The organism is Acinetobacter sp. YH12023 (assembly GCF_013420135.1).
Classification (GTDB): Bacteria; Pseudomonadota; Gammaproteobacteria; order Pseudomonadales; family Moraxellaceae; genus Acinetobacter; species Acinetobacter amyesii.
Window position 1 is genome coordinate 1 of record NZ_VOYU01000012.1, and the last position, 57,671, is coordinate 57,671.

At 41.4% G+C, this 57,671-nt stretch carries 50 protein-coding genes, 6 tRNA genes and 1 riboswitch (1 of these 57 running past the window's edge); of the genes, 25 read left to right on the forward strand and 31 right to left on the reverse strand.

All coding sequences use genetic code 11. The features are described from left to right. Window positions 1-296: 296 nt before the first annotated feature. The 3 genes from FTT92_RS12990 to FTT92_RS13000 are packed head-to-tail and all read left to right on the forward strand — an operon-like array spanning window position 297 to window position 2,499. The gene (locus tag FTT92_RS12990; RefSeq protein WP_078194120.1) at window positions 297-797 is read left to right on the forward strand and encodes a YfiR family protein; all 501 of its coding nucleotides are present in this window, start codon (window positions 297-299) and stop codon (window positions 795-797) included. Then, window positions 794-2,011, forward strand: coding sequence for a diguanylate cyclase domain-containing protein (locus tag FTT92_RS12995; RefSeq protein WP_180172315.1), 1,218 nt, complete (start codon window positions 794-796; stop codon window positions 2,009-2,011). The genes FTT92_RS12990 and FTT92_RS12995 overlap by 4 nt, the downstream gene beginning before the upstream one ends. A gap of 8 nt (window positions 2,012-2,019) precedes the next feature. Next, a complete protein-coding gene (locus tag FTT92_RS13000) occupies window positions 2,020-2,499 on the forward strand; it encodes an OmpA family protein (protein ID WP_180172316.1) in 480 nt (159 codons plus the stop codon). A 115-nt stretch (window positions 2,500-2,614) separates the two neighbouring features. On the opposite strand, the gene FTT92_RS13005 is transcribed toward FTT92_RS13000, so the two are convergent. The 10 genes from FTT92_RS13005 to secA all read right to left on the reverse strand — a co-directional run bounded on the left by FTT92_RS13005 (window position 2,615) and on the right by secA (window position 9,269). Continuing rightward, window positions 2,615-2,691: transfer RNA gene (locus FTT92_RS13005), tRNA-Pro, on the reverse strand. Window positions 2,692-2,708: 17 nt separating this feature from the next. After that, window positions 2,709-2,784 (reverse strand) — tRNA-His (locus FTT92_RS13010). A 105-nt stretch (window positions 2,785-2,889) separates the two neighbouring features. Further along, a tRNA-Pro gene (locus FTT92_RS13015) sits at window positions 2,890-2,966 on the reverse strand. A gap of 3 nt (window positions 2,967-2,969) precedes the next feature. Beyond that, window positions 2,970-3,045: transfer RNA gene (locus FTT92_RS13020), tRNA-His, on the reverse strand. 44 nt (window positions 3,046-3,089) lie between these two features. Beyond that, window positions 3,090-3,166 (reverse strand) — tRNA-Arg (locus FTT92_RS13025). 45 nt (window positions 3,167-3,211) lie between these two features. Then, window positions 3,212-3,288, reverse strand: a tRNA-Pro gene (locus FTT92_RS13030). A 154-nt stretch (window positions 3,289-3,442) separates the two neighbouring features. Further along, window positions 3,443-4,510 carry a quinolinate synthase NadA gene (nadA, locus tag FTT92_RS13035; RefSeq protein ID WP_180110886.1) on the reverse strand — a complete coding sequence of 356 codons (1,068 nt, stop codon included), beginning with the start codon at window positions 4,508-4,510 and terminating at the stop codon, window positions 3,443-3,445. Between the two features lie 153 nt (window positions 4,511-4,663). Continuing rightward, window positions 4,664-5,884 (reverse strand): bifunctional glutamate N-acetyltransferase/amino-acid acetyltransferase ArgJ, encoded by a 1,221-nt coding sequence (gene argJ / locus FTT92_RS13040; RefSeq protein ID WP_180172317.1) that lies wholly within the window; start codon window positions 5,882-5,884, stop codon window positions 4,664-4,666. A 160-nt stretch (window positions 5,885-6,044) separates the two neighbouring features. Further along, window positions 6,045-6,401, reverse strand: a complete 357-nt coding sequence (locus FTT92_RS13045) for a hypothetical protein (protein ID WP_078194125.1) — start codon at window positions 6,399-6,401, stop codon at window positions 6,045-6,047. Between the two features lie 144 nt (window positions 6,402-6,545). Beyond that, a complete protein-coding gene (gene secA, locus FTT92_RS13050) occupies window positions 6,546-9,269 on the reverse strand; it encodes a preprotein translocase subunit SecA (RefSeq protein WP_180172318.1) in 2,724 nt (907 codons plus the stop codon). Between the two features lie 337 nt (window positions 9,270-9,606). Here secA and FTT92_RS13055 point away from each other — a divergent pair, with 337 nt between their 5' ends. The 3 genes from FTT92_RS13055 to FTT92_RS13065 all read left to right on the forward strand — a co-directional run bounded on the left by FTT92_RS13055 (window position 9,607) and on the right by FTT92_RS13065 (window position 11,982). Further along, window positions 9,607-10,242: a peroxiredoxin gene (locus FTT92_RS13055; RefSeq protein ID WP_180024520.1), complete on the forward strand. Its 636-nt coding sequence runs from the start codon at window positions 9,607-9,609 to the stop codon at window positions 10,240-10,242. Window positions 10,243-10,565: 323 nt separating this feature from the next. Then, a complete protein-coding gene (locus FTT92_RS13060) occupies window positions 10,566-11,393 on the forward strand; it encodes an MBL fold metallo-hydrolase (RefSeq protein ID WP_180172319.1) in 828 nt (275 codons plus the stop codon). Beyond that, a complete protein-coding gene (locus FTT92_RS13065) occupies window positions 11,383-11,982 on the forward strand; it encodes a dual specificity protein phosphatase family protein (RefSeq protein WP_180172320.1) in 600 nt (199 codons plus the stop codon). The genes FTT92_RS13060 and FTT92_RS13065 overlap by 11 nt, the downstream gene beginning before the upstream one ends. A gap of 20 nt (window positions 11,983-12,002) precedes the next feature. On the opposite strand, the gene FTT92_RS13070 is transcribed toward FTT92_RS13065, so the two are convergent. Genes FTT92_RS13070 through trpA form a run of 4 tightly spaced genes read right to left on the reverse strand, consistent with a single transcriptional unit; the run spans window position 12,003 to window position 15,953 of the window. Further along, entirely contained in the window at window positions 12,003-12,980 is a 978-nt protein-coding gene (locus FTT92_RS13070) for an SPOR domain-containing protein (RefSeq protein WP_078191218.1), read from the reverse strand. Continuing rightward, window positions 12,977-14,260 carry a bifunctional tetrahydrofolate synthase/dihydrofolate synthase gene (folC, locus tag FTT92_RS13075; RefSeq protein ID WP_078194131.1) on the reverse strand — a complete coding sequence of 428 codons (1,284 nt, stop codon included), beginning with the start codon at window positions 14,258-14,260 and terminating at the stop codon, window positions 12,977-12,979. Before folC ends, FTT92_RS13070 begins: the two co-directional genes overlap by 4 nt. Continuing rightward, window positions 14,257-15,153, reverse strand: coding sequence for an acetyl-CoA carboxylase, carboxyltransferase subunit beta (gene accD, locus FTT92_RS13080; protein ID WP_111885388.1), 897 nt, complete (start codon window positions 15,151-15,153; stop codon window positions 14,257-14,259). The genes folC and accD overlap by 4 nt, the downstream gene beginning before the upstream one ends. Further along, complete coding sequence (gene trpA, locus FTT92_RS13085; protein ID WP_078191221.1) at window positions 15,150-15,953, reverse strand: tryptophan synthase subunit alpha; 804 nt, start codon at window positions 15,951-15,953, stop codon at window positions 15,150-15,152. The genes accD and trpA overlap by 4 nt, the downstream gene beginning before the upstream one ends. Window positions 15,954-16,316: 363 nt before the next feature. On the opposite strand from trpA, the gene FTT92_RS13090 reads away from it, so the two are divergent. Continuing rightward, complete coding sequence (locus tag FTT92_RS13090; protein ID WP_180172321.1) at window positions 16,317-17,651, forward strand: Na+/H+ antiporter NhaC family protein; 1,335 nt, start codon at window positions 16,317-16,319, stop codon at window positions 17,649-17,651. A gap of 84 nt (window positions 17,652-17,735) precedes the next feature. Here the strand turns inward: FTT92_RS13090 and FTT92_RS13095 are convergent, their stop codons facing one another. Continuing rightward, a complete protein-coding gene (locus FTT92_RS13095; RefSeq protein WP_180172322.1) occupies window positions 17,736-18,764 on the reverse strand; it encodes an AraC family transcriptional regulator in 1,029 nt (342 codons plus the stop codon). Between the two features lie 145 nt (window positions 18,765-18,909). Between FTT92_RS13095 and FTT92_RS13100 the strand changes: the two genes are divergently transcribed. Then, the gene (locus FTT92_RS13100; RefSeq protein WP_180172323.1) at window positions 18,910-19,785 is read left to right on the forward strand and encodes a metal-dependent hydrolase; all 876 of its coding nucleotides are present in this window, start codon (window positions 18,910-18,912) and stop codon (window positions 19,783-19,785) included. A gap of 50 nt (window positions 19,786-19,835) precedes the next feature. On the opposite strand, the gene FTT92_RS13105 is transcribed toward FTT92_RS13100, so the two are convergent. The 6 genes from FTT92_RS13105 to FTT92_RS13130 form a co-directional block, all read right to left on the reverse strand. Continuing rightward, window positions 19,836-20,828, reverse strand: a complete 993-nt coding sequence (locus FTT92_RS13105; protein ID WP_180147194.1) for a DUF2804 domain-containing protein — start codon at window positions 20,826-20,828, stop codon at window positions 19,836-19,838. A gap of 139 nt (window positions 20,829-20,967) precedes the next feature. Next, window positions 20,968-21,492 (reverse strand): DUF1543 domain-containing protein, encoded by a 525-nt coding sequence (locus FTT92_RS13110; protein WP_180055840.1) that lies wholly within the window; start codon window positions 21,490-21,492, stop codon window positions 20,968-20,970. Window positions 21,493-21,514: 22 nt separating this feature from the next. Then, the gene (locus FTT92_RS13115) at window positions 21,515-22,240 is read right to left on the reverse strand and encodes a CPBP family intramembrane glutamic endopeptidase (protein ID WP_180172324.1); all 726 of its coding nucleotides are present in this window, start codon (window positions 22,238-22,240) and stop codon (window positions 21,515-21,517) included. Window positions 22,241-22,451: 211 nt separating this feature from the next. Beyond that, window positions 22,452-23,678: a tryptophan synthase subunit beta gene (gene trpB / locus FTT92_RS13120; protein WP_180172325.1), complete on the reverse strand. Its 1,227-nt coding sequence runs from the start codon at window positions 23,676-23,678 to the stop codon at window positions 22,452-22,454. Next, complete coding sequence (locus FTT92_RS13125; protein WP_180172326.1) at window positions 23,662-24,303, reverse strand: phosphoribosylanthranilate isomerase; 642 nt, start codon at window positions 24,301-24,303, stop codon at window positions 23,662-23,664. Before FTT92_RS13125 ends, trpB begins: the two co-directional genes overlap by 17 nt. Window positions 24,304-24,463: 160 nt before the next feature. Further along, window positions 24,464-26,284 carry a TonB-dependent receptor domain-containing protein gene (locus FTT92_RS13130; protein WP_180172327.1) on the reverse strand — a complete coding sequence of 607 codons (1,821 nt, stop codon included), beginning with the start codon at window positions 26,282-26,284 and terminating at the stop codon, window positions 24,464-24,466. Between the two features lie 123 nt (window positions 26,285-26,407). Next, a riboswitch (cobalamin riboswitch) is annotated at window positions 26,408-26,573 on the reverse strand. 236 nt (window positions 26,574-26,809) lie between these two features. Between FTT92_RS13130 and FTT92_RS13135 the strand changes: the two genes are divergently transcribed. From FTT92_RS13135 to FTT92_RS13145, 3 genes are all read left to right on the forward strand, one after another. Further along, window positions 26,810-28,663, forward strand: a complete 1,854-nt coding sequence (locus FTT92_RS13135) for a TonB-dependent siderophore receptor (protein WP_180172328.1) — start codon at window positions 26,810-26,812, stop codon at window positions 28,661-28,663. Window positions 28,664-28,710: 47 nt separating this feature from the next. Continuing rightward, entirely contained in the window at window positions 28,711-29,295 is a 585-nt protein-coding gene (locus tag FTT92_RS13140) for a cob(I)yrinic acid a,c-diamide adenosyltransferase (RefSeq protein ID WP_180172329.1), read from the forward strand. A 185-nt stretch (window positions 29,296-29,480) separates the two neighbouring features. Beyond that, window positions 29,481-30,194, forward strand: a complete 714-nt coding sequence (locus tag FTT92_RS13145; RefSeq protein WP_180063997.1) for a glycerophosphodiester phosphodiesterase — start codon at window positions 29,481-29,483, stop codon at window positions 30,192-30,194. A gap of 66 nt (window positions 30,195-30,260) precedes the next feature. Here FTT92_RS13145 and FTT92_RS13150 read toward each other — a convergent pair whose 3' ends face one another. Next, entirely contained in the window at window positions 30,261-30,794 is a 534-nt protein-coding gene (locus FTT92_RS13150; RefSeq protein WP_180172330.1) for an META domain-containing protein, read from the reverse strand. A gap of 189 nt (window positions 30,795-30,983) precedes the next feature. On the opposite strand from FTT92_RS13150, the gene FTT92_RS13155 reads away from it, so the two are divergent. The 5 genes from FTT92_RS13155 (at window position 30,984) to FTT92_RS13175 (ending at window position 35,422) form a co-directional block, all read left to right on the forward strand. Continuing rightward, window positions 30,984-32,144 (forward strand): acyl-CoA desaturase, encoded by a 1,161-nt coding sequence (locus FTT92_RS13155; protein ID WP_078194143.1) that lies wholly within the window; start codon window positions 30,984-30,986, stop codon window positions 32,142-32,144. 121 nt (window positions 32,145-32,265) lie between these two features. Continuing rightward, entirely contained in the window at window positions 32,266-33,711 is a 1,446-nt protein-coding gene (locus FTT92_RS13160; RefSeq protein WP_180172331.1) for a YdiU family protein, read from the forward strand. A gap of 111 nt (window positions 33,712-33,822) precedes the next feature. Beyond that, window positions 33,823-34,428 (forward strand): murein L,D-transpeptidase family protein, encoded by a 606-nt coding sequence (locus FTT92_RS13165; RefSeq protein WP_180172332.1) that lies wholly within the window; start codon window positions 33,823-33,825, stop codon window positions 34,426-34,428. Between the two features lie 39 nt (window positions 34,429-34,467). Beyond that, on the forward strand, window positions 34,468-34,836 hold the full coding sequence (locus FTT92_RS13170) for an MmcQ/YjbR family DNA-binding protein (RefSeq protein ID WP_180172372.1): 369 nt from the start codon (window positions 34,468-34,470) through the stop codon (window positions 34,834-34,836). A 142-nt stretch (window positions 34,837-34,978) separates the two neighbouring features. After that, window positions 34,979-35,422 carry a hypothetical protein gene (locus tag FTT92_RS13175; RefSeq protein WP_218951584.1) on the forward strand — a complete coding sequence of 148 codons (444 nt, stop codon included), beginning with the start codon at window positions 34,979-34,981 and terminating at the stop codon, window positions 35,420-35,422. Window positions 35,423-35,712: 290 nt separating this feature from the next. Here FTT92_RS13175 and FTT92_RS13180 read toward each other — a convergent pair whose 3' ends face one another. The 4 genes from FTT92_RS13180 to baeS form a co-directional block, all read right to left on the reverse strand. After that, window positions 35,713-37,068 carry an amino acid permease gene (locus FTT92_RS13180; RefSeq protein ID WP_180172333.1) on the reverse strand — a complete coding sequence of 452 codons (1,356 nt, stop codon included), beginning with the start codon at window positions 37,066-37,068 and terminating at the stop codon, window positions 35,713-35,715. A 357-nt stretch (window positions 37,069-37,425) separates the two neighbouring features. Further along, window positions 37,426-39,120 carry a carboxypeptidase regulatory-like domain-containing protein gene (locus FTT92_RS13185; protein ID WP_180172334.1) on the reverse strand — a complete coding sequence of 565 codons (1,695 nt, stop codon included), beginning with the start codon at window positions 39,118-39,120 and terminating at the stop codon, window positions 37,426-37,428. Window positions 39,121-39,363: 243 nt separating this feature from the next. Continuing rightward, window positions 39,364-40,050 carry a response regulator gene (locus tag FTT92_RS13190; protein WP_111885370.1) on the reverse strand — a complete coding sequence of 229 codons (687 nt, stop codon included), beginning with the start codon at window positions 40,048-40,050 and terminating at the stop codon, window positions 39,364-39,366. Between the two features lie 12 nt (window positions 40,051-40,062). Continuing rightward, on the reverse strand, window positions 40,063-41,733 hold the full coding sequence (gene baeS, locus FTT92_RS13195; protein ID WP_180121863.1) for a sensor histidine kinase efflux regulator BaeS: 1,671 nt from the start codon (window positions 41,731-41,733) through the stop codon (window positions 40,063-40,065). A gap of 134 nt (window positions 41,734-41,867) precedes the next feature. Between baeS and FTT92_RS13200 the strand changes: the two genes are divergently transcribed. From FTT92_RS13200 to FTT92_RS13210, 3 genes are all read left to right on the forward strand, one after another. Then, window positions 41,868-42,497 (forward strand): hypothetical protein, encoded by a 630-nt coding sequence (locus FTT92_RS13200; RefSeq protein WP_180172335.1) that lies wholly within the window; start codon window positions 41,868-41,870, stop codon window positions 42,495-42,497. Between the two features lie 318 nt (window positions 42,498-42,815). After that, window positions 42,816-44,618 (forward strand): acyl-CoA dehydrogenase C-terminal domain-containing protein, encoded by a 1,803-nt coding sequence (locus FTT92_RS13205; protein ID WP_078194152.1) that lies wholly within the window; start codon window positions 42,816-42,818, stop codon window positions 44,616-44,618. A gap of 193 nt (window positions 44,619-44,811) precedes the next feature. Continuing rightward, on the forward strand, window positions 44,812-46,593 hold the full coding sequence (locus FTT92_RS13210) for an acyl-CoA dehydrogenase C-terminal domain-containing protein (RefSeq protein ID WP_078194153.1): 1,782 nt from the start codon (window positions 44,812-44,814) through the stop codon (window positions 46,591-46,593). A 112-nt stretch (window positions 46,594-46,705) separates the two neighbouring features. Here the strand turns inward: FTT92_RS13210 and FTT92_RS13215 are convergent, their stop codons facing one another. Beyond that, window positions 46,706-47,251: a GNAT family N-acetyltransferase gene (locus FTT92_RS13215; RefSeq protein ID WP_180172336.1), complete on the reverse strand. Its 546-nt coding sequence runs from the start codon at window positions 47,249-47,251 to the stop codon at window positions 46,706-46,708. Window positions 47,252-47,265: 14 nt separating this feature from the next. Further along, on the reverse strand, window positions 47,266-47,898 hold the full coding sequence (locus tag FTT92_RS13220) for an FMN-binding negative transcriptional regulator (RefSeq protein WP_180172337.1): 633 nt from the start codon (window positions 47,896-47,898) through the stop codon (window positions 47,266-47,268). A gap of 155 nt (window positions 47,899-48,053) precedes the next feature. Here FTT92_RS13220 and FTT92_RS13225 point away from each other — a divergent pair, with 155 nt between their 5' ends. Beyond that, the gene (locus FTT92_RS13225) at window positions 48,054-48,551 is read left to right on the forward strand and encodes a phosphate-starvation-inducible protein PsiE (protein WP_078194156.1); all 498 of its coding nucleotides are present in this window, start codon (window positions 48,054-48,056) and stop codon (window positions 48,549-48,551) included. 68 nt (window positions 48,552-48,619) lie between these two features. Here FTT92_RS13225 and FTT92_RS13230 read toward each other — a convergent pair whose 3' ends face one another. Beyond that, a complete protein-coding gene (locus tag FTT92_RS13230) occupies window positions 48,620-49,093 on the reverse strand; it encodes an RcnB family protein (protein ID WP_373684120.1) in 474 nt (157 codons plus the stop codon). Between the two features lie 183 nt (window positions 49,094-49,276). Here FTT92_RS13230 and FTT92_RS13235 point away from each other — a divergent pair, with 183 nt between their 5' ends. Next, window positions 49,277-49,735, forward strand: a complete 459-nt coding sequence (locus FTT92_RS13235) for a hypothetical protein (protein WP_180172338.1) — start codon at window positions 49,277-49,279, stop codon at window positions 49,733-49,735. A gap of 87 nt (window positions 49,736-49,822) precedes the next feature. Here FTT92_RS13235 and FTT92_RS13240 read toward each other — a convergent pair whose 3' ends face one another. Then, window positions 49,823-51,289: a phospholipase D family protein gene (locus FTT92_RS13240; RefSeq protein ID WP_180172339.1), complete on the reverse strand. Its 1,467-nt coding sequence runs from the start codon at window positions 51,287-51,289 to the stop codon at window positions 49,823-49,825. A 109-nt stretch (window positions 51,290-51,398) separates the two neighbouring features. Next, complete coding sequence (gene znuD / locus FTT92_RS13245; protein ID WP_180172340.1) at window positions 51,399-53,483, reverse strand: zinc piracy TonB-dependent receptor ZnuD; 2,085 nt, start codon at window positions 53,481-53,483, stop codon at window positions 51,399-51,401. Window positions 53,484-53,629: 146 nt separating this feature from the next. Here znuD and FTT92_RS13250 point away from each other — a divergent pair, with 146 nt between their 5' ends. The 4 genes from FTT92_RS13250 to FTT92_RS13265 all read left to right on the forward strand — a co-directional run. Then, window positions 53,630-54,421, forward strand: coding sequence for a DUF4184 family protein (locus tag FTT92_RS13250; protein WP_180172341.1), 792 nt, complete (start codon window positions 53,630-53,632; stop codon window positions 54,419-54,421). A 148-nt stretch (window positions 54,422-54,569) separates the two neighbouring features. Continuing rightward, window positions 54,570-56,354 carry an aspartate--tRNA ligase gene (aspS, locus tag FTT92_RS13255; RefSeq protein ID WP_180172342.1) on the forward strand — a complete coding sequence of 595 codons (1,785 nt, stop codon included), beginning with the start codon at window positions 54,570-54,572 and terminating at the stop codon, window positions 56,352-56,354. Window positions 56,355-56,669: 315 nt separating this feature from the next. Next, complete coding sequence (locus FTT92_RS13260) at window positions 56,670-57,536, forward strand: lysophospholipid acyltransferase family protein (RefSeq protein ID WP_180172343.1); 867 nt, start codon at window positions 56,670-56,672, stop codon at window positions 57,534-57,536. A 125-nt stretch (window positions 57,537-57,661) separates the two neighbouring features. Beyond that, window positions 57,662-57,671, forward strand: the beginning of a protein-coding gene (locus tag FTT92_RS13265) for a hypothetical protein (RefSeq protein WP_180022426.1). The gene runs 212 nt beyond the window's last position; the window shows 10 of its 222 coding nt (coding positions 1-10); it begins with the start codon at window positions 57,662-57,664; the stop codon falls past the right edge of the window.

The window sequence follows — 57,671 nt, forward strand, 5'->3', positions numbered from 1 at the left end:
AACCAGTAATTTAAATTATTTTTAAACTTAAAAAATAAAACCCAACTTAATCAATTCAACCAAGTCATTGTTTTATCAGAAGTTTTAATCTTCATCACCGCCGATGGATGTGCATTCTACAGCATTTTAGGACCGTTGCAACACCTTTTTTATGATTTATTTTACGCATGTCGTTTTTTTAAACACATAAACATTCTTTTGTATTATTATTGGGCTATATACGCCCTATTTCATATAATAAAACGTATATACACCCAATTTTCATTCCATTTAATTTAAGACATTTTTGATTTCGTATGGTTGTTTTTAAAAAAACTGCCTATTTAATAATGGCGTGCTCCATTTCACCCTTATTATATGCAGCTCCCACAGCAAATATTTTCACAACCACTTTCTCTATTTTGAGTTATGCCAAGTGGGAAACCACTTCACCCAAATTTTGTGTGATTAATAATTCAAGTTTAGTCAATGATTTTAAAAAACTTGCGCCAACCCACAGCACTTATAAAATTACAGCTATCAATGTAAATGACATCAAATCTAGTCATTGCCAAGTTTTATTTTTTTCCAATCTATCAGCAAAAGAAGAACAAAGTATTTTAAACAACCATGTTAATTTCCCCGCCCTCTCTCTAAGTAGTAACAATAGTGAGTGTGAGTCTGGCAGTGCATTTTGTTTGTATAAAAAAAATCAGAGTTATTCGTTTAAAATTAATATGGAAAGCTTAACGCAGTCACAAATACATATTGATCCACGCGTTTTATTACTGGCGAAGTCATCGGAGTCAGCTGAATGAAACAACTCTATAACCCAATTACATTACACCAATTATTTACGCGTTCGCAGCTCACCATCTTTGCTTTAACATTTACGATTTGTTCTGCGATTTTTTTGGTGATTTCCACCTATACAATGCATACCTATGCAAAAAACAGCTTAACGATTTTATCAAATGCGATTAACGAACGTGTTCAACCGGCTGTGGTGTTTAATGACCAAACAACTATGCGTCAAATTTTAAATGAATACACTCAACTGTATCCCATTCGATCGATAGAAATTACCAACCTTCAAAATGCGTCGCTTGCTCATGCTGAGCAACAAGAAATTTCAACATTTTCTAGCCAAGCGATTTTAGATTATTTCTTTTTTAGCCAACCGATTCGTTTAGATATTCATCATGATCAGAAAAGTTACGGCGAACTGGTCGTATATGGAAACTCGTCAGATTTAGTTAGTTTCTTCCATAAAATTTTATTGGGTTTATTTTTAGGTTTTATTCTTTTATTAGCTACTGTGTTTTGGTCGGTAAATTCTGTTTATCAATACTTAATGCAATCTGTTCGCTCTATTGTTGAATCAGCCCAAACCATTAGCATTAAGAAAGATTATAAAATGCGGGTTTCAAACTCTGATATTCAAGAATTACACGCACTCAGTACCGCCTTTAATGGTTTACTTAGTGAAATTGAACAGTCAAATAAAAACTTGATTTCAGAAAATGACAAGCTAATTCATCTAGCACGTCATGATGCATTAACCCAATTGCCAAATCGTAATTATTTTTATGAAAAGCTGTTTGAGCTATTTGACTTACAAGCGAACGCTGCTGTGTTCTTTGTCGATATTGAAAACTTTAAACATGTGAATGACCAATATGGACACTTAGCTGGAGATGCAGTACTGCGTGCCTCATCACATTGTTTAAAACAAGCACTTCCAGATGATGCTTTCGTTGCGCGACTCGGTGGTGATGAATTTGCAATTATTATCAATCGCTTAAACTTCCTGACAGAACTCGAAGTCTTTTGTCACAAAATACATGACTGCTATGGTTCCACATTTGTTTATGAGCAACATAATATTGCATTACAAGCTAATATTGGTGTGGCACTGATCCAAAATGCAAAATCGCCAGAAGATTTGATCGCAGATGCGGATCGCGCCATGTATGATGCTAAACTTTCTAATAATCATTGGTGCATTGCACTTCAACGCCCCAACTCATAGGATTTGCTATGTTAAAGAACGCATTTAAAGTTTTATTTATACTTGCATTCACGACCACTATGACAGCCTGCATGAGTTTAGGTAACTTAAGCTACAAACAAGCACGCATGCTTAAAAAAGAAGGTTTTGTCTTGACCAATGATGGTTGGACACTTGCCCTACCAGAACGACTTTTATTTGGTTTTGATGATTATCAAATACAACCTCACCAAGAAGGCAAACTAAATACCCTCGCCACTCAACTGATTAAATATGACCTAAACAAAATTAAGTTTATTGGTCATACAGATAATGTTGGACAAGCCAATTACAACCAACAACTGTCAGAAAAACGTGCGCAAAGCGTCGCAAACGTCTTTTTAAAGCAAGGTTATAACAGTTCAAATATTCAAATTATTGGCCGTGGTGCTGAACAGCCGATGGTCTCTAATGACACTGAAACCAATCGTGCCATCAACCGTCGCGTAAATGTCACCATCATTCCCTAAATAGTGAAATATAAAAAAGCCACCATAAGGTGGCTTTTTTATTGTGTTTATAAATTTTAGGCATAAAAAAACCGCTGTATGCGGTATCTTTTATCGACCGTTTTCTTTGAGAAAATGGTCGGAGCAGTAGGATTCGAACCTACGACCCCCTGGTCCCAAACCAGGTGCACTACCAGGCTGTGCTATGCTCCGCTTTCAACTTTAAAAGTTGGGGTGAATGATGGGATTCGAACCCACGACAACCGGAATCACAATCCGGGGCTCTACCAACTGAGCTACATCCACCATCATGTTCTTGCTTGTGAATAACCAATATAACGCATTTTAAATTACAGGCATAAAAAAACCGCTGTATGCGGTATCTTTTATCGACCGTTTTCTTTGAGAAAATGGTCGGAGCAGTAGGATTCGAACCTACGACCCCCTGGTCCCAAACCAGGTGCACTACCAGGCTGTGCTATGCTCCGAATTGGGGTGAATGATGGGATTCGAACCCACGACAACCGGAATCACAATCCGGGGCTCTACCAACTGAGCTACATCCACCATCACAACAAGTTTCAGATTCTATTATCAGAACACCATTAAAATGGCGCGCCTGACAGGATTCGAACCTGTGACCATCCGCTTAGAAGGCGGATGCTCTATCCAACTGAGCTACAGGCGCATTACCGATGACATAGACTATCACGCGATTTTTGCCTTGAGAAATTGGTCGGAGCAGTAGGATTCGAACCTACGACCCCCTGGTCCCAAACCAGGTGCACTACCAGGCTGTGCTATGCTCCGTTTCATCTCAGCTTTCGCTGTATCGCATATCGTGCGGTACGGTGTGCATTCTAGGCGTGACGTTGATTAACGTCAACACCTATCTTCAAAAAAACATAAAAAATCATTTCAAGCGATTATTTATCAAGCACTTTAATCATTTTTCAAGCAAAAATTAACGTTTTAAACTGGCACTGAAATTCAACATCCGATCTAAAGGCAATTTAGCACGCTCAGCCAATGCCGCATCTACAAAAATTTCCTGATCGCCTTTTTGTAAAACTTCCAGAATGCCATCCAATTCATTCATCGCCATCCAAGGGCAATGCGCACATGAACGACAAGTCGCTCCCTCACCTGCCGTCGGTGCTTCGATGAGAATTTTATTCGGCACAGCTTGCTGCATTTTATAAAAAATACCGCGATCTGTTGCCACGATTAAACGTTCGTGTGGCAAGGTTTGTGCAGCCTTGATCAATTGCGAGGTGCTACCGACGGCATCTGCAATATCCACCACAGATTCTGGTGACTCTGGATGTACCAAAACTGCTGCATCAGGATACAGCGCTTTCATATTGGCAATCCCACGTGCACGGAACTCTTCATGGACAATACATGCCCCATCCCATAGCAACATGTCTGCACCAGTTTTCTTTTGAATATAGCGACCGAGATGCTGATCGGGTGCCCAAATAATTTTTTCACCTAAACTATCTAAATGCTCAACAATTTCAACAGCACAGCTCGAGGTTACCACCCAGTCTGCACGTGCTTTCACTGCCGCCGAGGTATTGGCATATACCACAACCGTATGATCCGGATGTTCATCGCAAAATTTGGTAAATTCATCGACCGGACAGCCCAAATCAAGTGAGCATGTTGCCTCCAGAGTAGGCATCAGTACGGTTTTTTCAGGAGATAAAATCTTTGAGGTCTCCCCCATGAATTTCACCCCTGCAACCACCAACGTCGTTGCTTGATGGTCACGACCAAAACGTGCCATTTCAAGTGAATCCGAAACGCATCCACCGGTCAGTTCTGCTAGTTCCTGCACTTCAGGATCACAGTAATAGTGTGCAACAAGGACAGCGTTACGTTTTTTGAGTTCCGCTTTAATTAATTCAAACTTTTCAAGCTTTGCAGCTTCCGTTAAGTGATGCTCTTTAACATCACCCAAACGATCCAAATGCGCTTGTACAATTGATTTTGCTTCATTTGCAATTAAGTTGTTTGCATTATTCATCACAACGTCTTCTCTACCCTTAATGCCTGCTACTACACAGGTGCTTCACAACTGACCCATAAATATGGCACTTGGCTATTTTTTACCGGTCATTAAAAAGTTCCACTTATAAAAAAGCCTCACAACGGAGGCTTTTCAAAAACACCAAATATTTTATGAACGGTAATCTGCGTTAATCTTGACATAATCATACGACAGGTCACAGGTATACACAGTATCTCGAGCACTGCCACGTCCTAAATCTACACAGATCGTGATCTCAGATTTCTCCATCTCTGCAGCCCCTGCTGCTTCGGTATAATCTGCTGCGGCACCACCGTCTTTACAGATTTGAACATCACCTAACCAGACCTGAATTTTTTCAACATCTAAGTTTGGCACACCTGCATAACCAATAGCTGCCAAAATACGGCCCCAGTTTGGATCTGATGCGAAGATTGCAGTTTTAACCAACGGTGAATGTGCAATGCTATAAGCAATATCACAACATTCTTGAGTATCTGCGCCGCCTTCTACTGCCACAGTAATAAACTTCGTCGCACCTTCACCATCACGGACAATGAGCTGTGCAAGACGTTTCATCACACGTGTTAACACGTCTAAAACAGCAGCATAACGTGAATCTGTTTCTGAAGTAATTTCTACGCCACCAGCTTGACCCGTTGCAATCAAAATACATGAGTCATTCGTTGAGGTATCACCATCCACCGTAATACGGTTAAACGACAGGTTAACTGTGGTTTTCAAAAGCTGTTGCACCAGCTCACGGCTAATGGGTGCATCAGTTGCCACATAGCTCAACATGGTCGCCATATTTGGACGAATCATGCCTGCGCCTTTAGAAATACCTGTCATAGTATACAGAACGCCATCTAGTTCGAACTGTTCAGATGCACCTTTAGGTGTTGTATCAGTGGTCATAATGCCCGTTGCCGCATCCAACCATGCATCTTCCTGCAAACTATCTAATGCTGGTTGCAAGCCTTGAACCAAACGATCAATAGGTAATTGCTCACCAATTACACCTGTTGAAAATGGAAGAACTTCTGTATTTTGAACACCTGTCAGTTCTGCCAGTTTCGCACACGTCGCCTCAGCATTTGCCATGCCGATTTTGCCAGTACCGGCATTGGCATTTCCGGTGTTAATCACTAAATAACGTGGATTACCTGCTAATAAGTGGGCTTTCGAAATATGGACCGGTGCTGCACAAAATGCATTTTGAGTAAAAACGCCTGCGACATTAGAACCTTCAGCAAATTCAAAAATGACAAGGTCACGTCGGTTCTGATAGCGCACATACGCTTCAGCCGAACCGATTTTTACACCTTTCACCACATGCATCTGTGGCATAGATACGTCACCAACTGCCATTTTTCAACGTCCAACTATATGAGTTATAAAAAATACAGCTTAGTGCAAAATCTATAAAAAATCGAGCAGAAGCACGGTTTTGCTGTAATTTTATTGTGCATTTCTTTTGCACATAAAAAAACCAGCCTTTCGACTGGTCTTTATCGCTGTTCGCCGTAAATTAGTTACGCGCAAGCTGAGTTGCTTCATCAAGAAGCACTTGTTTCGCTTTTTGTTGACTCGCAGCTGAAAGTGCTGGGTTTTCAGCCACAATACGGTCAGCATTCGCCGCATTGGCTGCTGCAATTTTCGCAGTTTGCAATACGATCGGACGATTTGGATTGGCAAAGGTATAACGAATACCCGTACGCGGGCTTGCTACAGTCACTTGACCGTCAGTACCAACCTGTACTTGAGTTGTTGTTGGACCAACTGCTTGTTGAACTTTCTCTAAAGAAGTCGTCTGAGGAGCGTTTGCAAAGGCAAAAGTTGGCAAAGCCAAAGCAGCAATCATGAACGGTTTTAGTACTTTTTTCATTGTCTTTTCCGTCTTACGGTTATTGATAGAAACTAAATAACATTTAATCTGCTGAACTGCAAATACTATTCAGGTCAGATCAACAGTACAAATAAAAAATCAGAGCCTTCGTGCTCTGATTTTTTTGAAATTAAACAATGTCGTTTAGATTTTACCGTGACATTGTTTATATTTCAGACCTGAACCACATGGGCACGGTGAGTTACGGCTTTCTGGCGGAACAATCACTTGCTCTGCAGGGGTATACTGCGCATCGATAATGTCGTCACCATTAGCTTCAGCCAATAAATTATCAAAGTCATTGTGTGACAATTGAAGATTCATTGATTCTGCTCGAGCCTGTTTTTGAGCTTCCATTTCTGCAAGTTCTTCGGCTGTTGGCACATGAATACGAGATAGATCTGTCACGACATCGGACTTAATCACGGCAAGCATGTTTACAAATAAGTTAAAGGCTTCTTTTTTGTATTCTTGCTCAGGATTTTTCTGCGCATAACCACGTAAATGAATCCCTTGACGTAAGTAATCCATCGCTGCCAAATGCTCTTTCCAATGGCGGTCCAATGAATTCAACATAAAGTGACGTTCTAGCATTGCAGCCGTTTCGTCACCCATTTGTGTACGACGTGAACGGTAATGCTGAAGAACTTCATCAGTAATACGTTCAACCAAAGCTTCTTCATCTAAACGACGATCTTGCTCTAGCCACTGCGAAATTGGCAATTCAATCGATAGATCTTCACGAAGTGCTTTTTCAAGACCTTCAATATCCCACTGATCGTGAATAGACTCAGGTGGAATATATACTTCGATCATGCCTTTAGTCACATCGTGAATCATTGTTTCGATGTAATCTTGCAATGATGCTTCTTCAAGAATTTCATCACGTTGAGAGTAAATAATCTTACGTTGCTCGTTGTTTACGTCATCGTATTTCAATAGATTTTTACGAATATCGAAGTTACGTGCTTCAACTTTACGTTGTGCATTTTCAATCGAGCGTGACACCATTTTATGTTCAATGGCTTCATCTTCTTTCAGACCCATGGCACGCATCATCGCAACCACGCGATCACCAGCAAAGATACGCATCAAGTCATCTTCAAGCGACAAGTAGAACCGTGATACACCTGGGTCACCTTGACGACCCGCACGACCACGTAACTGGTTATCAATACGACGAGATTCATGACGTTCTGAACCAATGATGTGTAAACCACCAGAGTTCAACACCATGTCATGATTTTGTTCCCACTCAGCTTTTAAACGCGCTTCATCTGCTGCCGTTGGTTCTTCAATCTTCGCCAATAAGGCTTTCCAGTTACCACCCAACAGAATATCGGTACCACGACCGGCCATGTTGGTAGCAATCGTCACTGCACGCGGTGAACCCGCTTGCGCAATAATATCCGCTTCACGCTCATGTTGTTTCGCATTGAGCACTTCATGTTGAATGCCAGCTTCTTTCAGCTTATCTGATAAAATTTCAGAGGCTTCAATGGTTGCTGTACCAATCAGGATCGGTGCAACACCCGCTTCATGAACACGTTGAATTTCTTGAATGATGGCGTTGTATTTACCTTCACGGTTTAAATAGATTAAATCGTTTTGGTCATTACGAATCATCGGGCGATGGGTTGGAATCAGTACAACATCCAAGCCATAAATTTCTTTCATTTCTGCAGCTTCAGTATCTGCAGTACCCGTCATCCCTGATAATTTCTTATAAAGACGGAAATAGTTCTGGAATGTGGTGGTTGCCAAAGTTTGGTTTTCAGGTTGAATTTCCAAACCTTCTTTTGCTTCTACTGCTTGATGCAAACCTTCAGACCAACGACGACCCGGCATGGTACGACCGGTGTTTTCATCGACAATAATCACTTCACCATCATTGATGATGTAATGCACGTTGCGTTGGTATAGGTAATGCGCACGAATGGCCGCAGAAACATGGTGTACCAAGTTTAAGTTTGCAGATGAATATAGACTTTCACCTTCAGCAAGCAAGCCCATTTGAATCAATTCAGCTTCCACGGTTTCATAACCGACTTCGGTCATTTCTACAGAACGCTGTTTTTCATCAATCCAGAAGTGACCACCATCTGGTACCTTCTCTTCTTTTTGTGCATGAAGTTTTGGTGGAATGCTGTTAATGGCAGCATACAACTGAGATGAGTCTTCTGATTGACCAGAAATGATCAACGGTGTACGCGCTTCATCAATCAGGATCGAATCGACCTCATCGATGATGGCATAGGTTAAGCTGCGCTGTTTTTTCTCAGCAGCAGAAAACACCATGTTGTCACGCAAGTAATCGAAACCGAATTCGTTGTTGGTACCGTAAGTAATGTCAGCACGATACGCTTGAGCTTTTTCAGTTGGGTCTTGCATTGAGTAAATAATCCCAATGCTTAAACCTAAAAATTCGAATAATGGACGGTTTAATTCAGCATCACGCTGTGCGAGATAGTCGTTCACCGTAATCACGTGAACACCTTCACCACTAATCGCATTGAGGTAACAAGCAAGCGTTCCCATGAGGGTTTTACCTTCACCGGTACGCATCTCTGCGATCTTACCTTCATGCAAAGTAATACCACCAATCAGCTGTACGTCATAATGACGCATGCCCATGACACGCTTCGCAGCTTCACGACAAACAGCAAACGCTTCAGGTAATAATTTATCAAGGCTGTCGCCTTTTTTATAACGTTCTTTGAATTCTTCAGTTTTTGCAGATAAGTCTGCATCGCTTAGAACAGATATCGTCGGCTCGAGCGCATTTATCTTCTCTACGATTTTACGCATGCGTTTGAGTTCGCGCTCATTTTTGGTACCGAAGATTCCTCCGATCAGACTTGCCAACATGAATAGACTCTCTAAATCTTGCTTGTCAAATGAATATATTTTCTTAGTCGTTATTATGGTGCTAGAAATTCGAAGTACAAGGGTTTTGCACAAAAATTCCCTTAAATATTCTGCGCTCGGGTTCTAGCCCTGGAGACTTAAGGCAAGCTAATGTAACAAATTTTCTGCAGACAACATAGTGACTCTGTCGTGAGATATTTCGCATTTATCCCCCAATAAAACTGTTTTATATGAAATATATTCATAAAGAAATGAAAAAACACTATTTTTAATCATAAAAAAAATCCTTCATATTTATTTTCAAGTTAAACAAATTTAATAAATACGGGGATATTCCATGACGATTCGTTTAGGTGATACTGCACCAGACTTTACTCAAGACTCAAGCGAAGGCAGCATTCATTTTTATGACTTTTTAGGTGACAGTTGGGGCATTTTATTTTCGCATCCTGCCGATTACACCCCAGTCTGCACCACAGAACTTGGATTTACCGCAAAACTAAAAGATGAATTTAGCAAACGTGGTGTCAAGGCCATTGCCCTGTCTGTTGATGATGTTGAGTCGCATCATGGTTGGATTAACGACATTAATAATACTCAAAATACCACGGTCAACTTCCCGATCATTGCAGACAAAGACCGTAAAGTATCCACCCTTTATGATTTCATTCACCCCAATGCCAGCGAAACATTAACTGTTCGCTCTTTGGTGATCATCGATCCACATAAAAAAGTCCGTTTAATCATTACTTATCCTGCATCTACAGGGCGTAACTTCCATGAAATTTTACGTGTCATTGACTCTTTGCAACTGACAGACAACCATAAAGTTGCAACACCGGCCAACTGGCAACAAGGTGAAGATGTGGTGATTGTGCCGTCATTAAAAGATGAAGAGGAAATCAAACAACGCTTTCCTCAAGGATATAACGCAGTTACGCCTTACCTTCGTTTAACGCCTCAACCTAAGTGAGGATAAAACGGAGCATTACGCTGTCCGAGCGCAAGATAAGAAGCTCTGCTGTGAGTGACCAAAGCGAAGGTGCAACTTTAACTATTTTTAAGCGCAGCACCTGACCCAACTCAGAATCATAACCATAGTTACTTATAGTTACTTATAGTTACTTATAGTTACTGATAGTTTTTCCCTCAGAACGAATTACGAGCCCGTTCTGGCATTCTCCAACCTGCTCATCTTCGGATGAGCTTTTTTTGATTACAAATTCCTCTCAGGGATTAGATTGGTTAAACATCACAATTCCGTTATAACTAAGAAAAACTTGAAAACAACAAACCGTGATTCATCAAATTCATCATTTACATTGTGGTAGTTTTTGTCCAACGTGTGCCCCTTTATTTGGACAGAAAGGCTTTCGCGCACATTTGGTCTGTCATTGCCTGCTCATTGAAACCGATAAAGGGCTCGTTTTAGTCGATACAGGACTGGGCTTACAAGATTATTTGCATCCACAAAATCGTTTAGGTCGGTTTATTTCACGCACAGCGCAGATCAAATTTAATCCGCAACTGAGTGCGATTCATCAAATTCAAAAATTAGGCTTTAAGGCTCAAGATGTTCAACACATTTTGTTGTCACACTTAGATTTTGATCATGCTGGCGGGATCTCTGATTTTCCGCAGGCGACTGTGCATGTCTTAGCCAGTGAATATAATGCCACTCAAAACCTTCATAGCTTAAAATCACGACTGCGCTATCGACCACAGCAATTCCAACTGCATCGTTATTGGAATTTTATCGAAAGCATCGGGACGCAAGCATGGTTTAATTTAGAGCACACTACGGGACTATCTATTTTTCAAGAGGATATTTTAATGCTCCCACTTTTGGGACATACCGCGGGTCATGCCGGTATTGCGATTAAGAACAAGCATCGCTGGTTGTTATATTGTGGCGATGCTTATTACTCACAGCATCAATTAAATCCAAATTTTCATTCGCGGGCCTTAAATCAGCTTGAGCGTTTATTTGCCACCGACAATTCACAGCGTCTGCATTCCCTTCATAAAATTCAGCAGTTAGCACAGCATCCGGACATCGAACTCATCTGCGCACACGACCCATTCGAACTCGCTCGTTATCAGAACACAAGCTATGACCGCTAAAATCCTGCCAATGATCCTCCTCAGTGTTAGCTTCATCTTCACGGGTTGCATGACATCAAATCCATTACCGTTAAATCAACGTCCTCAGCATTGGGGCAAAGTCGTTCATCAACAGCATAATTTTTATCAAATCAGCCCAACAGTATTTCGCAGTGAGCAACCTGATGCAGATCTCGCCCCTGTTCTACGAGAACAGCAAATCGATGTGATCATAAATTTACGTTCACGGCACCATGACCCAGAATGCTTAAACAATGTCATTGATACGCAAAAGGTTAAATTTGTACATATTCCGATACACACGTGGCAAATCAATCGTGAAGATTTACTGGCAGTGATGAAAACCATAAAAGAAGCTGAACAACAGCAGCAAAAAGTGTTAATCCATTGCTACCACGGCTCAGACCGTACAGGCGTGAGTGTGGCCATGTACCGTATTATTTTTCAGCATTGGTCCATTGAGGAAGCAAAACGTGAAATGAAACAAGGTGGCTATGGCTTCCACCCTATTTGGAAAAATATTGACCGTTTATTCAGCCCTGAAAATGTAAAATGGATTCAGCAGCAACTACTGAATCCATCTTATTAAAGGTCATTCCTCAAATAAACTTAGCGTTTATCGAGTGGTACCCAATCAATCACCCACGCAGATTTCATATTCAAACTTGCATCTGAATTGATCTTTTTACGTGTTGCGTCCGCAGCATCACGGTCCTTCGAAGGACCGACCATAATACGAATGCCTTTAGATGTAGGACTCTTTGTCACTTTATAGCCTTTTGCACGTAATTTTGCAGCGACGGCATCTGCATTGGCTTCATTGGCAGCCAGTGCAACTTGTACCATCCATTGCTTATCGCCATTTTCCAACAAATCACGTGCTTTTTCAGCTTCAGCTTTTTTCTTGGCTTCGGCTTTACGCTTTTCTTCTGCCTTGTGTTTTTCTTCGGCTTTACGCTTTTCTTCAGCTTGTTGCTTCGCTTCGGCTGCTTTCTTATCTGCTGCTTTTTTCTCAGCTTCAGCATGTGCTTTACGTTCAGCTTCTTTTTGAGCATCCGCTTTACGTTTTGCTTCGGCTTTTTGTTTATCTGCTGCGATACGTGCCTGATCAGCCTTTTGCTGCGCCGACTGAGTCTCTAACTTTTTTTGAGCCGCCAACTTATCCTCAGCTAAACGCTTTTGTTTAGCTTTTTCATCTTCAACCAATTCGGGAGGAATATTATCCGAACTTTGTTGAGCTGAACGATGTGCGTTTAAAGCCGCATATTCTTCTGCTGCTTTACGTGCTGCATCCGCTTCCGCTTGTTGTTGCATCGCTAAAAATTCTGCTGCACGTGCTTCTTGCTCCGCAACCGATTTTTCACGGGTACGTCGTTGTTCTTCGAGCAAACGCTTTTCAGTTTCAACATCAACAGTCAATGATGACATTTTACCCGCACCCTGACCTTGTTGCTCAACTTGAGCCATTTCAGGGGTTTGGCTTTGATTTTGATGTATTTCTTCTTTGCCTTTAAGTAAAAGTGCGGCCAGCAGTACACCACCACCTAATAAAACAACACCACCCATCCAGCGTTGTTTGTTATTCATTGACATTCTTCCAGATACTCCCATACCGCTTCTAAGGTATGAAATGAACCACATACCAGAATCAGCTGATTATTCTTTGTTTCTTCCAGCGCGGACTTAAAAGCTAATTGCACATTGTCATAATGTTCTACGACTTGATGCTGCAGTGCGCTATCCAATTGTGTGATAGATGCCGCACGTGGCACATTTAATTGTGCAATTTTCCACATTCTTACCGTATCTTTCAATAAGTTAACGACAGAATTTATGTCTTTATCAGTCAGCATGGAGAAAACGCTGATCACTTCTGTGTATTGTTTATTGTACTGGAGGAAATTTCGCAATTGCTTTAACAAAAATTCAACACCATGCGGGTTATGTCCCGCATCGAAAATCACCGTTTTTCCTGCAATTTCTCTAACTTCAAAACGACCTTGTAACTTGGCATTGATAATCCCCTGAGCGATCGACTGCTGAGAGACCACCAAACCACTGGCCAATATTGCTGCTACAGCCGTAGAGATATTTTCGAGTGCCAAAGAACCCACGGGGAGTTTTAAGGTTGAACCTGATGAGGCAAACATCCAAGATTGTCCGTCATCACTGTACTGATAAAAATAATCACGATTGAGTACATGTAAAGCGGCTTGGCAATCTTCTGCTTTTTGACGAATGGCTTCAGGCAAAACTTGCTGCCCACCAAAAATTACGGGAATATTTGGACGAATAATTCCTGCTTTCTCAAAAGCAATTTTTTCAATGGTATCGCCCAACCAATCGGTATGGTCTAAACCAATATTGGTAATCACTGCAACATCTGGATCGACGACATTGACCACATCAAGTCGGCCGCCAAGGCCCACTTCAAGTACCCATACATCGCAATGCTGCTGTTTAAAAATAACAAAAGCGGCCAAAGTGGTCGCTTCAAAAAAAGATAAACTTAATTCACATTCACGACGCGCCTGATCAACGGCCACAAAAGCATCAATCAGGGTTTGGTCGGCCACTTCAACACCTTGAAGCTTTACACGTTCATTGAATCGATAGATATGCGGTGATTGGTATAAACCCACATTATAACCTTGCGCATTTAAAATGGCAGCCAATGTCGTTGTGGTTGAGCCTTTCCCATTGGTTCCAGCAACCGTCAGAACTTTGGCATCAGGCTGAGTTACGCCCAATCGATCTGCAACAGGAATTACCCGCTCCAGTCCTAAATCAATACCCGTAACATGAACATGGCTCCAATAATCGAGCCATGTGTTTAAAGAATCAGTTGCAAGTGGTGCTGTGTTCAAGGCAAGTTCATCAATTTCGCTACAATACGATAAACTGTATCACGTAATGCATGACGATGAACAATTTGATCGACTACACCATGATCAAGCAAATATTCCGCACGTTGGAACGGTTCTTCCAATTTTTCACGTACAGTTTGCTCAATTACACGCTTACCAGCAAAACCAATCATGGCTTTCGGCTCAGCCAAATGAACATCACCGAGCATTGCCAATGATGCAGTCACACCACCATAGACTGGATGTGTCAGCACCACTAGATAAGGCAAGCCTGCATCTTTCATTTTTTGGATGGCAGCAGAAGTACGCGCCATTTGCATTAAAGACAACATGCCTTCTTGCATACGCGCACCACCAGAGGCAGCAAAGCAAATAAGTGGTTGTTTGGATTTAATCGCAAGTTCAGCTGCTTGAACAAAACGGTCACCGACAACAGTACCCATTGAACCGCCCATGAAATCAAATTCAAATGCGGTTGCAATCATTGGAATGCCTTTCAGCGTTCCTTGCATCACCACTAAAGCTTCTGTTTCACCGGTTTTCTTCTGCGCTTCAGACATACGGTCTGGATACGCTTTGCTATCTACAAATTTAAGTGGATCTTTGGCTTTAAATTCTTGACCCAATTCTTTTTGTACTTGGTCAAAGAACCAGTTCAAACGATCACGTGCTTTCATTCGCAAGTGTTCATCACACTGTGGACAAACGTAGGCATTAAATGACATCGCAGTACGAGTCACAAGTGCATGACACTCAGGACATTCAATCGTCGGCTCAGTAAATGTCGCCTTTAATGCTTGCTGTTCATCAGGTACATGAATACCTGGTACCGCACGCTCTGTCCATGGCGTAGATGCGCTCAGAATTTTGCCTGTTTTTGCGTCTTGACTCATACTAACTCATCGAGCGCAGCTCGAAGCTCCTTCACTTTATTCACTGTTTCGATTACAGCTTGTTCTGGCGCTAAGTTTGCAAATTGTTTAACAAAAGCACTACCTACAATCACCGCATCTGCAGCAACACCCATGGCTTTCGCCGATGCTGCATCACTAATACCAAAGCCAACGCCGACAGGTACCTGAGTATACGATTTGATTTTTTGAATACGTGCCGCAGCTTCAGCAACGTCTAAAGTCGCTGCACCTGTCACACCTTTCAAAGAAACATAGTAGATAAATCCACTGGCTTGTTTCACCACATGCTGAATACGTTCATCAGTGGATGTTGGCGCAAGTAAGAAGATTTGATCCATGTCGTATTTTTTCAATACTGCATCTAGATCTTTTGCTTCTTCTGGTGGAAGGTCCACCAAGAGCACGCCATCTACACCGCATTCATGTGCATAGGCAACAAACTTTTCATAGCCGATTACTTCAACGGGGTTTAAATAGCCCATCAGTACCACGGGTGTTTCTGTATCGTTTTTACGAAACTCTTTCACCATGTTCAAGGCATCTAGAGTATTGGTTCCTGCAGCAAGCGCACGCTCAGCGGCAAGTGCAATAACAGGACCATCCGCCATTGGGTCTGAAAATGGAAGACCCAATTCGATCACATCTACACCTGCCTCAACCATTTGATGTAACAAAGGTACCGTTACTTGTGGATGAGGGTCACCAGCCATAACATAAGAAACCAAGGCCTTACGCTGTTGAGATTTAAGCGTTCCAAATCGAGTGGCTAAACGTGACATAGGGTTATACTTTCCTTGAATGAATCAAAACTATGATGTGGGTTTTGTCGAAATACAAGACATCGCATTGTAACGCTATTTTTTACCCATTGAACAGGGCATACAATCCTCTGTCAGCATTTCTCATGCAAACATAATTTTCCAGAACAACCCGAAAGCATCATTTACCGATATTTCAGTTTTTTTCACAATGATCAAAGATGCCTAATTTTAGGATCTGGCAAAATTATAAGGTTTTAGATTAACTTAATTTTATCATCAAAAAAATGTTAAAAATAACAGGCTTAGCATTTACATTTTAATTTTCCTTAAATTGCAAAACCTGCTTTATACTAGCCGCATACTTTTATTTTTTTATCTCCTATGTCCTCCGATTCACAAGTGAAAGTGCCTGCTCGGGCATTTGCACTGCTCCCGCTTATTGTTTTTCTGACCATTTTTTTGGGCAGTGGTATTTACCATTCCATCATTGGAACTGAGTTTGCGTTCTATCAAGTGAAAGCCCCAGTCGCTGCTCTTCCTGCAATTGTATTGGCAATTTTGCTCTATCGCGGCAAGATAAATGACGCGATTGATACATTTATGAAAGGTGCTAGCCACCCGAATTTGATCTTAATGTTCATGGTCTTTATGCTCGCTGGTGCTTTTGCCAGTGTCAGCAGTGCCATCGGTAGTGTTGATGCAACAGTGCAGTTAGGACTATCAGTGATTGCACCTGAGTTCGTGCTGCCTATGCTGTTTATTATTGCGGCCTTTATTGCCACAGCGATGGGAACCTCCATGGGCACTATTGCAGCCTGTGCACCAATTGCCTTTGGTTTTGCTCAAGTCACCGAAATTGAAGCGGTGTATGCCATTGGTGCTGTGGTCGGTGGTGCTATGTTTGGTGATAATCTGTCGATGATTTCAGATACCACCATTGCTGCAACGAACAGTCAAAAAGTTCAACTTCGCGATAAATTTAAGGTCAATGTCTGGATTGCTGTTCCTGCATCGATCGTTAGCATTTGTATCTATTTAATTATGAGTCAAGGTTCACAAGCGATTGAACACAAAGCTTATAATGCGTGGCTGATCTTGCCGTATTTAGCCGTATTTATTTTGGCCTTTTCACGTTTGCACGTGCTTGCTGTGCTGACTATTGGTGTCTTACTGTCTGGTTTGATTGGTTTGGTGATTCAACCTGAATTTAATTTTTTAAGCTTAAATAATTCTATTTATGACGGCTTTACCGGCATGTTTGAAGTTGCCCTGCTTTCTATTTTCTTGGGTGGTATTTCTGCCATTATGCAAAAAGAAGGCGGTTTAGAATGGCTGATTCAACGTATTTACAGCATGACACGCTGCTTTAAAGTTGGTGCTGAACGCGCAGGTGAAATTGGTATCAGTTTCTTGGTGATTTTCTCCAACCTATTTGTAGCAAACAACACTGTCGCAATTATTTTATCTGGTGACATGGCACGTGAAGTCGCGAAAGAATATGGTGTAGACCCTAAACGTGCTGCTGCACTTTTGGACATTTTCTCTTGCGTAGTCCAAGGTCTCATTCCTTATGGCGCACAGCTGTTACTGGCTTGTTCGATCGCAAAACTTTCGCCTGTGGAACTGATTGGTAGTGTGTATTACTGTTGGGTCTTGGCAATCTTTGCCATCCTTTCCATTTTACTGCGTTATCCAAAATTAAAAGCTGCGGCATAAGCTTGGCTTTAAAGAAAAGCGGTCGTTTGACCGCTTTTTTTAATGTTGTTTAAAAGGCTTTTCTTAACGAGCAATCTGCACGTTTTATTCTAATTTCAAGGCTTTTTTTCGCGCCAATAATGTCTCTCCGCTATATGCCTTAAAAGCACGTGCCAAAGCAGACTGATCTGAATAACCTAGCTGTAAAGCGATATCTGTCAAATTGGTTTGTTGTGAAAGTAAATATTCACAACGTTTCATCCGTTCAAGCTCCAAAAGCCGCTTAAAAGATGTGTCTTTCTCCTGTAGCTGTCGTTGCAGGGTTCTCACTGACAGATGTAACTCTTCTGCTAACCACTCTATTTTAGGGGCTTGCTGTTTTTGTTTGAGATGATCAGCGATGCATTGTTGCATTTGTAGAATTGGATCTGCATGTTGCGGACGAGCGGCGATCGCCTCTTCGGCCTGACGTAATAACAATTGCATCAGTGACGGATCAGCAAGTTCTGACTTTAAATCCAAACTATCTGCATGAATCACAAATGAATATTTAAGGGTCGAAAATTCCATTTGGCAACCATAAAACTTTTCATAGTGATAACGTGCCATCCGCGGCGCATGGGCAAAATGAATGCGGAGTAACTTTAAAGAATCTGGAAAAATTTGCTTGGCCAAATGTGCCATACAGGCCATGGTCAATTCATTGACCAACGCATACTCATCATCATGCTGAGGCCAAGACAGTATAATTTGATGATCTTGATGGCTCATATTCATCGGCACAATTTGCGCGCCATCAATCACCAAACGACTAAACCGCATCACATATTGCAAAGCATCTGCTACGCTATTACTCAGTGTCGCCATATAGCCTAACACCCCAAAATGCTCCGCACGAATATACTTGGCCATTTCAAAAACCAATTGCGGGCAATCCAGATGCTGCTGAGTCAGTTGCATGATGGTATTAAAAAAAGAATTCGGCGATTGAGAATCGATCGGCAAAGACAGCACATGCTGAATTTGCGCAGCATACGGCGCAATCCATTCGAGCTGTGTATAGTTTAATTCACGCTCAATTAAGACCATATTCCACAATTGGAAGTAACCATTTGGGATCTGAATTTCAGCCATCTCGCCCCTCTTTCTGACCTGCCAATTCTGACATTTTATATTTTCATCATGGCGTAAAATGTATAAAAATTGGCAATATCTGTCAAAACAAAGTGCAATTTCTCCGACATACTGCAATCAACACGACTCGCACAGAAAAAATATCATGAATGCTATCGTCAAATATCAAGTCGAACCCATTGTTCGCACAAAGCTAAATTTTAAGTTAGAAGAAATCCCGCGCTATTGGTTTGGCGGAGACCCCTTTTTAACACGTATGTTTGATGCCTTGAGCCTGACCTTTCCTGATGGCGAGCGCTATTTCATTGAATCTGTACGTCTGTTCCGCAATCAAATTCAAGACCCTGATTTACAGCAACGTGTCGCTGACTTTATTCGTCAAGAAGCACAGCACGGTATGGCGCATGACAAAATGAACATGTTAATGAAACAACAAGGCATGCCTGTCGATGCGTTCATTAAACGTCTAAATAAAATTTTTAAATTTGAACTGAGCAAGCGCTCACCTGAATACAACATTGCCATGACGGCTTCTGCCGAGCATTTGACTGCGCTGATGGCTGAAACGTTCTGTAGCCAAAAGTCCGTACTAGAATCTGCGCATCCTTATGTCCGTGCATTATTTATTTGGCATGCGATAGAAGAAATGGAACATCGCGATGTGGCTTTTGATGTGATGAAAGATGTGGCTAAGGTCGATGAAAATTTAAAGAAATTTACTTTGGTCTGGACCAGTGGATTGATGCTCGGCTTTACCTTATACCGTGCCAATGTGATGCTGAAACATGACGGGTTCAGCTTCACTGAACGTTTAAAATTAAATATGAAAGGCTTACCGTGGTTCTTTGGTAAAAATGGCACCCTCACCCGAATGAGCAAACCATATCGAGATTGGTTTAAAAAAGACTTCCATCCGAGTCAGCATCCCATTGTGCAAAATTATGATCTTTGGTTAAAAACTTATGAAGAAACCAATGATCCGATACAAGCAGCTGAAGTGTTTTGGCAAGCTGCAAAATAAAAATTGAATAAAAAAAGCCGCATCGATTGCGGCTTTTTATAGGCTTAGACTTACCATTTTGCATAGTGCTGCTCAAGTAAACCATATTCATTTAAGAATACAATTTCTTCGCCATCACGTTGAATTGTACCGCTAATTTTTGCCTGCCATTGACTGAACTGACTACCGACCAATCTTAAATTCAGGTTTTCATAGCGCCGCCAACCTGTGGTGACGATCAAATTTAAGCTGTTATCTAATGAACTAATATTCCATTGATTATCGCCTTGTTGCTGGAACAGCACATCAGACATGGCATATAGATGTCCATTGACCCACAGACAATTTTCATTACCAAAGCTTTCATTTACCCCAGAGGCAAGATTGATCCCAACGCGTCGATTTTGACTGTCCCAAAAGTTACACGACAGCCAGAACCATGCGGTTTCAGGACGAAGAAAACCACAGGTATCATCTAAAGACACCAATGTCCGGTCATGAAATTGAATGGTCTTGCCTTGCTTATTGATAAAGAAACCTTCACAGCCTAACGTCGTCAATTTTTGAGTATAGGTCCAACCATTAATCCCTGTGGGGCTACACATACTCAGCGGATCAGTCCCCGCACAAAACACTCGAGCGCTCAGTTTGAGTTCGCCATGTTTTGACATTTGAATGTATCGCACACCATTGGCATGCTGAATGTCCAGTTGAATCCCTGACTTAATAAAATGACTCTGATTAAATAAAGGTTGTTCATCTAAAACGGTATTGCGTGACAGGAAATTAATCGAATTCCATTCCAACACTTCATTCGAAATATGATCATACACATAGACAAAACCGTGCCCCGCCCACGCGATATCGGCGATCGCTAGACCAATCGTATAATGTTCATGCTGAATACAACAAAATTTAAATTTTTTATATTTTAAACGCTTACGCCAACCTTCAAGTCGTTTTCCATACGGTGTCTTATATTCATACTTACTTAAATCGATGCGATTGGGAAGTTCACTAAAACGCCCATAATGCGGCTGTCCATTCGGCCGTATTAAATCCATATACGCCATTCCATTGAGGTTTAAGGTCTAAATCCTGAATGTTATTATGCCTATTATTTAACGCCTGAAAAGACAATCCATCTGATTTCAGGCGAATATCACAAAAAAATATAAAAGCTGACATTTCAGCTCTTAATCATCACAAATGTTCATTTATTAAGATGTAATCATTTTTCCATGAATTTTGCTGGCTATGCGGGGTTTCAACCAATTCGATATAGCGCCCATAGACATGATCAATCGCAATACAATCATCAACATCTAGGGTTCGGTCGGTATGTTGTTTTTGCCAATGTGACTCAAAAAAAGCTTTGCCCCGTTGTTTTGCAACGCTGGCATTTTGTCCTGTCACCAAAACATAACGATGTAATTCACCAAATTCGCGAGCATCATATCCCCCGAGATTAATCAGCCATAATTTTTCATCTTCAGCTCGGGGCGCAGCATCACAAAATTGGATACGATAATGCCGATTTTCAGTGCTGACTGTATGTACCTGTGCCCAAGCATCAATATGTAAGCCTTTTTGCTCACCAAACCATGCCGTTCTCAGTTGTGGATAAACCTCTTCTAATGCGTTACCCACTGCAAGAATGACATCATGCACTTCAATATTTGCTCTTGGATGGCGTCCGCCGAGCATCACCATAAATAAACTGGACACAATCTTCCCCCTATTTTTGACTTCAACTGCCCACATAGGGCTGAAGCAATTTCAATAAAATCACGCCGCCTAGCGATAGTACTGCATTGTTAACGAAATGAATGAGTAAGACATGCCAAATGTTACGCGTCCACAAATAGATGAGGTTGAGAAATAGACCTGCCGCCATAAAACTAATGGTCGCAATCAAATCGCCATCAAAATTATGATAATGTATCAAGCCGAATAAGATTGAGTTCAGCAAGACCAAAATCACTCGCCACAGCCACGGCTGTACAAACAGCTTTTGCAGCAAGGTATAGCGGAAAATAATATCTTCAAGCAAAGCGGTAAATAATGGCCCAAGGCTGATGATCAGCAAGCTAAAAAACGCAATCGTATTAGGATCAATGGTCGATTCTTTTTCAATGCTCTCACCAACGGGCAACAGACTGCGTATAAAAGAAATCACTACTTGTAAGACGACTGCACCGACAACCACCAACAGGCTTGAACGCCAAAAGGCCTGTTTATACTTTTGCCAGTGCGTATACAGCATCGTTTTATAGAGCCAACACACGGCAATAAATAAAATACCGCGAAAGATCGAATCACCCAAAGCAACCTGAGCTGAAACACCAAAAAATTGGTCTAAGACATAACTGTTGAACAAGATCAGCGGAAGAATGCACAGCGCAAAAGTATCACGCCATTGCCAATAAATATGGGTTGGAAAGGATTCTGCACGAACCAATTGGGTAAACGTCATTGTTATAAAGTCTTTCTAAAGCAATAAAATTTACACAGTATTGTGATTTATTTCACACTTTTATTCTGCATCAGTTTTGTAGTGATTTGCCTTAATAAAATTTTCAGCCAAAAAAAAATCGCGCGGAATTGCTTCTGCGCGATTTTTTAATCCTCACCTTTAACAAAGCAGGGCTTTTCCCCTCTTTATTAAAGAGGGGTTGGGGGAGATTTTACATCTCAACCATTTCCACGCCATCAATGCGGGCAACGGTCATTAAGTCTTTATCACCACGGCCTGATACAGTCGCAATAATGATTTGGTCTTTGTCCATGGTCGGCGCAAGTTTCGTCACATAAGCCATCGCATGTGAGCTTTCCAATGCAGGGATAATACCTTCAATTTGGGTTAAATCACGGAAGCCTTGTAGCGCTTCAGTGTCATTGATTGGCACATAGTTCACACGGTGCATATCTTTGAGGAAACTGTGCTCAGGGCCTACACCTGGGTAGTCCAGGCCTGCAGAGATTGAATGTGTTTCAATGATTTGACCTTGATCATCCGACATCAAGTACGTACGGTTACCGTGAAGTACACCGACATGACCTGCGTTTAATGGTGCAGAATGCTTGCCCGTTTCAATGCCGTAGCCTGCAGCTTCAACACCGTACATTTTCACATCTTCATCATTTAAGAATGGATAGAATAAGCCCATTGCATTTGAACCGCCGCCTACACATGCAACAAGCGCATCTGGTAAACGGCCAGCTTGTTCCTGAATTTGTTTACGCACTTCACGACCAATAATCGATTGGAAATCACGAACCAATTGCGGATACGGATGCGGACCTGCAACGGTACCAATCACGTAATAAGTAGAATCTACGTTTGTGACCCAGTCACGCATCGCTTCGTTCATAGCATCTTTCAATGTTTTTGAACCGCTTTCTACAGGCACAACAGTCGCACCGAGTAAACGCATACGGTACACGTTCATCGCTTGACGTTTTACGTCTTCTGCACCCATGAACACCACGCATTCAAGGCCTAAACGTGCTGCAATCGTTGCCGTTGCTACACCGTGCTGACCTGCACCTGTTTCGGCAATAATACGTTTTTTACCTGAAAGCTTAGCCAGCAAAGCCTGACCAATGGTGTTATTCACTTTATGTGAACCTGTATGGTTCAGGTCTTCACGTTTTAAATAAATTTGCGCACCACCCAACTCTTTCGACCATCGTTCAGCATAATACAAAGGACTAGGACGACCGACGTAATACGCCAAGTCACGGTCGAATTCTGCCAAAAACTGGGCATCATCTTTCATGCGGAAATAGAGCTTTTCTAAGTCCTTAAGTGCTGCCATTAGAGTTTCTGACACAAAACGCCCGCCATGAATACCGAAATGCCCTTGTGCGTCAGGGAATTGGGTATAGTCAATCTTATTTTGCTGATCCACGATGGACTCCTTGCATAAAGCGTTCTATGAGTTGTTGGTCTTTAATACCTTTTGCCGATTCTACACCACCGCTCACATCTACGGCGTAAGCGCCAGTGGTTTGAATCGCTTCTTCAATATTGTCAGGCTTTAAACCGCCCGCCAAAATTAAAGGAATATCGAGTTTTGGGAACTGTGCCCAGTCAAAGCTATGCCCTGTACCGCCTTTCAGCTCAGGATGCCATGCATCTAACAGTACGGCGCTTGCCCCTGCCTGCTGAAAAGCTTGGATTTCTGCAATCACATCCAATTCAGGTTTCATTTGAATGGCTTTATACCAACGGCGTCCAACGGACTTCGCAATCGTTTGGCACTGTTCAGGGCTTTCATCGCCATGAAACTGCAGGATGTCTACAGGTGAAATTTTTAAAATAGCCTGTATGTCCACAGCCGACGCATTCACAAATAAACCCACGGTCTGCACGTACGGCGGCACATGCTGAATCAGTTCAGCGGCCTGCACTGCCGTTACACTGCGCGGGCTGGGCGCAAAGAATACAAATCCGATCGCATCTACGCCAGCTTGGACGACTGATTGAATATCTTGAATACGTGTAATTCCGCAGATTTTGGCACGGGTTCGCATGTTGTTTTGGCTCTAACTCCGCCCTATTCATAGCCTATCTATGAATATAAAGGCGAATCATTGTAATGCAATTTTCATGCATTGCGTGGATTTTCAGCATGATTCCACTGCAAAAATAAAAAGCCCTGAATGATCAGAGCTTTTTGAATAATTGATTCAATTATTTCATTGCATAACGTAAGGTTAGCCAAGCAGTACGGCCGTCTTGACGGTAGTAATAGTCATCAAATGAGTCATACACGGTGTAATATTCTTTATCAAACATATTGGCAAGTTTGGCTTGTACAGAAAATTCAGGGGTCGCTTGATAGGTTAAACGTACATCTGCTGTCGCAAAACTGCCAAAGCTTGTTGTATTAGCGGCATCCTTATAACGCTGGTCTTCTGCGTGTACAGAGCCACCTAGCGTCCATTTATCCATCGTATAATCTGCAGATACATTCAATAATTGACCTGCACGACCCGCAATTTGATTGCCTTTGGTCGCCCCCGAATTATATTCAGGCTCTTGATACGTATAGTTTAAGTTCCACGTGAAGTTGTCCAGTGACTGTCCGAACTCAGCTTCCACACCCTTAATTTTTGCTTTCGCAATATTGGTTCCGCCTGAAATCATATTATCAATTTCATTATGGAAGGCAGAAACAGACCAGTTCAGCCATTGCGACCCTTTGAATCCAATTTCAATATTTTCAGACTCTTCAGGGACTAAGTTTGGATTTGACCAGCCCGGATAATATAAGTCATTAAATGTTGGTGAGCGGAAAGCGGTACCGTATGAAACATAAGTGCTGTAGTTGTCATTAAATGAATAACCAACAGCGGCATTGCCTGTGGTGTGATCACCAAACTGTTCGTTATCATCTAAGCGAATAGCAGCTTGCAGGTTCACTCGACCAAAATCACCAAGATATTGCGCATAGTAACCGACATTATCACGCTCTTTTTCATCGTAATTGGTGGTGCTGTCGACTTGATCATTTAAGTAATCCACACCCACCAATAGTGTGTTATTGGCATTGAAAGATAATGTGTTTAACCAGCTGATGCTGTCTTTTGTGGTATCAAATACACCAGTTGATTTATCTGCACTAAAGGTTTCGTATTTATCTTCTGAACGGCCAAATTTAAGCTGCGTTTTCCAAAGATCTACAGGAGAATAGCTAAAGCCTACGCCATACACATTTTGCTCGACCTTGTTGTAAGGATTTACATTATATGGACTATCGTAATTTGTTTCACCATTTACATAGAGAACATTAAAATCAGCTGCAAATTGATCATTAAATTGATGACCCGCTTTGATGGACGCAGAATAGTTTTCATAACCATCTTTATCTGTTTCAGTCGGCAAAGTTGTTACATCTAAACCTTGTGTTTTCAAGCCTGCCAAACTCAGCGTCGCCCAAGAATTATCCTGACGAATATTCACACCGACATTTGCATCGTAAGTTTCATGTGAACCATACTTGAGCGAAGCAAATGGTTTTACGCCATTTTGCGTCCCTTTACGGGTGAAGATTTGAATCACACCGCCTACAGCTTCAGAACCATATAAACTTGAGCGCGGACCTTTGACCACTTCTACACGTTCAATTTGATCAACTGGCAAATGCTCAAATGAAGTTTGGCCTGAAGTTGCCGAACCCAGTTTTTGACCATCCACCAATACCAATACCGCAGTAGAACCTGTACCACGAATTGAAATACTGGTTGGCTGACCTAAACCACCAGAGTTGGTATACGTTACGCCCGGCACTGTACGAAGCAATTCTTGTAAAGAAGTAAATTGCTTACGTTCAATTTCTTCACGGTTAATGACTGTGACTGCTGCCAAAGTTTTTTGTGCGTCTTGCTCAACAATATTGGCAACCGTGTTGGTAATCACTGGAAGCTGATAAACTTGGTCTGCTGCCATCGCAGCAGAAAGTGGAGATAAAACAAAAAGTGACCCGATAAGAGTCTTAGAAAAAGAATGCATGCTGTATTCCCCGATCGCACCGCCCGTGCGAATAATAAAATGGATAACGCAGGCGGATTCAGGCAGCAATGCAAGGCCTATATTGGCGTCATGATGCAATCCCGCTATAACGCCCGCCGCATTATGTATAGGTCTGCATCAGGCCGGTCTCCGGACTTAAGGATTTATCGAAATAAAGCCTATTCACCGTTGCGGGGGCAGTGTCAGATTCAAATCACTTTTCAATGTTTAGACTGACTTCCCAGTTTCACTTCTCAATTAAGAAAGCACCTGAAGCGCAGGCAGATTAATTTCTGCTCCACAGCAAGTCAAGCTGTATATGTACCTATCTTCAAATACCCCATAGTTTCGATTGTTCGATAAATCGGAGTTCTCTATACTTAAGCCATTCACAACAGTTGGCATGGGAAGTTTCCACAACACTGCCCCCGCAACGGTGTGCAAGCAATGCCTTGCCAGTCCGATACCTGCTCACTGTGTTCTATCACTCAATCATTTACGTGGGGTAAATGCATGGAGCATTGTATGCCTTTTCCTTTTCAGCCGACTGCGCTTGCAGCTGGCATATCTGCCCTTTGTATTTTTAGCTCCCAAATATCTGTTGCAGCAGATTCCATTGCACAACCTAAATTGGACACCATTGTCGTCACAGCAACACGTTCTGCAGAAAAATTAGAAAATGTGCCTGCGCGTATTTCCATTATTGATGAGTCGCTCATAGATCAATCACCAATTGCATCATTTCCACATTTATTAATGAGTGATGCTTCTATCAATATGGTGCAGCTGGGTGGCTATGGACAACAAGCTTCATTTTTTTTACGTGGCACAGAGTCAGACCACACTTTGGTATTGCGTGACGGTGTCCGTTTAAATAATGATGCCAGCGGTTTAGCGCCAAATAATTTTATAGATACCACAGACATTAAGCAGATTGAGGTTTTAAAAGGCCCAGCATCTGTCCTTTATGGCACCAATGCCATTGGTGGTGTGGTACAAATCATTAGCAAAACCCCTGAAAAAAATGCAGCTTTTATCAGCGCTGAAATAGGTGAAAATCTAACCTATAAAAGTACTGTCGGGGTAGACCTAGCCAAGCAAGGTTTTTATGCGCAAATTCGTGGACAGCGTTTAGAAACCGACGGCACACTGATTCATGAACATAAAAATGCCAGAGCTTCTAGCTTTAATCAAAAAGGCGTGTCTGCCAAATTTGGCTATGAAGAAACACGCTTTGGCACTTCATTGGATTATTCTGAAAACCAAGGTAATGCTCAATATGAGCAATACAGCTGGAATTCACTGCAATATGAGCAAAAGTCGCAAGATTTTAAAAATCAAATTGCAACCCTGAAGTCACGCTTCAACCCCACAGATCAGCTGACCCTGAATGCTCGCGTGTCTTATTTTAAAGATGAGTTGGAACAGCTCAAAATCTTTGAACAGACCCATTATGAATCCACTGAATATGAACTGACCGCAAAACAGCAAATGACGCCGTCTCAGAACATCATTGCAGGCATCACCCATCGGCAGCTAGAAACATCAACGCTAAAAACTGCAGAGTATTTTCATCAAGACTTAAACAGTACGGGTTATTATCTACAGCACCAATATCAAACTGATAAATTAAAAACTCAAGCGGGTATTCGTCGTGAAGACCATGAAAAATATGGTCAACACACGGTCGGACAAGTTGCTGCGCGTTATTTTTTCACGCCGTTGTTTAGTAGCTATGCCAATATTGGTACAGCATTTAAAGCGCCAACCATGAACGACTTATATTATGGCGACTATGCAAACCCTGACTTAAAACCCGAAGAAAGTCAATCCTATGAAATTGGGCTAGACCTACAAATGACACCACAACTAAAAACTGGTATGTCTATCTACAGAACTGAAATTGATAACCTTATTGATTCTGATCCCAACAATAACTGGAAGTTTGCCAATATTGATGCAGTGACCATTCAAGGTTCAGAAGTCTATGTGAATTGGAGCAATGAGGCATTTTTTACAAAGGCCAGTTATAGCTACAATCAAGCAAAAAATGATAAAACAGGTTTGGATTTGAGCCGCCGCCCACGTCAAAAACTGGCATTGTCAGCTGGTTGGGCTGATGAACATTATGGGCTGTCAACAACGCTGAGTGCGAACAGCCATTCAGACAGCAGTAATTATGATGAGGATGTGATCCCTGGACATGCTCAGATTGATTTCAATAGTTATTACCAACCCAACGAGCAACTGCGCTTCTTTGCCAATATTCAAAATGTCGGCGATGTTCAATATAAAACGGCTTCTGCTGGCAATTTCGACGGCAAATTCTATTTAAATGGCGGCCGTTTGGCTTCCTTTGGCATCACAGTTAGATATTAATTTCACACTGATTTATTCAACTTTTAATCAAAAAATGGACAATTAAAATGGGCCACCGTTTAAGCAAAATTTACACCCGCACAGGCGATTCAGGCACGACAGGTTTAGGCGACGGATCACGTGTTGCTAAGGATGATTTACGCATTGAAGCCTTAGGCGATGTCGATGAACTCAATTCAAGTATTGGTATTCTGCGTTCGCATATTGCCCTTAGCAACATTGAAGATAAAGCGACTTGGGACAAATCCCTTAGCCTGATTCAGCATTGGTTATTCGACCTTGGCGGTGAAGTCTGCATTCCAAACTTCAACTTGGTACAGCCTGTGTCGATTGAGTTTTTGGAAAATGACATCGACCGCATGAATGAAGCACTTCCGATGCTGAAAGACTTTATCCTGCCTTCAGGCACTTTAGTATGTAGCTTTGCCCATCAGGCTCGTAGCGTATGCCGCCGCGCAGAACGCCGTTTAATGGCTGTACATAACCGTGACCAAAACATTCAAGCGCCGTCATTGCAACTACTTAACCGTCTGTCTGACTGGTTATTTGTCGCATCAAGAACTTTACAGCGCGCCGAAGGTGGTTCTGAAGTGTTATGGCAAAAGAATATTAATGACACGATTGATCAATAAGTATTGGATCAAAACATTGCTCAAATCCTTTGACCAATTAAAAGTCTATTTTACATTGAAATAAATTGAAACATTTCGTCCGATCATTCTTGTAATTCAAAATGATCGGCTCAAAATAATACTGTCATCTCCCTGTCATGCTTACAGGACACTATGTTTTTATCTTTCAATTTTGCAGGCCCCTTATGCGCATAATCGGACACCGTGGCGCTCGTGGCGAAGCACCTGAAAACACCCTTGGTGGTTTTCAATATATTCAAGACTTAGGGATTCGTGCTGTCGAATTTGACGTTCGGCAACTTAAAGATCGTGCCCTAGTGATCATGCATGATGACCAATTTATGCGAACGACAGGTCAAGATAAACATCTATATGAATGTAGTTCACAAGAGTTAGAACCCTATAACCATGCTGTGACTTGGTCAGAATGGAATAAAGTTGAGCCGACGCCACTGCTCGAACAAACGCTCAAAATTATTCATAACTTCGATCATATTGAAGTCGAAGTGAAAGCAGTGAAGACACAGACTGAAGCTGAAGCGCTGACTGAAACCTTGGAACAACAGCTCCAAGGGTTCGAACATTCCGCTGTGATCACCAGTTTTGACCCTAAAATTCATCTTGCTTTGCAACAGAAAAAATCTGGCTTCAAACGTGGGCTACTGGTTGAAACGGACGTAAAATTTAAAGCGATTGAACAAGCACTCGAATTGGGTTGTATTCAAATTGGTTGGATGAACCAACTTGCCAATTCAGACATTATTCAGGCCACACAGCAGGCAAAATTAAATGTGAGCGTGTGGACTGTCAACGACGTTGATCGTGCTAAACAGCTTAAAGATTGGGGCATTAACGGCTTAATTACCGACTATCCTAAATTAATGATGCAGCATTTTTAATGCTGCTTTATCCACCTAGATTTGTGTAATTCACTTCTCGATCAACACGTCGCTATTTTAATCGGTCTATTTTCTTTCCAAAACCAATACAGTTTGTCCCCGACTGTTTTGCATCGTCATGTGTTTCCCTTTTATTTGAAATTGTGTTGCGGCTTGCAAGGCATCTGAAAGTTCAGCCTCTTGAGCCAAAGCCGAATCACAACTGAAATAGCCTGCTCGCGCATTCAAATCAATGCTGTGTTTTAAGGTATCGATCACATAAGTGCCATTGATATTGTTACATCCCGTATTTCCCTGAATTTGTCGAAATTGCGAATTGAACTGAAGATAAGGTTGATGATGAAAGAACTTAGCTTTTTGTCCAGCGATTTTCACAATCATCCATGGAATATCTTGTATCCCATCGTTCACGCGAATAACTTTTAATGGCTGCTCAATACTGTTGCCCAGTGACTTTCCGTGTGACTTTATAGTCACCGTCTGCGTAGGAGAATTTTGACAAGCCATCAGTCCAAGACAACTGATCAGAAAGCTGCCCCAGATGCAGTATTTGATAAGTAATTTCAGATTATTTTGACAAATTTGCTGATTTTTTGGCATCTTTTTACTCCACAAAAAGTCAAATAACTTCAGTCGTATTATGTTACTGTTTAGAACAATACAACTGTACAATAACAGTGGTGAAAACGGGTTTTCCCGTGCTACTATTCTTTACGTTTAAAATCCCTTAAAAATTTAATGGGATTCGTCCTATCTATACCTCCCAAGGTTTCAGGAGTGCTGTTGGAGATGAATGCTCCCCTACCCAAAGCCCCAATGAACTGGATTGCCATTTTTGCATTGGTGTTTTTACCTATTGTCGCAGTTATTGCAATTCCGTTATATGCCATTAATCATGATTTTAGTGCCGCTGCTTGGATCAGTATGTTTGTTTTACTGGGTGTTAGTAGTTTAGGTATTACCGCAGGTTATCACCGCTTATGGGCACACCGTGCTTATGAAGCAACCTTGCCTTTAAAAATCATTTTAATGCTCATGGGTACTTTTGCAGTTCAAAATAGTATTTTATTTTGGGCTTCAGGCCACCGTACACATCACCGTCATGTTGATGATGTGGATCAAGATCCATACTCAATCAACCGTGGTTTTTGGTATGCACACATTGGTTGGATGCTTCGTGATTATCCAGCAGCAGCACCAAACTATAAAAATGCACCTGACTTATTAAAAGATAAAGTCGTGATGTTCCAAGACAAATATTACATCCCTTTAGTAATTGCCGTTCACGCAGCTATTTTGTTACCAATTGGTTGGGCTGTTGGCGACATGTGGGGCGTTCTATTATTGGGCGGTTTAATGCGCCTAATCTTGAGCCATCATGTGACGTTCTTTATTAACTCACTTTGCCATATGTGGGGAAAACGTCCGTATACTGATGAAAATACAGCACGTGACAACTTTGTTCTAGCTATTGCTACTTGGGGTGAGGGTTATCATAACTATCACCACATTTTCCAATACGACTACCGTAATGGTGTGAAATGGTGGCAATACGATCCAACAAAATGGTTGATTTGGAGCTGCTCTAAATTAGGTCTTGCTAAAAATTTACGCCGTATTCCTAGCTTTAATATTAAAAAAGCTGAGTTGGCTATGAAGTTCAAATATGCTGAACAAGACCTTGCGATCTATGGTCTCAACATGACCGATGACATTGCAACAGCTAAGCAACGTATTTCTCAAGAATATGATGCGTTTTCGCAAACCTTAAATGACTGGGCAAAATTAAAAGAACAGGAAATTCAAGCGAAGAAAACCGCCGTTGCTGAAAAAATTCATCAAATGGATGACAAACTCAAACTTGAATTCCAGCAAGTTGAACAACGCCTATCTCAGCACCGTGAAACACTGAATCAATTAATGCGTAATTTGAAAAAGAAAACCGCTTAACTGTTTTAAAGCTCCTCAAATGTTATAGCCTCCCTTGTGGAGGCTTTATCATTTTAAGCTACAGTTTTTCTATCTGGTCTTTGCTATAGTTTAAACATAATTTGAATTTTTAAAGATCATTATGCTGTTCAATGCCCGATATAACACCCTGCCACCTCGCCTGTACCATCATCAGCAGCCTGTACCCTTAAAAGGCTCAAAATCAGGACATTTCAATGCTGCTTTGGCTGAACAGTTACAATGGTCGGATGAAGATAAAGCTCAATGGGTAGAGATTTGCAGTGGGCAAAAAACCTTTGAGGAATTTGAGCCGCTAGCGATGGTCTATGCTGGTCATCAGTTTGGTCAATGGGCCGGTCAACTTGGTGATGGACGCGGCTTATTGATTGCGCAAATCATCGATAAACATGGGCAAACCATTGACCTCCATCTCAAAGGTGCCGGCTCGACCCCTTACTCACGCATGGGCGATGGTCGTGCAGTGCTGCGCTCGACCATTCGTGAATATTTGGCAGGACATGCGCTGAACAGCTTAGGCGTTGCATCAAGCAATGCGGTAGGTTTTACCAGTTCTGAGCAAGGTGTACAGCGCGAAAAACTCGAGCTCGGTGCGATGATGCTACGTACATCTGACTGTCATATTCGATTGGGGCATTTTGAATGGATAAATCAATATCAAAGCGATTTACTGCCTGAATTCACGCAAAAATGCATCGAATGGCACTACCCTGAATGCTTGGATGCCGAACAACCGATTTTAGCTTTTGCCACTCAAGTCATTCAGCGTACCGCAGTGATGATTGCCAAATGGCAGCTCATTGGTTTCGCACATGGCGTGATGAATACTGACAATCTGAATATTACTGGTTCAACGCTCGATTTTGGACCTTATGGATTTATGGAGCGCTTCCGCCCAAACTGGATCAACAACCATTCGGATTACCAAGGCCGCTATACCTATCAGCAGCAGCCGAGCATTGGGCATTGGAATTTATGGCAATGGCTGAATAATCTCATTCCGCTCTGCCCTACGGACTATGACAAAGAACAGTGGAAAGAAGATTTAGCTAAGTGCTTAGAGCATTTTGAACTGACCTTCTTGGAACATTATAAATTGGGCTTAGCTCAGAAAATGGGTTTGCCAAGTTTTCATAAAGACAGCTTTGACTGCGCCATGGCCTTTTTGCGTATTCTGCAAAGTGAACAGCTGGATTACACGCAAAGCTTTATTCGTCTGCAAAATCATGAATATGAAGCCATTAAAGATGACTGTTTAGACCGTCGCGCATTTGAAGGTTTCTTAGCCCAATATGAAAGCATCCGTGCGCATCAGGACACCGATGCTTTAGATGCTGAAATGGCAAAGGCCAATCCGCATTATATTTTGCGAAATCACATGGCGCAAAAAGCCATTGAACTGGCAGAGCGTAATGATTTTTCTGAAGTTGAACGCTTATTTACATTACTAAGCCAGCCTTATCTGAAACAGCCTGAACTGGAAACAACAGAAGATTTAGGCCCCTTGCCAAGTGATGTGCCTGAAGTGATGGTGAGCTGCTCGTCTTAAACATTTATCCACAAATTCATGCATCAATCGAAGCAAAATTGTGGATAATTTAGACATTATCCACAATACCGAAATGGATGGACTGTAATGCCGTCCATCCTCTAAAAAATAATGACAAGAAAACGTATCGCTATTTTTAGTTTCGCTACCCTCTTCTGTATTGTGGCGGCCTACCTTGCCTATCAAAAATTTGAAAAATATCTACCTACACCTACCAATGCACTAGCCTTTCCACCTGAATTAAGCGATGCACAAATTCAAAAAATTCGCACAGAAACGCCGATCGACAATATTCAGGTACATAAAGCTCAGCGTTATTTGGAATTAAAACATCAGGATCAAGTCATTCGACGTTACCCGATGCGTCTGGGTTTTCAACCGCTTGGACATAAAGTTCAAGAAGGTGATGGCAAAACGCCAGAAGGAACTTATCATATAGATTGGCGCAATCCGCAAAGCGCATTTTATAAATCTTTGCATATCTCTTACCCCAATGCGACCGATAAACAGAAGGCTAAAGATTTAGGGGTTTCTGCAGGTGGTGACATTATGATTCATGGTTCAGCGACCAGTTTGCAGGTGAAAACAGCGTCACAGCTGATGACTTATTTTCCACAAAAAGATTGGACTTGGGGCTGTATTGCAGTGCGTAATATTGATATGGATGAAATTTGGCAATTGGTGAATAATGATACCGCTATTCATATTCATCCTTAAGCTTTAACGCTCAGGCTTATTTTTGGGTTATCCATTATGATTGTATTACATGCTATAGCAGCTAGGACTGCCTTAGCCCTGCCTGAAACTACATGCAGCCAGCCTTTTGGTGAAGGCTGTGATGTGTTTAAGGTGATGGATAAGGTTTTTATGCTGAGTTTTCATTTAGAAGGCAAAGCAGCCGTTAATTTAAAAGTACTGCCAGACAATGGCTCAATGCTTAGAGATATTTATCCCTTTATTCGTGCAGGCTGGCATATGAATAAGCAGCATTGGATTTCTGTTTTTACAGATGAAGAATTGGAAGAAGAACTGCTGCAGGATTTGGTGCTAAATTCTTATGAATTGGTTGTATCGAAGTTAAATAAAGGACAGCGGCAAAGGATAGAGTTGCTGAGGAATGTTTAGATAACACTTCCCTTACGATCAGATTATTTTTTTTAATTTCGTGTAATCGCAATTATGTTTAATCGGTGTATTATTAACAGACTGGAATATTATTTTTCTATATAATTCTTAATCTCTTACTTTAGTTAAACCAATAATCAAAATGAAACTACTAATAATCATTGGCATTACTTTAAGCTTCAATTCATTAGCATGGTCTGCATTACCTGAAAATAATCAAATTTCTTCAATTCTCAAAAACCAACTCAGCGATAAAATATTAACTGAATCTGAAATTATGGAAGGTGCTGCACAAACCCAAGGTCTATATCAATATTGCATCCAAGATACTGTAAGCAAACTTAAGCTTATGTATCCTGATGCAGATCAAGCAATGACAATGGATACCGTTAATAATGCTTGTATATATCCTGAAGATCGCTTTAATCTATATAGCATATTATTAGCTGCTTCTAGCATGAAAAAACCTATGTCAGAGAAAGAAGCGGCCATATTTATAGAACAAAATTATCTTAACAATGGTCGTAATCAAACAAATGCTACTCAGCGTGAGAAAGTTTATACAAACCTAGGTTTATTAAAGTAAAAAATCATCGAAGACTTTTGAAAAATTAAATAATTTTTTATTGAATTAATATTCCAAGCTTCTGTCATATAACATAGATTAAGTTTTCTAAAATCAGCATAATACACGTTATACGAAATAATTTGTTTTATCCAATATAAATCATAATCTTATTTAAATTCGCCCTAGAATTGAGTGCACTAGAGCAGTTTTTATATGAATATTCACTCAATTTGCGTATTTTCTCAGAATTTTTCAAAATCATTTTTTAGTGACAGTGAACAAAGGCTCATCCCTAAGCCTTCATAGTATTAAACCTTCTTCAATTGCATCACTTTAAACAGCACATACAGCAGTAAAATCCATACGGGCTGCATCAGCACCGACAGCATAAAGCCCTGATTCCACATGATGTATAAAATCATCAGCATGAACACCAAAACAAAATAGTTGGTGAACGGTGCAAATAAAGCAGGAAACTTGGTCAGTATGCCCTGTTGCTGCATCGCTTTTCTAAACTTCAAATGAATCAAGCTGATCAGCATCCAATTCAGCACCGCAGCGCTCACCACGATATAAATCAAATAACTCAATGCTTTTTCAGGTAAGAAATAATTCAGCAGCACACAGCCAAAAATCAGCAAAGCAGAAAATAAAACTGCAGCAATCGGCGTACCGTATTTATTCACATGTTTAAAGGCTTTTGGCGCATTGCCCTGTTCTGCCAAACCGAGCAGCATGCGGCTATTGGCATACATGCCGCTATTACAGACCGAAACGGATGCCGTCAAAATAATAAAATTCAGCAAATGCGCCGCCCAATCAATCCCCATCTGATTAAAAATCATCACAAAAGGACTATGATCCAGACCGCCAAGTTTCAACTGGTTCCACGGCACCAGCGAAAGCAGTACCGCCAAGGAACAGATATAAAATAAGAACACGCGGATCACGGTCTGATTCACCGCTTTCGGGATATTTTGATCAGGATTTTCAGTTTCTGCCGCCGCCATGCTGATTAATTCAATGCCGCCAAAAGCAAACATCATAAAGGCTAGCATGTAGAATAAGCCTTCAAAACCGTGCGGGAAGAAGCCGCCATGTACCCATAAATTATTAATCGAAGCGGTAGAGGCTGCGCCTGCTGTAAGTAGCAGATATATACCAAAAATAATCATGGCAACAATCGCCACAACCTTAATCATCGACAGCCAAAATTCAGATTCTGCATACAGTTTGACATTAGCTAAATTGGCTAGCGTAATCACAGCAAAAAACACCAAAACTGAAACCCAAGCAGGCACATGCGGCCACCAGTAATTGATATATTTGCCTATCGCGGTCAGCTCGGTCATCACTACTAAAATATACAGAATCCAGTAGTTCCAGCCTGTTAAAAAGCCCGCAAACTTGCCCCAATATTTAAAAGCAAAATAACTGAATGAACCTGTGACTGGCTCTTGCACGATCATCTCGCCCAGCTGGCGCATAATCAGAAAAGCAATCAAACCACCAATCAAATAGCCCAGAATTATCGATGGTCCAGCCGACTCAATAATATGCGCAGAGCCTAAAAATAGCCCTGTCCCGATTGCGCCACCCATTGCAATCAGCTGAATATGGCGGTTCTTTAATCGGCGCTGCAGTTGAGGCATTTCGCTGCTCACAACACGTTCTCATCTTATAAAAAAGTGGATTGTAGCCTGTGCAGCTCTTTGCAGCCAAATATTCGCAGATCATTTCTGTATGAATCATTATGGAATACAGCGCGTGAGCTGCATTTCTCCATAGCACTTGGTCAAATTGATAGGATGGACAATACGAGCCATAAGATTCCACTCGAACAGCCGGAAGCTCTAGCTGCCAGCATACTTAAGTGGCTGAATATATTGTCCCTTTAAATATAAACAGCCCTCAATAGAGAGCTGCTTTTTAGCATTCACTGCACTTGATGGATGATTGATAGTGAATGCAGTACGTCTAAACCTATTCTAACCATTCATACTGCACCACCATGTAAATCGTTATTTACGCTGTGGAACTTCAGCCCACCGTGCATAACTCTTCGTGCTTTTCAGCACAGTGTCCGCTTGTTTTGCAGCGACGCCATTATAGTCCTGAGAGAAACTATCTAAATTTTCGTCAAAACTCGCACCATCAAATAATGGGAAAGTTCCGGCTTTTTTCTGAATCACCACATCATCAATCATCCAACCGCGGAAACCGTTATAAAGTTGATCGACTGTTCTGAATTGGAATTTCAGCTGAACATTGGCCTTGCCTGCATATTCATCTAATGAAATTGCTTCTTGCTGAACAGCAGCCGGTGCGAGGTTAAAGCCTAAATTACTGTATGGAATCGGCGCGCGCTCATATGCCGAGGATGGATCTGCCAGCGGGTTTAATCGAGCCAAAGTCTTGAAGCTATTGCCGCCGTCGGTAGAAACTAAAATATTCATCAAATCGAATCCCTGATTATTTGGATTGACAGACTCAATTTCCCACCATGTTTTAAAGCTTAAACTCAAAGGCGCTTGATACTGGCTTAGATTAATGGCAGGTGAGATTAACTCACCCATATTATGGGTATTAGATGTTCCGCCATCAAACTCTGGAGCCAAAGATGAATCACTTAAAGCGCCAATAAAGTTGCCATTTACTTTGTCGCCATACCAATATGCCGTATTACCTTGCAGTGGCTCAGGCACCTTGCCTTGACTTTGGTCATTCGGCGCTAAGCGTACACGCTGATTCACTTGATTATTACGGATGTTGTGACCTTTGTTTAGCAACTGCCAATCAACATTGGCCACACTTGGCTGCGACCTTGTCCATGCATTGCGAGTAGCAGAATCCGCTTCAAAAGTTTCACGCCATACCACATCTGCAGATGCTGTTTCAGGCAGCACTTCAAATTGATAGCCCGATGCAGAAGAAGCAATGACCGTAACTTTTTTCGTAATAGTATTAATTCCTGCACCGTTAATGGTGAGCGTGGCATTTTTCAATGCTTCAAGCAGCGCACTGGATACATTAAATGAAAGCGTGAAATATCCATTGGCATCAGTCAAAGCACTAACAAATGCGCCATTGGTCGCTGTACCGCCAGACAATGACACTTGCGCATTCGCCAAAGGTTTCCCTTTAAAAATCACTTGACCAGACAATGTTCCGACCACTGCATCATTGACTGGTGCATCACTTAATGTCTGACAGTCTTGGTCTAAGCAGTTGAGAACCACATTCAATACAATGCTCTTATTGGTATTTTTAGGATGGATCAAGAATGCCGAAACTGCAGACTGTCCATTTTTAGTGACCAAAACATAATATGTGCCTGCAGCCAATTTAGGCAGTTTAACGATGCCTTGAGCATTGGCAAGGTAACTTTGACCTTTAAAATGAGTCGCTGTCGGTAAACTGTTGATCGGTGGAAATAACTGTTCAGAATCATCTGCTGTGATTGTATTTATTGCTGTTTTCAGACTGCCTGCTTGTACTTTTTGCCATTCTTCATCAGTTAAAATCTGAATCGACGCAGCATTTAAAGCAAGATTATTCACATCTAATAAAGTCAGCTCTTCTACGCTTTTTTGTACCATAGCATCGGCGACTGGCTCTGGCGGTACACTTTCTGTCTCATCACGACCACTACCGCCACATGCCGTTAAACCCAAGAAACCCGTGACCATTATTATTGCAAATGCGCTATTTTTCATCTGTTCTGCCCTCTGGCTGTTCCATTTTTAAAAATTGTTATGTCTACATTGAACTCTGCCAGCTCAAACATACTGGTGAATATTCCAACAAAATAATAACCAATTTTCATTAAATGCGCAAATTTCGCATTTTAAATCTTTATGGCTTTCGGTTCTTCTTGTATTTAAAATTAATGCAACTAGCTATACACGTAGCAAAAAAAAACAGGCCGAAGCCTGTCCTTTCAGTATTTACAATCTATTTTAATCTTCTGGATATTCAAAACGATAACCAACGCCATACACGGCTTGAATCCACTCATGACGGTTGCCGGTTTCCGCTGCATCTGAAATCTTACGACGTAAATTTTTAATATGACTATCAATCACACGGTCAGCCACTTCAAAACTGTCTGGGTTAATATGATCAAGCAATTGCGCACGTGAATACACCTGCCCTACATGCTCTAAAAACAACTCAAGTAAACGAAACTCAGTTGGCGTTAAGCTCAACGCTTTTTGTTGATACCAAATGCGTTGCTGTGCTTTGTCCATACGGAATAAATCATTCACCTCTGGCTCTGCTTTACGTTCTAAACGACGTAATACCGCTTGCACACGTGCCACCAATTCTTTCGGACTAAACGGTTTGCAGACATAATCGTCAGCACCCATATTGAGCCCCAATACACGGTCGATTTCTTCAGTTCGTGCAGTCACCATAATAATTGGCAGATCAGACTGCTCACGTACTTTACGACAAATGGTTAAGCCATCCATACGTGGCACCATCAGGTCTAAAATCATTAGACTCGGCTTACGCTGCGTGAAGCTCTCATAGGCTTCTTGACCATCATGAAACATGCTGACTTCAAAGCCTGCAGCCTCTAGATAATCACGCACTAGCTGTGCAAGTTCCACTTCATCTTCAACCAACATGATATGTTTCATGCATGCTTCCTTTTAATATTTCATCTGTTTGGGAAATGTCAATTTGCAACGCAAACCGCCCAATGGAGAATGATCAAAACTCAACTCTCCACCCAATGCTCTAGCTATTTTTACGGATAACGCCAATCCTAATCCTGTACCACCAGTTGCACGCGTACGTGAATCATCCACACGATAGAAACGCTCACCTAAACGTGCCAACTGTTCATCAGTTAAACCAAATGGGCTATCATCAACATACACGGTCCACTGGGTTTCATCTTGCTCAGTATGAACATGCACTTCACCACCAGCTTCCGTATAACGAATACTGTTACCCAATAAGTTGACCATAATCTGTTTAAAACGGTCTATATCTAATTGTAATGAAGTCCCTTCGCCCATTGCGGTAATTTTCAAATCTGCTTGCTCAAACTTCGGCTTAAAGCTTTCAACTTCCTGCACAACGACATCCCACGGATTAATCGTAGTGAGATAACAATTTAATTGCTGTGCATCAGCTTGCGCCAAATCTGCCAAATCTTTGGTCAATTTTTTCAAACTACTGACTTGATTCAGCATCGAAGTAAAATGTTCAGGCGTTGGTTTGCGGATGCCATCTTGCATCGCTTCAATCTGTGCCTGTAATACTGCTAAAGGTGTTTTTAATTCATGTGAAGTATCGGCCACCCATTGACGACGTGAGGTTTCATGCTGATCGAGAATTACGGCCAACTGATTCAATTCATTCGATAAATCACCAAGCTCATCATTACGGTTCACCGCAACTTGATGTTGATAATTGCCCTTGGTTAATTCACGTGTTCCCATTAACAAACGCTGAATCGGTTTTTTAAAGTATGTTGCCAATAACAATGCTGCAATCAAACTTGCAATAAACGTAAGCGCATAAACCAATAATAAATAACGTTTTTGCTTACTAAAGAAGTTAATACTGATCGCATCATCTTGATCGAGGACAGGTTTGAGCCCCAAATATCCCACGATTTGATTATTCACCATAATCGGACGATAAGAGATTTGTTCATCTGTCGGCTCACCCACAACAAATTGGCGATGTGCATCATATAAAGATAAACGCGAACTCAAGCCCAAGCGGTCAGGCATTTGGATAAATTGTTTCTTACCACCATTATTACTGTTACTTTGTGAGGATTGATCTGCATCTTTTTCATCTGTGTTCGACTCTTTTGGACGGAATACATTTTGGTTCGTACTTAAAGGAAATTTTAAACCTTCAAAGGGTTGGAACTCAGATGGTAAGTTTTGTTCCAGCCATTTCAGCTCTTCAATTTTTTGCTCTGCCGTTTGCTGTGGTGTTGCCAGCATCGATGCTGCATTCAAACTATGATCTTGAAAATAGCGCTGCTGCAATGCAATGTCATATTGACGACGTAACCACCACCGAGAGAGACGATCATAGTCATCTGGTGCTGCCTGCCCTTCAATTTGCAGAATCTGTGCCTGAATCGCATTGCCCCAATCATGATAGACCGTATACACATCGGCTAAATTTTCAATGACATGGTCAAGCTTTTGCATCTCGACATCGGCCACATATTTGGTGAAATTACGCTGCATATTCCAATGCAAAACGCCAAGACTTACCGTTGTGATGACGAGCGTCGTCAACAGCACAGTCAGAAACAAGCGTAGGGCAATCGGGATACGACGTATTTTCAAAAGAGAGCTCTCATTTTTCTTCTATATTCATTATTGTAGCGAACACGCAACTAAAAAACTCTCCATTGTTTCTACATCTTTATTATTTAATCTTTAACCATCGGAAAAATATCTAATCTGGTGGGGTAAAGACTATGAAACAAATGACCAAAATGGCTTTAATCGGTGCAAGCGTATTGAGCATGGGTGCATTAACTGCCTGTCAATCGACAACCGCACCAAAAGATAACGATCATGGCCGTATGATGAAACAACATCATGGTGATCAAGATCGTCGTATGTCACCTGAGCAACGTGAACATTTTAAACAAATGCGTGCAGAGCAACGTCAAGTGTTTGCTGATATGCAAAAAGCTTGTAATGGCAAGGCTACAGGTTCAACAGTTCAAGTAAAAGCTGGCGATAAAAACATTGATGGTACATGTACCATGGTGTTCAAAGCAGACCGTCAAGACATGAAAAAAGCACGTGGTGAACACAAACCAATGCGCGGTGAACATCGTCCAATGCGTGGCGACATGCGTGGTCAGATGCAACGTGGTGAGCCACTGACTGATGCAAAACGTGCAGAACTGACTAAACAGTTTGATCAACGTTTAGCTGAACGCCAAGCGAAGCAACAAGCCATTATGAAAGCATGCCAAGGCAAGACTGATGGCAGTGCGGTTGCCATTAAAGTTGGCGAACAGCAAATCAATGGTAAATGTGAAGTTCGCTTCCAACCTAAAGCTCCTGTTGCCCCAACGCCAGCACCAGTGAAATAATCCAAACTTAGATCGCAATATCATTGCGTAAAAAAAGGCACTCCCATGAGTGCCTTTTTTATTGGACATATCTTTTTACGCTTTTTGACTATTTGTGTCATTCATTTTCAGCCAAAAGTGTTTACACTCAATGCACTTAGCATTTTCAAGGGATATTTCTTTGACTTTACAGTCACCAACAAATCGCCCTGAAATGCTTGTACCCAATAAGAAGATGTTGCACGATTAGAACCATTCCAATACGTGTCATTGAAGACACGTTCAAATGTTTATTTAGGATTACTAACGCTGGTAGAAACCAGTATTGAGGAAAACGATATGCCACAATACAAAGCGCCCTTACGTGATATGCAATTTGTTCTGCATGAACTTTTAAAAGCAGAAGATCACTATGCACAACTGCCTGCATTTTCAGACACCGTAAGTCGTGAGTTGGTTGACCAATATCTAGAAGCTGCTGCTGACTTCTGTGAAAATGAACTTTCTCCTCTTAACCAAGTCGGCGACCGTGAAGGTTGTACTTGGAATGATGGCGTTGTAACAACACCAACTGGTTTTAAAGAAGCGTATCAAAAATATATCGAACTCGGTTTCCCATCTTTATCTGCTGAAGAACAATACGGCGGTCAAGGCTTACCGGTTTCTTTAGGCAACATCATTTCAGAAATGGTGGGTACGTCGAACTGGGCATGGGGTATGTACCCTGGTCTATCTCATGGTGCTGTCCGTACATTAGAACATCACGGTTCTCAAGAGCAAAAAGACACTTACCTTCCTAAACTTGTTTCAGGTGAATGGACTGGTACGATGTGCTTAACAGAATCTCATGCAGGTTCTGACTTAGGTATTATCCGCTCTAAAGCTGAACCACAAGCGGATGGCAGCTATGCAATTTCTGGCGAGAAAATCTTTATCTCTGCTGGTGAACACGACATGGCTGAAAATATCATCCATATCGTCCTTGCTCGTCTTCCAGGTGCACCAAAAGGCACGAAAGGTATTTCATTATTCATCGTACCTAAATTCAATGTAAATGCTGATGGCTCAATTGGTGAGCGCAATGCGGTACGTTGTGGTTCGATTGAACACAAAATGGGTATCCATGGTAACGCGACTTGTGTCATCAACTTTGATAACGCAAAAGGCTTCTTGATTGGCCCTGAAAACCGCGGTCTAAACTGCATGTTCACATTCATGAACACTGCACGTATCGGTACTGCTGTACAAGGTCTTTCAGCTTCTGAAGGTGCTTTCCAAGGTGCGCTTGCTTATGCAAAAGACCGTTTGGCAATGCGTTCACTTTCAGGCCCTAAAGCACCTGAAAAAGAAGCAGATCCAATTATCGTGCACCCTGCAGTGCGCAACATGCTGCTTACGCAAAAATCATTTGCTGAAGCTGGTCGTGCTCTAGTTTACTTATTGTCTTTCCATGCCGATATCGTGGAACAAGGTGCAACTGAAGAAGAACGTAAGTTCTCTGACAATATCTTGTCATTATTAACTCCAATTGCTAAAGCATTCTTGACTGAAACAGGTTCTGAATCTGCAAAACACGGTGTTCAAGTATTTGGTGGCCACGGCTTCATTTCTGAACATGGTATGGAACAAATTGTACGTGATACACGTATTTCATGCTTGTACGAAGGTACGACTGAAATTCAAGCAATTGACTTGTTAGGCCGTAAAGTATTGGGTACTCAAGGTGCAATGTTGAAAGACTTCACCAAGATCATCCATAAATTTGTTGAAGCTAACAAAGACAACGCTGCCATGAAAGAATTTGTTGAGCCGCTTGCTGCGCTAAACAAAGAATGGGGCGACTTAACCATGCAGATTGGTATGAAAGCAATGCAAAACCCTGAAGAAGTGGGTGCTGCTGCAGTCGATTACCTCTACTTCTCTGGTTATGTAACGCTTGCTTATTTATGGGCTCGCATGGCGCTAGTTGCACAAGAAACTTTAGCTGCAGGAACAACAGATGTTGATTTCTACAATGCGAAAGTAACGACTGCTCGCTTCTACTTCAAGAAAATCTTACCGCGCGTTCGCTCTCATGTAGAAGTGATCGCAGGTGGCCTAGATCCTCTTATGGCATTGGATGCAGAACACTTTGCATTCTAATGTGAATATCTAAAACATATTCAAAAAATTGTACTCTTGAGTGCAGAAATAGAGAAAGGACGGTCATAGCATTGGCAGTCCTTTTTCTTTATAAATAGTCCCATAATTTTACTTTGGTCAATTTTCTCCACGCTTTGTGTCGATATAAATTGCCCCAAGTCCATAGATTCAAACAATAAACAGGTGAACGAACATGCCAATTTATAATGCGCCGCTTGCAGATATGAAATTCATCTTAAATGATGTTTTTAAAGCAGAACAATTCTGGCAAAACAACGAAAATCTTGCTCACGTTGATGCTGCAACTGCAGAAGCCATTCTTGAAGAAATGGCAAAATTTGCGCAAAACGTCACTCATCCTTTAAACCGCACAGGTGATGAAGAAGGCGCAACCTATAGCAATGGCAATGTCACGACTCCTGCTGGTTTCAAAGAAGCATTTAAACAATATGCAGAAGGCGGCTGGATTGGTCTAGGCGCAGATGAAGAATGGGGCGGTCAAGGCATGCCAAAAATGCTGACTGTTCTGTCTGACGAAATGCTGTTTGCAACCAACCCATCATTCATGCTCTACCCGCTTCTTTCTGTAGGTGCAGGCATGGCATTAAACAGCTATGCATCACAAGAGCAAAAAGAAACTTATTTGCCAAAAATGTATACAGGCGAATGGTCAGGCACGATGTGCTTAACTGAACCGCATGCAGGTACAGATTTAGGTATTATCAAAACTAAAGCTGAACGTAATGAAGACGGTACTTATAACATTACTGGTACGAAAATCTTCATCACTGGCGGTGACCACGACCTTTCTGAAAATATCATCCACTTAGTTTTAGCGAAAACGCCTGATGCGCCTGCGGGATCACGCGGAATTTCACTATTCATCGTACCTAAATTCTTGGTGAATGCAGATGGTTCATTGGGTGAGCGTAATGCTGTAGGCCCTGGTTCTATTGAACATAAAATGGGGATCAAAGCGTCTGCAACATGTGTGATGAACTTTGATGGCGCGAAAGGCTACCTGGTTGGTAAAGAAAATGAAGGCCTTGCAGCGATGTTCGTCATGATGAACTACGAACGTCTGTCTATGGGTATTCAAGGCCTAGGTGCTTCTGAATTTGCTTATCAAAATGCAGCGCAATATGCGACTGATCGTTTACAAGGCCGTAGCGCTTCTGGCGTTCAATCGCCTGCAAAACCTGCAGACAGCATCTTAGTTCATGGTGATGTACGTCGTATGTTGCTGAACGCACGTGCCAACAATGAAGCGTCTCGTGCATTTGCGGTTTATGTTGGTCAACAACTGGACATTACCAAGTTCTCTACTGACCCAGAAGCAGTCAAAGCAGCCAATAACCGTGTTGCGCTGTTAACACCTATTGCGAAAGCGTATTTAACAGATACAGCTTTCCAAGCAACACTCGATGCGCAAATGGTCTTCGGTGGTCATGGCTTTATTCGTGAATGGGGTATGGAACAATGTATTCGTGACCTTCGTATTGCACAGATTTACGAAGGGACCAACGGTGTTCAATCGCAAGACTTAATTGGTCGTAAAACCATTAAGTGCAATGGTGAATTCATTGCTGAATATATCCAAGAAATCCGCGATTTTGCCAATAACTTAGATGCCAGCTTGAACTACATCAAAGATGCAACATTAGATGCAGCAGCTGAAGTTGAAGCGGTGACTCAATATGTACTTGAAGCTGCTCGTGAAAATATTGAGTTCCCGAACTCAGCAGCAGTTGATTACCTACATGCTGTAGGCCTACTCAGCTTTGCCTATATGTTTGCCCGCATTGCAGATGCAGCAAAAGACAAAGATGGCGAGTTCTACCAAAACAAACTTGCACTGACTCTTTACTTCACGCAGCGTATTTTACCTGAATTGGCTTTACGCATTGCTAAAGTAAAAGCAGGTTCTGAAGTGATCATGAACTTCTCTGAAGATTACTTTACCAACCAAGCTTAATTAGCCGTACAAAATCAAAAATGCCCGATTTATCGGGCATTTTTTTTATTTTACTGCTCTTATTGCATAAACACTGAGTGCAACTTTTTCAAAAAATCATAAGCATACTTACTTATTCACAATCTCCTAATTCCATTCGATATGTAAAACAAGAATGGAGCTGATCGTCTAGCATTGGAAATGTAGCCCAATGCGTTTTATCTTTATCTTGTTTAAATCCTGCCTTCATTAAGACATTTTGTGATGCTAGATGTTCCTCAGCACAAAACGATGAAACAACCTTCGTGACATGATTCTGCTTTAAATACTTAATTACCCCAATTAAGGCCTCAGTCATATAACCACAACCATGAAAATTCACCCCTAACCCAAAATGTATTTCTCCATGGTTTTCTTGATTGAAGAAATACAGTAAGCCCATCGCTAACTGCGTATTCTTATCACTAATCACCCATGCAAAATCAGTATTATCTGTCGACCAACAATGATCTGCCCACTTTTCTAAAACACTCTTGGTCTGTTGAATCGTTAAATGTGGTAACCGCTGAAGATAACGAGTTGCTTCTATATTCGAAAAATATGTATCAAATAATGAAATTTCATCTCCTAACTGATACTTTCTCAGGCATAAACGTTCAGTTTCAATCCTATTGGGCATGATTCTTTAGCCTGTTATTTCATGGGATAAAATTTTTTGATCGACTCAACCATTTCAGCATTCGACATTTCCAAAGCTTTTGCCACATTCATTGCATCTACAACGCTGCGATTTTGACTGACTTTAAACTTACCCAAAATTGAGTCTATTTCGATTTCAATCGCTATAATTTTTTCCAGTTGTTCCGCGATAAAATCATGAGGCGCATCGCCCATTTTCCATGGCACGGGTTGGCTAGCTTCATGTTGCCGAGTCAACCGAGCCAGAAGCCCTCGTAAATATTTTTCATCTGCAATTTTACGTATCTTGCCTTTGACATGTACCACGCGGTAATTCCATGTCGGTACAACGCGATGATGCTCCTGTTTTCCTTCATACCAGCTTGGCGAAATATATGCATCATCGGCATGAAAAATCACATAGGCTTGCGCTGACTGATTTAGCAATTCAAACATTGGATTGGCCTTGGCAATATGACCGCGCAATATGCCCAATTCGCCTGACTCAGCGTCATATTCTAGTGGTAAATGATTCACTTCCAACTCACCATTGGGTGCAGTCAGTATTACTGTCGCCAAAGCATACTTACGCATAAGATCAATCAGATCAGGGAGTTCATCATGTTTAAAATGCGTTGGTTGATACATCGTCGCTTCATTCTTATAGGACAAAATTTAGGCTCAAACTTAACATTAAAACCTTTATTAAACCTAAAAAATATTTTTGTCATATGCGCTTCATGTGCATGAAATTTGCTTGGTATTTAATGGGCATTCAAGTGATATACACAGGAGGAATATATATGACACACCGTGATCCCAAAGTAGAAAAAATCGAAGCCCTCCTCGACCGACTTGGCAATATTGCTGTAGAAGGTTTTCATTATCTTGCGCTGTTTGTCATCGGCTGTATGATTTTATGGTCTGCGGGTCATACTATTTTTGAAATTATTACGGTTAAACAATTCGCCACGATTGACGATATTTTATTATTGTTTATTTACCTTGAACTCGGTGCCATGGTCGGTATTTATTTTAAAACTAACCACATGCCGGTACGCTTCCTGATTTATATTGCTATTACTGCCCTGACCCGTTTACTGATTTCGGACATTCAACATGACCATAAAGCAGATATGGGCTTGGTCATTACTACAGGTTCGATCCTCATTCTTGCTGTGGCCATTTTGATTGTGCGCTATGCCTCTTGGACTTACCCATCGGTGATCCGCGATAAGCATTCCGAGAAGCCATTACCTGAAGGAAAAACCCCACGTCCGCAAGATGATGAATTGGCTTAAACACTAATTCGTTCCCTCTCCTTTTAGGAGACGAGTAGCACTGCTACGCAAGGGAGAGGTTATAAACCTTATCTATTTGGCACCAATACATAGCGACCATTTTCAAAGATCCAGTACATGCCACTTGGGGGTGCAGGTAAACCTAAACGCTGCCAATCACTAATAAAGGTATAGGTCGAACTCGAAATACTAGCGCTGGCAGGATCACCATTCACCCAGCTATAACTTTGTGAATTTTGGATAATCGTAGTCGGTGCTTGATATTGAATACTTATGCCATTTTGCACCTGTGGTGGATATGGACGGTTTGGATAATTGGGATATTGAGGGCGATGAGGATAGTTCGGGTAATGCTGCGGGTAATTGGGAGCATGCTGTGGATAGCTTTGACCATGTTGGGGATAACCAGGCCGATTCATAGTAGGTGGACGCTTAGTGGTATCCACACCTTGATAGTTTGACCATTTGTTTTCCGCAAAAGTACTGGCTGAAGTCATTATCAGCATCACACCTGCCATTGCATAGAATAATGTTGCTTTCACTCAAGCTCTCCTTCACGGTATATAGATTAAGTATAAAACCCATTTTAGGAGAAAAAATGAATAAAAATCCATCAAATGCAAGAATTTGTTAATTTTCCGACCAAGCTGATCGCACCTCCAAGCTAGCCTGTTTTTCATTGGATTATGCTAAGATTGATTTTATTTCGTAGTGGATCAAATGCTGTGTCTGAATTAAGTTTTGACCGACTTCATCAATTTTTTTCGAAAGTACCAAGTATCCAAGAAGCCTTAATCGACTCCTACGGCACCGATGGCAAAAATGCGTGGTGGTTCAAATTTCAAATTAATGTAGATCACCCTTTAGCATGGCAAACTGTTCAAGAATTGGGCCATGTATTGAACTATATTTCTAAAAATGAACGCTTACCGACTCAATTTTTACCGGTTTCTCCGCCACCATATATGAATGGCGAAGCAAAACAATTCCTGTCTTGGGTGATTCAATGTAACCACGCCGATTTTCCACCAGATGTCATCTGTGACTGGTTAGAAGCTCGTTTACCTCAACCAGTAGATGATGCCGATAAATGGAAAATCAAAACCGATATTAAAGAATTGGATCAAATGACGGATAAAGATTTAGATCAAATCGTTCCGCCGAATCCTGTACCGAAGAATTAAAACTGATTAAATCCCTCCTAACCTCCCTTTAAATAAGGGAGGAAAGTCCCTCTTTTTAAAAGAGGGATTTGGGAGATTAAGACAATTCTAAAAAGTAGATATTCCGCTCCATTCCATAAAGCGATACAACACATATTTCAAGGTCGATTCATCCGCATATTTACTATAATCGACACTCATTTGTTTACCATCCAGATTTGACCAAGCGGTATTAAAGTACTGTGATGCATCTTTAAAAACTTGAGCATCTTTCACACCAATCACGCGTAAATCCGTTTCTAAATTATAATTTTTCAAGTTACGCGCCGTGAAATTGGCAGAACCTAAAATCATATCGGCTTGATAAGCAGTACGTTTTAAAATCATCTTGCTATGGCACTGCTCACCTTGGGTATTACACCAACGTACATCAATACCCGCCTCATGTAATTCGGATGCTACAGGTCGATTTGGAATACCATTTTTGGTACGTCCAAAAGCATCCTTATTCGGATCGAGTAATACACGAACTTTCACGCCACGTTCATGCGCAGCAATGAGTGCCTTGATAATTTTACGTTCTGACAAGTAGAACATAGCAATATCAATTTCAGTTCCAGCTTTCTTCGCACTATCAATTAAGTCGAGTGTGGCATCATAAATGGCTTTTTCAGTCAGCACTTGAACCTGTGGCTGAGTTTTCGCGGCTTCAACATCTTTAATCACTACAAATGGAATATTAGCTTTAGACATCATGCCTACGGCTTGCTCGGTCTTTAGCAGATCAATCGCGGTCATGCCTTTGACTGTTAAGGCCACATTAGAATGTCGTGAGCTACCATCATGTGGATTCATAGAGGTGACCAAACCTTTCCAACCGTCAACAGTATCTACGACCAAGGTTTTACGATGATTGGCTTTAAAGTTGAAAAGATCCATATAACTACGAATCGTCACTTTTTCCGTACCTAATGGATTCGGTAACCAGCCTTGTTCAGGATTATTGCCAATATCTTGACAGCAGATATACCAAAAGCCTGACCATGCAGGATTGGAAGCACGAAGCGGTACCAAATTGGTTTCCATCAACTCAATGCCCCCTTGTCGTAATTGACGATAATGTTCCGGTTGAATGCCGCCATAAACGGAGTTCACTGGATCGGTAATGACAAAAATTTCAACTTGTGGTGATAATCGGCGCTTCAAAATCAGCGCATCGGTTAATTCTTGCGTCAGCTGCTCATGTTCAAGTTGAGAGTCGCCAACTTGAGGATTAAAGAGAAACATATCCAACACAATGGTCGACTGCGCTTCTTCGATCATTTTCAGCATTTCTTTAAAAATTCGATGTTCCTGTTGCTGCTTTCCTTGCGCATCGATATAGGTTTCATCCACTAAAAAGTTCACTTCAGCATGGCGAAGTTTTCCCGTGTAGTTCAACCCTTCTGGGAGTGGCTTTAGCGTGTGATAGGTTGCCGAGGCCAAATAACCTAAAACCAATAAACCAATGACCACACCCACATAGCGACGACGTGACCAATTGAGCTTGTGATGTATTCGTTGAATGATGCGCATAAGAAAAAACCTAGTCTAATGCGCTCAGACTAGGTTTTATTCATTGATTTTTCAAGAGGATTTCTGTGACTTTACCTAGACTTACTTAGAAAAGTCTGTGCACATTCAATTAGAAACCAAATTCAAGACCAACTATAAAATTACGACCGACTTGTGGAATATTGGCAAGGAATGACGTGTGAGAATAAACATCTTCATCCAATAAATTATTGGCTTTGAAATAGACTCGATAATCATTTTGATCTTTCAATTGACCACTATAGGCCACACCCAAATTCACCATATTGTAGCCATCTGTTTCACGCTCAAATGCAGTAATTTTGTCTTGTTTGAATACATGTGAATATTCTGCAAGACCTGACCAACCATCGGCAAAGTCAACATCGACCTTGGTTCCTAAGCGCCCTGCAGGCACACGTGGCGCATTTTCACCATCAATTTTGCCACGCACATAATCACCAAATACACTCAGTTTATACATGTCATTCACTGCATAACCCGCTTGCGCTTCAGCACCATAGAACTTGGCTTTGTCTTGGGTGTAATCAACTAAGCGGAAGTTTTCAAAATTATCTTTGGTTGCAGCATAAATGTAGTTGTCATACCAGTTGTGGTAAACATGAACGTGATAATCCAACTGATCTTTTTCGTAATGGAAACCCAGTTCTAGATTATTGGATTTTTCCACATCCAGATTTTCATTTCCGCGTTCATAGGTATTGGTCGCAAAGTGCTTACCGTTGGCATAAAGCTCTTGTGCCAATGGTAAGCGTTCTTGATGAGAACCCACCAAGGATAATTTATAATTGGGTGCAAACGCCCAGTTCACAGCACCTGAGTAGGAAATACCATAATCGTCATAATTTTTTTGTGCAGAATCGATCTGAATTTTCTGCTGATCGACACGGGCGCCCAGCTCGACATGAAAATCACCAAATTGTTTATGCTCTAAACCAAATACACTCCATTTTTGCGTTTTGTTCGGGCTCATCAATGATTCTTCACCACTGATATTGAGCTTTTGTTGATTGTACTGGGTACCGATTACCCCTTCCCATTCAGCAATTGGGTTATGGACCAATTCTAAACGGCCATCATAACCTTTACTTTTAAAAGTGGTTGCTGCGGTGTTACCTTCAATTTCATCATGTTTATAGTCCGTATAACTCGCATGCGCACGTAGTTTTTGGAATCCTGCAAACGGCTCAGCCAATTCAGTACGGAAATCATAGCGTTCTGACTTTAAGTCGACCCATGGGCCTGCGGCATCATGATCGTGATCATGTTCGTCATGCGCTGAATGATCATGTTCATCGGTATGCCCATGGTTATCATGACCATCACAGTGTAGATGGTCATCATGTGGATGACAGCTTTCATATTCATGACTATGCCCCGGCAAGCCATATTGGTCTTGACGATTCGTATAAGACAGACCCGCAAAACCTCGATCATGAATCCATGACGCACCTACACTGACATTTTGCCCTTCTGCAAAGGTGTTGCCGACACGGCGTTCTTTTTCTAATTCGCCATCATGATCATGAAAATAATTGGGTGCAATATAGTCATTGGCTTTACGTTTCGAGCCTTCTACACGGATGGCAAATTGCTCACCTAAAGCAGCCGTCACACCGGCACTCGCCAATTTTTCATCACTGCCTGAGTTATAACGAACCCCAACTTGCCCTTCATAACCTTTATCAGGAATAGAGGTAGGAATCTTTTGATCCGTCACATTAACCAAACCGCCAACTGTGCCTGCCGCGTATAACAGCGTTGATGGCCCACGGATCACTTCAATTTGTTTTGCCAAAATCGGATCTACCGTAACCGCATGGTCAGGAGATAAGGTCGAAACATCAGCAGTCTCTGAGGCGTGTTCTAAAACTTTGACACGAGGGCCATCTTGACCACGCAGCACAGGACGACTTGAACCTGCACCAAACTGATTTGAATATACACCCGGCTGTCCGGCTAACGCATCACCAATTGTGACGCCACCTTGTGCAAGGGCTTTATGTTGAATGACATTATCGGCAACAGCAAAATCTGCCGCACTTTGGTTTAAAGGATGGACCTGAACATTAATCGCTTCGAGCTTTTGTACCTGTTGTTCTGGGTCATCGGCATAAAGGTTGGGTGCAATCACTGCAAAAATCGAAACAGTTATTAAATTCTTATGAAAAGACATTTGGAGAGACTCAAATCAGGCTATTTTTGAACAATGTTATAATATAACATTTCATTTATTTTGCAATAAAAAACATTCTAATCTGCCCAAATCATATACACTCACCGATACTACATTGTATTTATTCATATATTTATTTTAGTTCAATGCCTTTTACCATATCCCATGCTGTACTCGCACCACCTATTTCCAAGTTAAGCGGAAACCGCCTGCCTATTGCAGCACTCGCAATTGGTAGCATGGTGCCAGATTTATTCCGTTTATTTACTAATGCTGACTATGCAGGTTCACATCAATGGTCGGGGTTAATTTTTCCAAACTTAATCCTTGGTTTGCTGTTTTGTGTGCTGTGGTATGTGCTCTATCGCCCGATGTTATTTGCTTTTTTTGGTTTAAATAAGCCGCTGCATCTACAGAGTCTTAATCAATTCTGTGGGTTTATCCTAAGTCTCATCCTCGCACTCATCATTGGAACTTCGACGCATATTGTTTGGGATGGCTTGACCCATGTTGACTTTCGTACCTTTGCTTTTAAAGATCTCTTAAGTCTGCCGATTCCATTTTTTGGTCATTCATATCCCCTACATCGTGTGTTGCAAATTGGATTATCTGGCTTGGCACTCCCCATTTTGGCATGGATGATTTATCGTCATCATCTTCACTATCGAAGTACTGCAAACGTCCCCACATCCATCAAAGTCTATGTATATGGTTTAGCGGCCCTGTCTTTAGCTGCGGGAATCGCAAGTTATTTTTATTTTGCTGACAGTATTTATTCAGATGCCTTTGTGCATGACCTCTATGCCTATGTCGGCAAAGCCATTAATTATTTTTTTCGTGCATTTTTGGCCACGTTTAGCCTCGGTAGTCTGATATTTCTGATCTTAAGCAAGAGCAGCAACATTTTTTCAACGTCATCGGCTAAAGCCCTTCATTGAGCGAAAATTTGCTGTAAATTTGGCTGTTTTAGCAATAAGTCCTTGTGACAAAACAGCCAAAAAGAGGCATAATCCCCTATTCGAATAAAAGCGGTACGCTGTTTACGTATTCGCTGACCTTAACCCATATAGTTGGATTTCTAACGCTATGATGCGAACTCATTACTGCGGCTCACTTACTGAAGCCCAAATCGACCAAACCGTTACATTATGCGGTTGGGTTCACCGTCGCCGTGACCACGGTGGTGTAATCTTCCTTGACATGCGCGACCGTGATGGCCTTGTTCAAGTAGTGATTGACCCTGATACTCCTGAAGCTTTCGCGACTGCTGATAAATCACGTTCAGAATTCGTATTAAAAATTACAGGCCGTGTACGTCGTCGTTACGAAGGTACTGAAAACGCGAATATCGTGAGTGGTCAAATCGAAGTTTTAGGCAAAGAAATTGAAGTTCTTGCTGCGTCTGAAACTCCGCCATTCCCATTGAATGACGACAACACAAATATTTCTGAAGAAGTACGTTTGAAATATCGTTTCTTGGATATCCGTCGTCCAGAAATGTTAGATCGTCTTCGTTTCCGTTCTAAATTAACAAACCTTATTCGTAACTACTTCGAAGAAAATGGTTTCTTAGACGTTGAAACACCTATTTTAACGCGTGCGACTCCTGAAGGTGCGCGTGACTATTTAGTACCAAGTCGTGTTTCTAACGGTAGCTTCTACGCACTTCCACAATCTCCACAATTGTTCAAACAGTTGTTAATGGTTGGCGGTATTGATCGTTACTACCAAATCGCGAAATGTTTCCGTGATGAAGACTTACGTGCTGACCGTCAACCTGAATTCACACAAATCGACGTTGAAACATCGTTCATGAGTGACGATGACATTATGGATTTAATGGAACGTTTAACGGTTAAGATGTTCAAAGAACTTCTAAACGTTCAGTTCGACAAGTTCCCACGTATGACATATGCAGATGCAATGCGTGACTATGCATCTGATAAACCTGACTTACGTATTCCTTTGAAACTTGTTGATGTTGCAGACATGATGCAAGACGTTGAGTTCAAAGTATTCGCAGGTCCTGCAAAAGATCCTAAAGGCCGTATTGTTGCGCTTCGCGTACCAGGTGCTGGCGCGCTTCCACGTAGCCAAATTGACGAATACACTAAATTCGTTGGCATTTATGGCGCGAAAGGCTTGGCTTACATCAAAGTCAACGAACTTGAAAAAGGTATTGAAGGTCTTCAATCTCCAATCGTTAAATTCATCGAGCCAATCGTGCTTGATCTATTGAAACGTGTTGGCGCTGAAAATGGCGATATCGTATTCTTCGGTGCAGATAAAGCGAAAATCGTAAACGATGCGATGGGTGCTTTACGTATCAAAGTCGGTCACGACATGAAACTTGCAACTTGCGAGTGGGCACCACTTTGGGTTGTTGACTTCCCAATGTTTGAAGAAACTGACGATGGCAAATGGACATCTGTTCACCACCCATTCACGCTTCCTAAATCAAGCGTTGAAGAAGTGAAGAACAATCCAGGTGCGGCATTGTCTGTTGCTTACGATATGGTATTGAACGGTACTGAAATCGGTGGTGGTTCACTTCGTATTTATAACCTAGAAATGCAAAAAGCGATCTTCGAAGCGCTTGGTATTTCTGAAGAAGAAGCAGAAGAGAAATTCAGCTTCTTGTTAAATGCGTTGAAATTCGGTGCGCCTCCTCACGGTGGTTTAGCATTCGGTCTTGACCGTTTAGTGATGTTGATGACTGGTGCATCTTCTATCCGTGACGTGATTGCATTCCCGAAAACTAAGACTGCTGAATGTCCACTGACTCAAGCGCCTGCGCCAGTTGAAGCGAACCAATTACGTGACTTAGGTATTCGCTTACGTGAAAAACCAAAAGCTGAAGAATCTAAATAATCTTACATTTTAAGATTTAGATTTTAAGTTTCAAAAAACCCTGCGCTATGCAGGGTTTTTTTATGTCAACCTACAAAAGGTGGTAGAAAACCTACAAAACATAAATTAAAGATTTGATTTACTTTGCTAATATCAAAACGCTTCAAGTACGTTATGATGTTTCACTACATCCTTTGAGCAATGGACAGCTCAATTTTCTACTTCCAATTATTTTGTTTTTAGATTCAGATCTTTTTGTACTTTTCACTGAATAAGTCCGGTCTCTTGGCAAAATTTATTTTATTCCATGCTGTAAATTTTGAGACCTTGTGATCCATGTACTTTATATTCAAAATCATCGCGCTATTGCCACTTTGGCTGTTACAAAACTTCGCCTTGATGATCGCGTTTATTCTTAATCTATTTAATTCATCGATCAAACGTATCACTAGCATCAACATTCAACTGGCCTACCCAGATTTGTCAGAGACTGTGCAGAGACAGCTCATCAATCAAAGTATCCGCAGCCAATGCCTGACCTATATTGAATTTATTAAATGTTGGGGTATGCCACCAAGTTATAGCCTGAACTTATTGAAAAACATTTATGGTGAAAATATCCTCACGGAAGCACTGGCAAATAAAAAAGGTGTGATCGTGGTGGTTCCTCATTTTGGCTGCTGGGAATTACTCAATGCATGGCTGAATCTGTATACAGAACCCATGATTATGTATAAACCAAATAAAAATAAAGGTATAAACCGATATCTTTTAGAAGCACGCGAAAAGTTTAACGCAACACTCGTTCCTACAGATGAAACAGGGATCCGTGCCATTTTTAAGCATTTGAAACAAGGTGGCCTAACAGTCATTTTACCAGACCATTTACCAAAGCCTTCAGGCGGCATTTATTCCAATTTTTTTGGGCAAAATACTTTATCAATTACACTGGTTTCAAAGCTTGCTGCAAAAATACAATGTAATGTCATTGGTTTAAGTTGTATTCGACAACCTAACCTACGGTATTTTGATGTGCATTGCCAAACCTTAGCAGACGAGATTTTATCTAAAGACTTACAATCCTCTGTCGACACGCTCAACATTGCCATGCAAGAGATCATTGACCAAGCACCAGAACAGTATATCTGGTCTTATAAACGCTTTCGGGTCTGCTTTGGCAATATCAATATGTACCGCAAATAAAGGTGATCTGAGAACATCTCAACCTGTAGATTTGTGTTCCACAGACTTGGATTAATCTTATTGAATTGAGATCGATTATCGACAGTGGCATAATAGCCTCAATTTCCACTTTAAGTGATTCTCCTATGGCTATGC

Bases quoted from the DNA above. Each gene is read 5' to 3' on its own strand.
- FTT92_RS12990 (WP_078194120.1), top strand. From the start codon at position 297: ATGGTTGTTTTTAAAAAAACTGCCTATTTAATAATGGCGTGCTCCATT.
- FTT92_RS13210 (WP_078194153.1), top strand. From the start codon at position 44,812: ATGCCAATTTATAATGCGCCGCTTGCAGATATGAAATTCATCTTAAAT.
- FTT92_RS13065 (WP_180172320.1), top strand. From the start codon at position 11,383: ATGACCGCTAAAATCCTGCCAATGATCCTCCTCAGTGTTAGCTTCATC.
- accD (WP_111885388.1), bottom strand. From the start codon at position 15,153: ATGAGTCAAGACGCAAAAACAGGCAAAATTCTGAGCGCATCTACGCCA.
- FTT92_RS13055 (WP_180024520.1), top strand. From the start codon at position 9,607: ATGACGATTCGTTTAGGTGATACTGCACCAGACTTTACTCAAGACTCA.
- FTT92_RS13135 (WP_180172328.1), top strand. From the start codon at position 26,810: ATGCCTTTTCCTTTTCAGCCGACTGCGCTTGCAGCTGGCATATCTGCC.
- secA (WP_180172318.1), bottom strand. From the start codon at position 9,269: ATGTTGGCAAGTCTGATCGGAGGAATCTTCGGTACCAAAAATGAGCGC.
- FTT92_RS13175 (WP_218951584.1), top strand. From the start codon at position 34,979: ATGAAACTACTAATAATCATTGGCATTACTTTAAGCTTCAATTCATTA.
- FTT92_RS13045 (WP_078194125.1), bottom strand. From the start codon at position 6,401: ATGAAAAAAGTACTAAAACCGTTCATGATTGCTGCTTTGGCTTTGCCA.
- FTT92_RS13125 (WP_180172326.1), bottom strand. From the start codon at position 24,303: ATGCGAACCCGTGCCAAAATCTGCGGAATTACACGTATTCAAGATATT.
- FTT92_RS13240 (WP_180172339.1), bottom strand. From the start codon at position 51,289: ATGCGCATCATTCAACGAATACATCACAAGCTCAATTGGTCACGTCGT.
- FTT92_RS13105 (WP_180147194.1), bottom strand. From the start codon at position 20,828: ATGGATTTAATACGGCCGAATGGACAGCCGCATTATGGGCGTTTTAGT.
- FTT92_RS13250 (WP_180172341.1), top strand. From the start codon at position 53,630: ATGCCTTTTACCATATCCCATGCTGTACTCGCACCACCTATTTCCAAG.
- FTT92_RS13115 (WP_180172324.1), bottom strand. From the start codon at position 22,240: ATGACGTTTACCCAATTGGTTCGTGCAGAATCCTTTCCAACCCATATT.
- FTT92_RS13205 (WP_078194152.1), top strand. From the start codon at position 42,816: ATGCCACAATACAAAGCGCCCTTACGTGATATGCAATTTGTTCTGCAT.
- FTT92_RS13130 (WP_180172327.1), bottom strand. From the start codon at position 26,284: ATGCATTCTTTTTCTAAGACTCTTATCGGGTCACTTTTTGTTTTATCT.
- argJ (WP_180172317.1), bottom strand. From the start codon at position 5,884: ATGGCAGTTGGTGACGTATCTATGCCACAGATGCATGTGGTGAAAGGT.
- FTT92_RS13190 (WP_111885370.1), bottom strand. From the start codon at position 40,050: ATGAAACATATCATGTTGGTTGAAGATGAAGTGGAACTTGCACAGCTA.
- FTT92_RS13095 (WP_180172322.1), bottom strand. From the start codon at position 18,764: ATGGCTGAAATTCAGATCCCAAATGGTTACTTCCAATTGTGGAATATG.
- FTT92_RS13150 (WP_180172330.1), bottom strand. From the start codon at position 30,794: ATGCCAAAAAATCAGCAAATTTGTCAAAATAATCTGAAATTACTTATC.
- znuD (WP_180172340.1), bottom strand. From the start codon at position 53,483: ATGTCTTTTCATAAGAATTTAATAACTGTTTCGATTTTTGCAGTGATT.
- FTT92_RS13070 (WP_078191218.1), bottom strand. From the start codon at position 12,980: ATGAATAACAAACAACGCTGGATGGGTGGTGTTGTTTTATTAGGTGGT.
- FTT92_RS13160 (WP_180172331.1), top strand. From the start codon at position 32,266: ATGCTGTTCAATGCCCGATATAACACCCTGCCACCTCGCCTGTACCAT.
- FTT92_RS13165 (WP_180172332.1), top strand. From the start codon at position 33,823: ATGACAAGAAAACGTATCGCTATTTTTAGTTTCGCTACCCTCTTCTGT.
- FTT92_RS13145 (WP_180063997.1), top strand. From the start codon at position 29,481: ATGCGCATAATCGGACACCGTGGCGCTCGTGGCGAAGCACCTGAAAAC.
- FTT92_RS13090 (WP_180172321.1), top strand. From the start codon at position 16,317: ATGTCCTCCGATTCACAAGTGAAAGTGCCTGCTCGGGCATTTGCACTG.
- FTT92_RS12995 (WP_180172315.1), top strand. From the start codon at position 794: ATGAAACAACTCTATAACCCAATTACATTACACCAATTATTTACGCGT.
- FTT92_RS13140 (WP_180172329.1), top strand. From the start codon at position 28,711: ATGGGCCACCGTTTAAGCAAAATTTACACCCGCACAGGCGATTCAGGC.
- FTT92_RS13215 (WP_180172336.1), bottom strand. From the start codon at position 47,251: ATGCCCAATAGGATTGAAACTGAACGTTTATGCCTGAGAAAGTATCAG.
- FTT92_RS13225 (WP_078194156.1), top strand. From the start codon at position 48,054: ATGACACACCGTGATCCCAAAGTAGAAAAAATCGAAGCCCTCCTCGAC.
- FTT92_RS13200 (WP_180172335.1), top strand. From the start codon at position 41,868: ATGAAACAAATGACCAAAATGGCTTTAATCGGTGCAAGCGTATTGAGC.
- FTT92_RS13185 (WP_180172334.1), bottom strand. From the start codon at position 39,120: ATGAAAAATAGCGCATTTGCAATAATAATGGTCACGGGTTTCTTGGGT.
- FTT92_RS13220 (WP_180172337.1), bottom strand. From the start codon at position 47,898: ATGTATCAACCAACGCATTTTAAACATGATGAACTCCCTGATCTGATT.
- FTT92_RS13260 (WP_180172343.1), top strand. From the start codon at position 56,670: ATGTACTTTATATTCAAAATCATCGCGCTATTGCCACTTTGGCTGTTA.
- FTT92_RS13100 (WP_180172323.1), top strand. From the start codon at position 18,910: ATGAATGCTATCGTCAAATATCAAGTCGAACCCATTGTTCGCACAAAG.
- FTT92_RS13000 (WP_180172316.1), top strand. From the start codon at position 2,020: ATGTTAAAGAACGCATTTAAAGTTTTATTTATACTTGCATTCACGACC.
- trpA (WP_078191221.1), bottom strand. From the start codon at position 15,953: ATGTCACGTTTAGCCACTCGATTTGGAACGCTTAAATCTCAACAGCGT.
- aspS (WP_180172342.1), top strand. From the start codon at position 54,570: ATGATGCGAACTCATTACTGCGGCTCACTTACTGAAGCCCAAATCGAC.
- FTT92_RS13155 (WP_078194143.1), top strand. From the start codon at position 30,984: ATGAATGCTCCCCTACCCAAAGCCCCAATGAACTGGATTGCCATTTTT.
- nadA (WP_180110886.1), bottom strand. From the start codon at position 4,510: ATGAATAATGCAAACAACTTAATTGCAAATGAAGCAAAATCAATTGTA.